Genomic DNA, 56981 nt, shown 5'->3' with positions numbered 1-56981 from the left:
GCTTTCCGAGGGCCCGGCCGCACTGCGGCCGGGCCCTCGGCGCATTCGCCATCATCTTCCCCGTACGAGTGATGTATTGGCATATGACTTTCCCCAGGTATATGCCGCAGGCTTGGCTTCAGCCATGGTCAACTCTCAACACGAGGCGCTCCATCGGGCGTATCAGGAGATCCCTGAGCTGTTCACCCGGGCCTTCGATCTACTGGAGCTACCCGACCCCGGGCCAGCCTCGGTGACTGTCCGCAATTGCGACGTCGCGGACATCACGCCCCTCGAACGGCGCGTGGACACACTGAGCATTTCCCAACCTCAGGTTGAGGCGTGACGAAGGTCGGGGGTGGTCTTCACGATGGCTGTGACCCGGTTGGTGCTACAGCGGAGTTTCCGCGGGAAGCGCCAGCCCTTCAGAGCGGCCATGGCTTGCTCGCCGAGGCAACGGATTCCGGCCTGGGTGCTGTTGTGCCGACGTTGCCGCGGCTTGAGACGCAGGCCGCGGAAGGGCGCCCGGGTGGTGCCGCCGGCGCCTTGATACGCCTTGCCCGCCCAGCACTTCACCTCCGCGGCGCGGGGGGTGTAGTCACCGGTAGCACCCATGTCGTGGCGAGCGCCGGGAACGGTGGGTGAGGCCGACAGCAGCCGACCTGCCGCATCGGCGATGACCTGCCACGCCGAGCCGACTCGTCGGACATGACGGCGCCGAGCCGGCTGAGAGCCACCGCGGAGCTGCGCACCGACCGGTGACCGGTCGGTGCGGGCTCGGTCTACCGGTTCGCGGCTTCGCGAGAGGCGATCCGGTTCGTGCGACCGACCGCGCGGCCCACCGTGTTGCGCACCGCGAGGCCCGGCCGGGTGCGGGGCACCATGAGCCTGGAGAGCAGACCGACGCGTCGCTGCCGCGGACCTACCTCGCGGCGGAGCCGCGACTCGTAGGCGGCGAAGGCGCGGGCGTGGTCACCGGGATGGGCGGCGAGCTCTTCTGCGAGGGCGTACGCGCCCGCCATCGCCATGCTGGACCCGTCACCCAGCAGGGCTGTCGCCGCCGCCGCGTCCCCGAGCAGTACGACCCGCCCGCGGGACCACGAGGGCACCCGGAGGGTGGTCAGGGGGTCGAAGAACGGAGCCGGGTGGTCGAGGAACGCCGCCACGAATTCCGGCGCCCGCCACCGCACGTCGGCGTAGGCGTCGGCCACGGTCTGCTTGTGAAGGGCGATGTTCTTGCGGTCGTGGGGCGCCGACTGTGCGGCCCGGAAGGTGAAGATCGCGAGCGGGGTGGTCCGCGAGGGGTGGAGGACCAGCATCCGGTTCGGCACGGTCAGCATCGTCATCTCGGTCGGGTCCTCGATGGCGTCGGGTTCCAGCGGGACGGTCGCGCCGTACAGGCCCAGGTCGCTCGCGAACTGCCGCTCGGGGCCGAATACCAGGCGCCGTACGGTGGAGTGCATCCCGTCGGCACCGACCACCAAGTCGAAGCGCCGTGGCGCGGACCGCCGGAAGGTGACATCCACCCCGCCTTCATCCTGGTCGAGAGCGGTGACCGTGTCGTCGAACAAGAACTCGGCCTCGGTCTGCGCCGACCGGTGGAGCACCTCGGACAGGTCGGCTCGGGTCACCTCGACCGTCGGCGCCTTGTCCGAGGTGAGCGGGGATTGCAGGATTCGCCTGCCGCCGGGGTCGAGCAGGGTCAGCGACCGATTGCGGGTGGCGAGCTCGCGGAGCTGCGGGAGGATGCCCATGCGCTCGGCGACCGGGATCGCGGGCCCCTTCACGACGATCGCGCTGCCACCGGAGCGCAGCTGCCGGGCGCGTTCGACGACCGTCGGCCGGTACCCATTCCGGGAGAGCCAGTAGGCGAGTGCGGGCCCTGCGATTCCGGCACCGACTATCAGCACCTCGGGCTTCTTCATGACGATGACCTCTAGGAGTGTCGATGACCAGGCCCCCGGTGAGTGCCGGGGCCGGGGCTCAGGGCGCGGCGGCACGGGGCAGCGCACCCCTGGCAAGGTACGAAAGATTTCGTACCTCAGTGGAGCACGCCCTTCAGGTACGATGCAAGTCGTACTTGAAGGAGGTGCGGCATGGCCGGGAGGAACCTGGTCGGCCCGGAGGCCGATGCGCTCGATCTGGGTGCGGTGTTCCGTGCCCTCGCCGACGAGCACCGTCGTTCGGTGTTGACGGAGTTGGCCGCCGACCGCAGCGACAGCGAGCGGGGCTGCAACTCGTTCGATCTTCCGATCTCGAAGCAGACCCAGACCCACCACTTCCGGGTCCTGCGCGAGGCAGGTCTCATTGACGAGATCGACTACGGCAACCGCAAGGGCATCCGACTACGACGCGCGGACATCGAGAAGAGATTCCCCGGGCTGCTCACGCTCCTAGAAGCAGAGCCCCTGGGCGGTACTGCTCCTCGCTGAGCACAGCTGAGCACACCGGAGGGGAGTCCGAGTCGGCCCTGAGCCGCGAGCTCGGCCGAATCCAGCTCGCGCCCGGCTCGCAGGTAGCCGAGCACGACGCGGGCACGAAGGGGATCGGTGTCGCTTCGACCACCGTCCCGCGCTCGTGATCGGCGCCGAGCACTTCCGCACACTCCCTCACGCCCACACCCACTGAGGTTTCCTCAACCTGCGCGCGGAGCAGGGCCGCTGGGGGGTGAGGGCGGGGTCCGGGCGTGGAGAAGCTCCTGGTAGACGGGTGCGTGTCGAGTCCAAGCCATCCTGCCAGGAGCTTTCCGCGTGCTTGTCTACCCAGCCGGGGTCGATCTGTCCACCTCCGCTCTGCGCTTCCTCGCTCGTGAGTTGACCGCACGTCGTCTTGCGCAAGGGACACGATGGCGCCGGCCGGCCGGCCGCCGGACGGCAGGCACTGCTCGTGCCGGCTCAACTACGATGCGGCCATACTTACGCCCAGCTCGCCGCCGGATTCGGTGTGGGCACCACCACCGCCTACCGGTACATCGCCGAGGCCGTCGACATCCTGGCCGCTCTGGCTCCAACCCTCGCCGACGCGGTGAGGACAGCCTCCGGCAAGGCATTCGTGATCCTGGACGGCACGCTGCTGCCGATCGACCGGATCGCCGCCGGCCGACCCTTCTACTCCGGGAAACATAAGAAGCACGGCATGAACGTGCAGGTGATCGCCGACCCGGCGGGACGGTTGCTGTGGGCGTCGCCCGCGCTGCCGGGATCCGTCCACGACATCAAGGCCGCGCGAACCCACGGCATCATCGGTGCCCTGGCGGGAGCCGGGGTGGAATGCTGGGCCGACAAGGGCTACCGGGCGCCGGCGGCACCGTGCGAGTTCCCTACTGGGGGCGCTGGGAGACTCTCTCCGCTGGCCAGCGGGCCGTCAACTGCTCACACGCGAAGATCCGTGCACTCGTCGAACAGGCCACGGCCACCCTCAAAACCTGGCGGCTCATGCGCAAACTGCGATGCTCTACCAGCCGTATCACCAGCCTCGTCCAGGCCGTCCTCACCCTGCACCTGACATGCACAAACTGAGGTTGGAAAAGGCTCACTGCTTGAACTGGAATGCGAGACCGGAGAAAACCATCTGCTGATCGTCGAGAGCCAGAAACGCAAGGACCCGGAGAAAGCCCGGAGTTGGGCCTACTACCCAACAGGCACAAGCGGCACCATCCGGTTCTGCTGGTCCTCTGCACCGACGAGAAGACAGCGAAGTGGGCAGTGGGCCCGTTCCGTATCGGAATTCCGGGCAGGCCCAACCTTCACGTCAGTCCTTTCGTCCTCTCGCCCGAGAACGTGCCCATGATCACGGACGTGGCGCGAGCAGCGGCGGACCTTCCCATGGCCGTGTACTCCGCGCTGACACACAGCGCCGGCCCGAGGATCGGTGAAATACTGGAGGCCCTCGCCGGCGCCATGAAACAGGCCACGAACGACGATGCGCTCACTGCCTACGCCGAGGAGCACGGACCCGAAGAGTGGCGCTTCGGCCCTGTTCGCTCTGAGCCTTCTCCTGCGCAGCATCCCGGAAAAAACTCCGCTCGACGAGCAGAACCGCGACCTGCGCCGCCGGATCGAGCAGATGGTCGAGCTGCGAGGTGTGCCGCTGACCCCCGCGTAACGCCGGCGCGTCGCCGAGTGCGACGACCCCGACCTGCTGTACCGCTGGCTCGGCCGCGCAGCCTTCGGTGGTGGGCCCGCCGATGTCTTCCGTGACGACGACGAGGACGTCGCCGGAGCGCCGGTGCCGGAATAGGGAAGATCCACGCGATGCTGGGCGTCATGGAGGTGCACCCACATGACCGACAGCACTGAGTACAGGACCGAGCACGACTCCATGGGCGAGGTACGGGTCCCCGTCGACGCCAAGTGGCGGGCCCAGACCCAGCGGGCGGTGGAGAACTTTCCGATTTCCGGGCAACGGCTGGAGCGGGCGCACATCGAGGCGCTGGCCCGGATCAAGGCCGCAGCGGCCAAGGTCAACGCCGAGCTGGGGGTGGTGGACGGGGACGTCGCGCGGGCGATCCAGGAGGCCGCGGCGGAGGTCGCCGACGGTCATTGGGACGACCACTTCCCCGTCGACGTCTTCCAGACCGGGTCCGGGACCTCGTCCAACATGAACACCAATGAGGTGCTGGCCACGCTCGCCACCGAGCGGCTGGGCCGGGACGTGCATCCCAACGACCACGTCAACGCCAGCCAGTCCTCCAACGACGTCTTCCCCTCCTCGATTCATATCGCGGCCACCGCCGCCGTGACCGCTGACCTGATCCCGGCCCTGGACCACCTGACGGCCGCGCTGGAGCGCAAGGCGGAGGAGTTCCAGGACGTCGTGAAGTCCGGGCGTACGCATCTGATGGATGCCACGCCCGTGACGCTGGGCCAGGAGTTCGGCGGGTACGCGGCGCAGGTCCGGTACGGCGCCGAGCGGCTGCGGTCCTCGCTGCCCCGGCTCGCCGAACTCCCACTGGGCGGCACGGCGGTGGGTACCGGCATCAACACCCCGCCCGGCTTCGCCGCCGCGGTCATCGAGGAGGTGGCGCGGGCCACCGGGCTGCCGCTGACCGAGGCGCGCAACCACTTCGAGGCGCAGGGCGCGCGGGACGGCATCGTGGAGACCAGCGGCCAGCTGCGCACGATCGCGGTCGGGCTGACGAAGATTGCGAATGATCTGCGGTGGATGGCTTCCGGGCCGCGTACGGGGCTGGCGGAGATCCAGCTGCCGGATCTGCAGCCGGGCTCGTCGATCATGCCGGGGAAGGTCAATCCGGTGGTCCCCGAGGCGGCGCTGATGGTGGCCGCGCAGGTGACGGGGAACGACGCGACGGTGGCGGCGGCGGGCGCCGCTGGCAACTTTGAGCTGAACGTCATGCTGCCGGTGATCGCCAAAAACGTCCTGGAGTCGGTGCGACTTCTGGCCAATGTCTCGCGGCTGCTGGCGGACCGTACGGTCGACGGCATCACCGCCAACGTCGAGCGGGCGCGGGAGTACGCCGAGTCCTCCCCTTCGGTCGTCACTCCGCTCAACAAGTACCTCGGCTACGAGGAAGCGGCGAAGGTGGCCAAGAAGTCACTGGCCGAGCGGAAGACCATCCGCGAGGTGGTGATCGAGTCCGGATACGTCGAACGCGGCGCGCTGACCGAGGCCCAGCTGGACGAGGCCCTGGACGTGCTGCGCATGACGCATCCGTGACGGTCGCTGCGGCCCACGTCACGGCAGTGCGGCGGTTCCGCCCCTAAGATCTGCGCATGACAGCGGATACGGTGGAGACAAGGGACGGCCATACGTCCGGGACCGCGCGCTGGGCTCCCGGCGAGCACATCCTGTGGCGCTATCGCGGCAATGCCACCGACCGCTTCCACATCTGCCGTCCCGTCACCGTCGTCCAGGACACCGACGAGCTGCTCGCCGTGTGGCTGGCGCCGGGCACCGACTGCGTCAAGCCGGTGCTCGCGGACGGCACGCCGGTCCACCGCGAGCCGCTGGCCAGCCGGTACACCAAGCCGCGGCGCGTGGTGCGGGACCGATGGTTCGGCACCGGCGTCCTGAAGCTGGCCCGGCCCGGCGACCCGTGGTCGGTGTGGCTCTTCTGGGAGCGCGGCTGGCTGTTCAAGAACTGGTACGTCAACTTGGAGGAGCCGCGCCGCCGCTGGGCCGGCGGCGTGGACTCCGAGGACCACTTCCTGGACATCGCGGTCTACCCGGACCGGCACTGGGAGTGGCGGGACGAGGACGAGTTCGCGCAGGCGCAGGCCGACGGGCTGATGCCGGCCGCGCAGGCCGAGGAGGTGCGGGTGGCGGCCCGCGCCGCGGTCGAGCGGATCGCCGAGTGGGGCGCCCCGTTCGCGGACGGCTGGGAGCACTGGCGGCCGGACCCGCAGTGGACCCTGCCGGCGCTGCCGGACGACTGGGCCCGGCTGTCCGACCACTCCCCCTCGTGAGCGACCCTTCGTGAGTGGCCCCTCGCCAAAAAGCGGCCGCTTGTGCGGAATCCGCACCCACGGGAGTGAAATGGCGGGCCTCAAGGCTGACGGAACCGTCCGAATTGCAGGGACTTCGGGGAACATGCGTTCCCATTTGCGCCATGCTCAGGGGCGAGCCCCCTTGCTGCGCCCCACGGGTTCAAACGTAGGATCGTCCTCCGCAAGAGGCCGAGAAGGCACAGACGCAACTCCAGAACTGGAAACCGAACTTGACCGCGGTCGCAGGAGGGGCGGGGTCGTGAGCGACAGCTACGACGGGTACGAGGGCCTGAACCGGTTAGCACTGGACCGGGCCGGGCAGGCCGAGGCGTTCAACGCGATCGCCTCGTCCTACGACAGCGCGTTCCCCCACAAGGAGGGGCAGCGTGCCGCCGGAGCCTGGCTCGCCGCCGCGCTGCCGGACGGCGCCCGCGTGCTGGACGTCGGCTGCGGCACGGGCCTGCCCACCGCCCAGCAACTCTCCGGCGCCGGCCACCACGTCGTCGGTGTCGATCTCTCCGCCACCATGATCGAGATGGCGCGGGAGAACGTTCCGGCCGCCGAGTTCCACCGCCTCGACCTCGCCGATCTGCGCGACGGCCGGCTCGGCGGCCCCGGCTCGTTCGACGGCATCGCCGCGTTCTTCTCCCTGCTGATGCTGCCGCGCGCGGAGATCCCGTACGCGCTGCGGATGCTGCACTCACTCCTGCGGCCGGAAGGGCTGCTCGCCCTGTCGATGGTCGAGTCCGACGTGGACGACTACCCGATTCCGTTCCTGGGCAACACGATCCGGGTATCGGGTTACCTGCGGGACGACTTGCGCCATGTCGTGCGCGACGCGGGTTTCGAAGTCACCGGGGAGGACTCGTATGCGTATGCCCCGGCCAGTACGGACGTGCCACCCGAGATCCAGCTCTTTCTGCACCTGCGACGCGCTTGAGACGCAGCGCGCCCGGCGCGCAGCCCCGGACGGATGGAATCCCACGCGTGACGGAGCACCCCACCTCCCACCCTTCGCGACCGGCACCCCTGCCGGCCGCGCCCCCGGCCATGGCGCCGCGGGGGCTGCCGGAGACGACGGCGCACGGCGCCGCCGATCCGCGCAGCGCCCTGCAGCGGCCCGTCGGCCCCGCCCCTGCCGACCTGCCGGGGCCCGCCCTGCCCGATTCCGTGGCAGGCGGACCGCCCGAGCGCACCGGCGGCTCCGGTGAACTGCCCGCGCCCCCGGGGCGCAGCGGGAAGAAGCGCCGACGCCAGCGGGACCGGCGGACCGCGGACGCCGCGGACCACAACGCCGCGCAGGGCGCCGGCGGCCACACCCAGGCGGGTGGGCCGGGCGGCGAGCCCGTCGGCGACCCGGCCCGGGACCGCGGTGCCACGCACGGCGGGGCACGGTCCCGTGCCGAGGAGCCGGAAAGCGGCTCCGGCGCGCACGAGAACGGCGGTCCGGGCGGCATCGGGCGGCCCCGGGACGGCGAAGGCCGGGCCCGGCAGCGGCCGCAGGACTCCGCGGTACCGCCCGAGGGGCCGCGGCGCGGCCGCACCCAGAACGGCGGCGGAACACGCCGGCAGGCCGAGGAGCCGGTGCGCCCGGAGGCGCCGCCGGCCCGTTCGGCGCATCCGGCCGAGGGGGGTGAGCCGATGCCGGCACGGCAGCCCGGCGGGGACCGGCTGCGCTTCGTCGGCGCCGCCACCCGGCGGATCGCACGCGGTATCGACCTGGACGAGATCGTGCTCGGGCTGTGCCGGGCGACGGTCCCGACGTTCGCCGACGCGATCCTGGTGTATCTGCGCGACCCGCTGCCGGTGGGCGACGAGCGGCCGGCCGGCCCCGTCGTGCTGCGGCTGCGGCGTACCGACCGGATCCCCGAGGAGGCGGACACCAACGGCGGCCGGCTGCCCACCCTGCCCGCGCAGCCCGACCTGGGCCCGGCGATGGGCGGGACGGCGGCCGAGCTGGCCGAGGTCGTGCCCGGCGGGCCGCTGGCCGAGGTGCTGCGCGGGGTGCGCCCGCTCTTCGGTGAGGCGCAGGCCGCACAGGCGGCCCTGCCCGAACTGCTCGGTACCGGCACCCGCATGCCGCCGGGCCAGCGCGTCATCCTGGCGCCGCTGCGCGGCCGCCGCCGGGTGATCGGCGCCGCGGTGTTCCTGCGCCGCCCCGACCGGCCCGCGTTCGAGCCGGACGACCTGCTGGTGGCCGCGCAGCTGGCCACCCACACGGCGCTCGGCGTGGACAAGGCGGTGCTGTACGGGCGCGAGGCGTACATCGCCGACGCGCTCCAGCGCACGATGCTGCCCGACTCCCTCCCGCAGCCCACCGGCGTCCGGCTCGCCAGCCGGTACCTCCCGGCCGCGGAGACCGCCCGGGTCGGCGGCGACTGGTACGACGCGATCCCGCTGCCGGGGTCCCGAGTGGCCCTGGTCGTCGGCGATGTGATGGGTCATTCGATGACCTCGGCCGCGATCATGGGTCAGCTGCGCACCACCGCGCAGACCCTGGCCGGGCTCGACCTGCCGCCGCAGGAGGTGCTGCACCACCTCGACGAGCAGGCCCAGCGGCTCGGCACGGACCGGATGGCGACCTGCCTGTACGCGGTCTACGATCCGGTCGCGCACCGGATCATCGTGGCCAACGCCGGGCATCCGCCGCCGGTCATGCTGCACCGCGGCGGCCGCGCCGAGGTGCTGCGCGTACCGCCCGGCGCGCCCATCGGCGTCGGCGGCGTGGACTTCGAGGCCGTCGAGCTGGACGCGCCCGCCGGGGCGACCCTCGTCCTGTACACCGACGGCCTGGTGGAGTCCCGGATACGGGACGTCTGGACCGGCATAGAGCAGCTGCGCGAGCGGCTCACGGAGACGGCCCGGCTGACCGGTCCGAACCCGCCACCGCTGGAGCCCCTCTGCGACGAGGTGCTGGACATGCTCGGCCCGGGCGACCGGGACGACGACATCGCGCTGCTCGCGGCCCGCTTCGACGGGATCGCGCCGAGCGACGTGGCGTACTGGTACCTGGACCCGAAGGCGCAGACCGCCGGGCAGGCCCGCCGGCTGGCCCGAAGAGCGCTGCAGCGCTGGGGGCTCGAAGAGCTCACGGACCAGGTGGAGTTGCTGGTCAGCGAGGTCGTGACCAACGCCGTGCGGTACGCGGAGCGGCCGATCACGCTGCGGCTGCTCCGTACGGACGTGCTGCGCTGCGAGGTCGGTGACGACGTGCCGCAGCTGCCGCGGCTGCGGCAGGCACGCCCGTCGGACGAGGGCGGCCGGGGCCTGTACCTGGTCAACCGGCTGGCCCGGCGCTGGGGCGCGACCCGCCTGAGCACCGGCAAGGTGGTGTGGTTCGAGCTGTCGATGCCGCCCGTGGCGCGGCGGCTGCCGGGGCGGGAGTAGGCGCCCGCCCGGTCCCGCGCACGCGTGCGGCCCCCGTCCTCCGGAGAGGGCGGGGGCCGCACGGCGTGACCGGGTCAGTCGCCCAGCATCGGGTGCCTGCCGTTGCCGTTGTCGTTTCCGTTGCCGGTGTCCTCGTCGTCCCCGCCGGGCAGCGGGAGTTCCTCGGACTCGCTCGGCGACGGGGAGACGGAGGGCGAGGGGGACCCACTGGTGTCCGACTCGCTCGGCGACGGGGAGACCGAGGGCGAGGGGGACTCGGAGGTCTCCGACGGGGACGGCGAGGGGGACTCGGACTCCTCGGTCTCGGTCGGCGTCGGGCTGGGCGGCGGGGCGACGCCCGCGCCCATGTCGGTGTCCAGGTCGAAGCGGGCCGTCAGATCGCCGCCCAGCGCGTTCTGGGTGTAGGCGGCCCAGATCTCCGCGGGGTAGCCGCCGCCGTTGACGCGGCCGCCGCCGCCCGCGCCCTTGAGCGTGACCTGGGGGTGCGGCGCGTCCGCGTCCTCGCCGAAGAGGCCGACGGCGGTGACCAGCCGGGGCGTGTAGCCCACGAACCAGGCCGACTTGTTGTCGTCGGACGTACCGGTCTTGCCGGCGATGTCGTAGTCGGTGTTGCGGACCGCGGTGCCGGTGCCGTCCTTGACCACGCCGGTCAGCACGGAGGTCACGGTGTCCGCGGTCGTCCGGTTGAGCACCTGTCCGCCGACCGGGTCCGGCAGGTCGACCGGGTCCTCCTCGCCGCGCTGCGCGTGCGTCACCAGCTGCGGGGTGATCTTCTTGCCGTGGTTGTCCAGGGTGGCGTAGACGCCGGCCATCTGCATCGGGCTGGCGCCCATCGAGCCGAGCGTCATGGCCGGGCGGGACGACATCTTCTCCGCGTCCATACCGAGCTGCCCGGCGGTCTGCCGGACCTTCTCCAGGCCGACGTCCACGCCCATCTGCGCGAAGACGGAGTTGACGGAGTTGTTCATGGCCGTCTGGACGCTGATCGGGCCGTAGTCCTTCTCGTCCTCGTTGGGCGGCGCGAAGCCGATGGCGCTGCCCTTGACGGGCCGGCGGCTGGTGCCGTCGTAGACCGTGTTCGGGTTGATCGGCGTGCCGTCCTGGGTGGTCGAGTTCTTCTCCAGGGCGGTCGCGAGGATCAGCGGCTTGAAGGTGGAGGCGGGCTGGTAGTCGGCGCGGGTGGCGTTGTTGAGGTAGTGCTCCAGATAGCCCTTGCCGCCGTACATCGCCACGACGTGCCCGGTCTTGGGGTCGACGGAGACCGCGCCGGCCTGCGCGTCGGCGTCCACGTCCCGGACCTTCGGGTCGAGCTTGCTGGTCAGCTTCTCCTTGACGGCCGACTCCAGCGCCTTCTGGCGCTTCTTCTCGACGCCCAGGGTGATGGTCCAGCCGCCGGCCGCGATCTGGTCGTCGGTGACGCCCTGCTTGTTCAGCTCCTGGTCGGCGAGCTTGACCAGGTAGCCCTTCTGGCCCTTCAGGCCCGAGCTGGGCTTGGGGTCGTCCGGCACCGGGAACGTCAGGCCCTGCCGCTTGCCGGCGTCCAGCCAGTGCATCTCGACCATGTTGTCGAGGGTGTAGTTCCAGCGCGCCTTGACCCGCTTCCGGCCGGCGTCGGTGGCGCTCGCCCAGTCGTACTGGCTGGGCGCCTGGAGCAGGGAGGCCAGGTACGCGCCCTGGGCGACCGTCAGGTCGCGGGTGTGGACGCCGTAGTACGCCTGCGCCGCGGCCTCGATGCCGTACGCGCCGCGGCCGTAGTAGCTGGTGTTGATGTAGCCGGCCAGGATGTCGTTCTTGCCGAGCTTCTGGTCGACCTTCAGGGAGATCACGATCTCCTTGAGCTTGCGGCTGACCGTCTGTTCCTGTGTCAGGTAGTAGTTCTTCACGAACTGCTGGGTGATGGTCGAGCCGCCCTGCTTGCCCTGGCCGCGCAGGGTGTTGAGGATGCCGCGCGTGGTGCCCTTCAGGTCGATGCCGGAGTCCTTGTAGAAGGTCTTGTTCTCGGCGGCGACGAAGGTGTGCTGGACGCCCTTGGGGATGTCGCTGATCGGCACGCTCTCGCGGTTGAAGCCGGTACGGGCCAGGACGGAGCCGTCGGCGTACTTGTAGACGTTGCTCTGCGCCGCGGCCTGGCCGTTGGCGGAGGCCGGCACGTCGATGAAGAGGTACAGGCCGACGAAGCCGACGATGCCCAGCAGGCAGACGGTGAAGAACGCCCCGAGCAGCTTCTTGAAGGTGAAGAAGCGGCCCACGCCGCCGCGTTTCTTCGCTTTCGCCCGGCGCCTGCCCCTCTTCTGCGCCCGTCTCGCCTCGGCTCGGCCCATCTCTGTCGTCACTCCAGTCGTTCCGCCCCCAATAACCCAGCCTCCGAAGCTAACCCCCCGGTGTCATCACATACGCATCGATCAAGCATTTTCCGGACGTGACAATCAGCACCCCATTCCTGTGCAACCGTTCGGCGCCTTCTTCGATCGCGTCCGGCCGGCCCTTGCACTGCCGCCATCCAAGGGCTTAAATAGCTATCACTTTGCTAGACCAGTGAAAGCACGCTGACGAGTACGCGCACGGAGTGCCGTACGGAACGGGGGACCGCATGTCCGACTCCACGCCCACACCGCCCGCCGCCACCGATCCCGACACCCCGAAGCTGCCGGAGCCGCAGGTCAGGGAGGTCACCGCGCACAGCATCCCGGGCGGCCTCGGCCTGCTGCTGACCATCGTCGGCGTGCTCGGCGGCATCGCGCTGCTGATCCTCGGCGCCGCGTCCTCGGCGGACGGCAACAAGCCGTTGGGCGCCACGCTGATCGTCGTCGGCGTCGTACTGCTGCTCGTCTCGCTCTTCTGCATGGGCGGCGTGAAGATGGTGGCGCCCGGCGAGGCGCGGGTCATCCAACTCTTCGGCCGGTACGTCGGCACGATCCGCACCGACGGCCTGCGCTGGATCAACCCGCTCACCAGCGCCACCAAGATCTCCACCCGGGTCCGCAACCACGAGACCGCGGTCCTGAAGGTCAACGACGCGTACGGCAACCCCATCGAGCTGGCGTCGATCGTCGTCTGGAAGGTCGAGGACACGGCGCAGGCGCTGTTCGAGGTGGACGACTTCCTGGAGTTCGTCGCGACCCAGACCGAGGCGGCCGTCCGGCACATCGCGATCGAGTACCCCTACGACGCGCACGACGAGGACGCGCTCTCGCTGCGCGGCAACGCCGAGGAGATCACCGAGAAGCTCGCCGCCGAGCTGACCGCGCGGGTCGAGGCGGCCGGCGTCCGGATCATCGAGGCGCGCTTCAGCCACCTCGCCTACGCCCCGGAGATCGCCTCGGCGATGCTCCAGCGGCAGCAGGCCGGCGCGGTCGTCGCGGCCCGTCAGCAGATCGTCGAGGGCGCGGTGGGCATGGTCGAGTCGGCGCTCGACCGGATCAGCGAGCAGGGCATCGTCGAGCTGGACGAGGAGCGCAAGGCCGCCATGGTCTCGAACCTGATGGTGGTGCTCTGCGGAGACCGTGCCGCGCAGCCCGTCCTGAACACGGGCTCGCTGTACCAGTGAGTGAGGAGCCCGGGGCACCGGGGCGGCGGCCGCGGCAGCGCAAGCAGGTGCTGCTGCGGCTCGACCCGGCCGTCCACGACGCGCTGGCGCGGTGGGCCGGTGACGAGTTGCGCAGCGTCAACGCGCAGATCGAGTTCCTGCTGCGCGGCGCGCTGGCGGAGGCGGGCCGGCTGCCCAAGGACGCCGGGGCGATGCGGCGCCGTGGGCGGCCGCCGAAGAACCCGGAACCGGCGCCCGAGGAGACCGGGCCCACGGACAGTCCGTCCGAGGAAACCGGCCCTTCGGACGCCCCGCCCGAGGAGTGACCCGAGCACAACGGCCCCGAAGGCCCGACGGCCTTCGGGGCTCGCCTTCACCCGCCTATACACTCGATGTATACACCTCATGTAGTGTGCTCCGCATGCTCTTGGAACACCCCCACCCGTCCGTACGTCCGGAGGCCCGCGCATGACACCGGCCGGTTCCCTGCTCGCCGCCCGCGACCTGCGCAAGGCGTACGGGCGCACCCCCGCGCTGGACGGCGCGGACTTCTCGGTCCACCCCGGCGAGGTCGTCGCCGTCATGGGCCCGTCCGGCTCCGGCAAGTCCACGCTGCTGCACTGCCTCGCCGGCATCGTCCGCCCCGACTCCGGCACCGTCCACTACGACGGGCAGGACCTCACCGCCCAGAGCGACGCCCGGCGCAGCGCCCTGCGCCGTACCGACTTCGGCTTCGTCTTCCAGTTCGGCCAGCTCGTCCCCGAACTCACCTGCCTGGAGAACGTCGCCCTCCCCCTGCGCCTCAACGGCGCCAAGCGCAAGGCCGCCGAGGCCACCGCCCGCGAATGGCTCACCCGCCTGGAGGTCGACGACGTCCACGGCAAGCGCCCCGGCGAAACCTCCGGCGGCCAGGGTCAGCGGGTGGCCGTCGCCCGCGCACTCGCCGGCCGCCCCCGCGTCCTCTTCGCCGACGAACCCACCGGCGCACTGGACTCCCTCAACGGCGAACGCGTCATGACCCTCCTCACCGACGCCGCCCGCGACACCCACGCCGCCGTCGTCCTCGTCACCCACGAAGCCCGCGTCGCCGCCTACTCCGACCGCGAGGTCGTCGTCCGCGACGGCACCGCGCGGGAACTGGCGGGCAGCGCATGACCGCCACCGACCGGCGGCCCCGCGTCCGCGCCGGGAACGCGCCGACCCCGCCCTCCGGCATCACCGCCCGGCTGCGCGACCTGTCGATGGGTGTGCGCTTCGCGCTCGCCGGCGGCCGCGAGGGCTGGACCCGTACGCTGCTGACCGCCGTCGGCGTCGGGCTGGGCGTCGCCCTCCTGCTCGCCGCCACGTCCGTGCCGAACCTGCTGCAGGACCGGGCGGAGCGCGGCGACGCCCGCAAGGTGCCGCAGAGCACGAAGACGGTGTCCCGCGGGGACGACACCCTGCTGACCGCCACGGCCGACACCGTCTACCGCGGCGACACGGTGCACGGCACGCTGCTGCGCCCCGACGGCTCCCGGCCGCCGGCCCCGCCAGGCGTGTCCGAAGTGCCGGGCCCCGGCGAGATGGTGGTCTCCCCCGCCCTGCGCGAGCTGCTGTCCTCCCCCGAAGGCCGGCTGCTGCGCGACCGGCTGGACTACCGGATCACCGGCACCATCGGGGACGCCGGGCTGGTGGGCCCGGCCGAACTCACGTACTACGCGGGCAGTGACACCCTCACCGGCGGCACGGCGCGCCGTGTCGCGTCCTTCGGTACGCACACCGAGGCCGAGCCGCTCAACCCCCTGCTCTCCGTCCTGATCGTCGTGGCCTGCGTGGTGCTGCTGATGCCGGTGGCCATCTTCATCGCCACCGCCGTCCGCTTCGGCGGCGAGCGCCGCGACCGGCGGCTGGCCGCGCTCCGGCTGATCGGCGCGGACGCCGCGACGACCCGCTGGACCGCGGCCGGCGAGGCGCTCTTCGGCGCGGTGTGCGGGCTGCTGGCGGGCGCCGGGATGTTCCTGGCCGGGCGGCAGTTCATCGGCTCGTTCACGGTCTGGGAGGTCAACGCCTTCCCCGCCGACATGACGCCGGTACCGGCCCTGGCCGCGCTGATCGTGGTCGCCGTGCCGCTCGCCGCCGTGGTGGTGACGCTCTTCGCGCTGCGCGGCGTGACCATCGAACCCCTGGGGGTCGTACGGCACACCGTGGCCCCGCGACGGCGCATGTGGTGGCGGCTGCCGATGCCTCTCGCGGGCATCGCCATCCTGCTGCTGGCCAGGGCGCTCAAGAAGGACGGGGTGGCGGCCCCGGCGTTCGTCATCGCGAGCGGCACCGTGCTGGTGCTGCTCGGCCTCGCGCTGCTGCTGCCGTGGGCCGTCGAAGCGGTCGTGGCCCGCTTGTCGGGCGGCCCCGTGCCCTGGCAGCTGGCCGTCCGCCGGCTCCAGTTGTCCGGCGGCGGCGCGGCGCGCGCGGTCAGCGGGATCACCGTCGCGGTGGCCGGCGCGATCGCCCTGCAGATGCTCCTCGGCGCGATCCAGGCGGACTTCATGAAGGTCACCGGGCAGGACGGGCGCCGGGCCCAGCTGGATGTGTCGCTGCCCACCGCGGACGTCGCCACCACCCGGCAGATGGTCAAGAAGTTCCGCGGGACCGAGGGCGTACGCGGCATCATCGTCGGCATCGAGGCCGACGCCGCGCGTCCCGGACCGCTGCGCAAGGGCGAGGACTTCATCCCGCGGACCCAGTTCACGGTCGGCGACTGCCCCTCGCTGCGCGAGATGGCACGCCTGGATTCCTGCCGGGACGGCGACGTCTTCATCGTCCACGACAGCACCGGCATGGTCCCCGACGACTACATCGGCGAGACCGCGCGCCCCGGCAAGCCGGTGATCTTCAACCTGGACGCCACGACGGACAAGCCCGACGGCCCGCCGCGGCTGTGGACCCTCCCGAAGTCCGCCCGTACGGTCGACTCCCGCAAGGACCCGGCGGGCCGGACCGCGTTCGGCATCTTCGCCACCCCGGGCGCCGTGGACACCGGGCTGCTCGACGCGCCCGTCGCCCGCGCCATGGTGAAGACCGACCCGCGGGTGCCGGACGCCGCCGAGTACGTCCGCAACACCGCGGCCCGGATCGACCCGCTGATGGAGGTCGCCGCGCTGCAGAACATCCAGCGGGACAAGAACTACGCGAGCGTGCGCACCGGCCTGCTGATCGGCTCGGCCGCGACCATGGCGCTGATCGCCGCGAGCATGCTGATCTCGATGGTGGAGCAGCTGCGTGAGCGGCGCCGGCTGCTGTCGGTGCTGGTCGCCTTCGGCACCCGGCGGACAACGCTGGGCTGGTCGGTGCTCTGGCAGACGGCGCTGCCGGTCGGGCTGGGGCTGGCGCTGGCCGTCGCGGGCGGCAGCGCTCTGGGCGTCACCCTGCTGGGGCTGGTCGGCAAGTCGGCCCCGGACTGGTCGGTGCTCTGGCCGCCGGTCGCCACGGGCGCGGCGCTGGTGCTGGCGGTCACCCTCATCAGCCTGCCGCCGCTGTGGCGGATGATGCGGCCGGACGGGCTGCGTACGGAATGAGGCGGTGCGGGCGGAGCCGGACGGCTCCGCCCGCTATGCACAGCACGTATACACGCAGCGCACACCACGACGTAGAGTGAGTCGCATGTCTATCGGTCACACCTTGCTGGGCCTTCTGGAGTCCGGACCCCGCCATGGCTACGACCTGAAGCGGACCTTCGACGAGCACTTCGGGCAGGACCGCCCGCTGCACTACGGGCAGGTCTACTCGACCATGTCCCGGCTGCTGAAGAACGGCCTGGTCGAGGTGGACGGCGTCGAGGCCGGCGCCGGGCCCGAGCGCAAGCGGTACGCGATCACCGACGCCGGTGTGACCGATGTCGCCCAGTGGCTGCTGCGGCCGGAGAAGCCCGAGCCGTACCTGCAGTCCACCCTCTACACCAAGGTGGTGCTCGCCCTGCTGACCGGCCGGGACGCCGCCGAACTGCTGGACACCCAGCGCACCGAGCATCTGCGGCTGATGCGCGGGCTGACCGAGCGCAAGCGCAAGGGCGACCTCGCCGACCAGCTGATCTGCGACCACGCCCTCTTCCACCTCGAAGCCGACCTGCGCTGGCTGGAGCTGACCGCGGCCCGCCTCGACAAGCTGGCGCAGGCGGTCCGCACATGACGCCGGAGGGCTCGGTCCTCTCCGGCGAAGGACTCCACAAGCACTACGGGCGCACCCCCGCGCTGGACGGCGCGGACTTCTCGGTCCACCCCGGCGAGGTCGTCGCCGTCATGGGCCCGTCCGGCTCCGGCAAGTCCACGCTGCTGCACTGCCTCGCCGGCATCGTCCGCCCCGACTCCGGCACCGTCCACTACGGCGGCCGCGAGCTGACCTCCCTGCCGGACGCGGAGCGCAGTGCCCTGCGCCGTACCGACTTCGGCTTCGTCTTCCAGTTCGGCCAGCTCGTCCCCGAACTCACCTGCCTGGAGAACGTCGCCCTCCCCCTGCGCCTCAACGGCGCCAAGCGCAAGGCCGCCGAAGCCACCGCCCGCGAATGGCTGACCCGCCTCGAAGTGGACGACCTCGCCCGCCACCGCCCCGGCGAGATCTCCGGCGGCCAGGGCCAGCGCGTGGCCGTCGCCCGCGCACTCGCCGGCCGCCCCCGCGTCGTCTTCGCCGACGAACCCACCGGCGCACTGGACTCCCTCAACGGCGAACGCGTCATGACCCTCCTCACCGACGCCGCCCGCGACACCCACGCCGCCGTCGTCCTCGTCACCCACGAGGCCCGCGTCGCCGCCTACTCCGACCGCGAGATCACCGTCCGCGACGGCCGGATCAAGGAATTCCTGGCGGGTCTGTGATGGCCCTGCTCGACACGCGGGGCACCGGCAGCCGTAGTGGCCGCGCGCCGCACCGCCCGTCCGGCGGACCCGCCGCCTGGCTGCGCGACCTCGCCCTGGGCGCCCGGTTCGCGGTCACCGGCGGCCGCGAGGGCTGGTTCCGTACGGCGCTCAGCGCGGTCGGCGTGGGCATCGGCGTCGCGGTGCTGCTGCTCGCCGCCTCGGCCCCGACGCTGCTCAACGCCTGGCACGGGCGGGAGAAGGCCCGTGAGAACCTCGGCCAGCTGCACGAGCCGCGCGCCTCCGACCACACCCTCCGCTACGCCCAGGCCGACACCTCCTTCCACGGCGACGCCGTACGCGGCCGCCTGGTCAGGCCCGACGGCACCCACCCGCCCGTACCGCCGGGCCTGCAACGGCTCCCGGGCCCCGGCGAGATGGTGGTCTCCCCCGCCCTGCGCGAGCTGCTCGCGAAGCCCTCCAGCGGGCAGCTCCGCGAGCGCCTGGACTACAAGGCCGTCGGCACCATCGGCGACGCCGGGCTGCTCGGCCCGCAGGAGCTGACGTTCGTCGCGGGGATGGACGACCGGTCGGCGGGCGAGTCGTACCGCATCGGCCACTTCGGGAAGATCTTCGACCCGCAGCCGCCGAGCACCCGGCTCGTCCTGCTCATCGTCCTGGCGTGCGTGGTCCTGCTGATGCCGGTCATGGTGTTCGTCGGGACCGCCGTACGCTTCGGCAGCGACCGGCGCGAGGCCCGGCTCGCCGCGCTCCGGCTGATCGGCGCCGACATCCCCACCACCCGGCGGATCGCCGCGGGCGAGGCGCTGGTCGGGGCCGTCCTCGGCCTGGCCGTGGGGCTGATGGTCTTCCTCGCGGGGCGGCAGGCGGCCGGCGCCGTCACCCTGTGGGACGTCAATGTCTTCCCCGCCGACGTGGTGCCGGCCCCGGCCCTCGCGGCCCTGATCGCCGTACTGGTACCGGCGGTGGCCGTCGGCGTCACGCTGTTCGCGCAGCGCTCGGTGACCGCCGAGCCGCTGGGCGTGGTCCGCGACCGCCCGGTACGGCGGCGCCGCATCGCCTGGCGCCTCGTCCTGCCCCTCACCGGCCTGGGCCTGCTGTCGTCGCTGATCTGGGCGCCGGACCCGGTCTGGTTCCGCGCCGTACGGCTGGGCGTCGGCTCGGCCCTGCTGCTCCTCGGCGTCACCACGCTGCTGCCCTGGCTGGTCGAGGCCGTGGTGGGGCGGCTGCACGGCGGGCCGGTGCCCTGGCAGCTGGCCGTGCGCCGGCTCCAGCTGTCCAGTGCCGCGGCCAACCGGGCCGTCGCCGGCATCACCGTCGCGGTGGCCGGCGCGATCGCCATCCACATGGTCTTCACCACCTTCCAGGCCGGCTTCGCGCACGCCTACGCGAAGACCGCGGCCCGCCAGGTGATCGAGCTGAGCGGCAGCGCCGCCGACTGGCGGGGGACCGAGAAGGCGCTGGACACGCTGCGCCGCACACCGGGCGTGACCTCGGCACACGGCAGTGTCAACGCGCTGGTGGGGCGGCCCGGCGACCGCGGCACCCGGGGCAACGACGGATTCGTCAGCTCCGACAGCGCCTTCGTGACCGTCGGCGACTGCGCCGAACTGCGGCGCCTGGCCCCGGTCGGCAGCTGCCGGGACGGCGACGTCTTCGTGACGGAGCTGCGCGGCAGCCCCGCCGCCCGGGCCGGCTTCATCCGTCCCGGCGCCCCGCTGAACCTGAACCCGCCCGGCGGCTACACCGCGCCCGGCCCGCCCCGGCCGTGGACCGTCCCGGCCTCGGCCCGCCGGGTGACGGCCGTCCAGCGCCCCGGCGAGGACCTGCCCGGCGACCTCCTCGCCACCCCCGGCGCCCTGTCCCCCGCCCTGCTCCAGGCCCCCGAGATGAGGCTGCGCGTCGGGTACGACAAGGCCGGGGAGGCCGCCACGGTGGAGCGCATCCGCACGGCGGCGTTCCGCGCGAACCCGGGGATGCGGGAAATGTCCGCGATCGACAACCCGCACGACCGGCAGTACGCCGGGGTGCGCACCGCGGTGTACGTCGGTGCCGTGGTGGTCCTGCTGCTCATCGGCGCGGGACTGATCGTCTCCACGGTCGAGCAACTGCGCGAGCGGCGGCGGCTGCTGTCCGTGCTGGACGCGTACGGCACCCCCCGCTCGACCATGGGCTGGTCGGTGCTGTGGCAGACCGCGATCCCCGTGGTGCTGGGACTGGGGCTGGCGGTCACCGCCGGCGTCGGCCTCGGCACGGTCCTGCTGACCACGAGCGAGTCCGGCGTACAGGTGGACTGGCCGGTGGTCGCCGGCCTCGCGGGCATCGGCGGCGGGCTGATCCTCCTGGTCACCCTGCTGAGCCTGCCGCCGCTGTGGCGCATGATGCGCCCGGACGGACTGCGTACGGAGTGACGGAGCGGGCGGGGGCGGCCGGCGGGCGCGTCCCCCGGGCGCCCGCCGTCAGGCCGCGATGCGTACCGGCAGCGGCCGCAGGGCCTCGCGCAGCGCCCCCGCGAACTCCTCGAACTCGCGCTGCCGGGCCGCGCCCGTCCGCATCGCCAGGGCGATCCGCCGGGAGGGTGCCGGGTCGTCGAAGTATCCGGTGGTCAGCGCCTCGTTGCGGCCGGTCTCCACGCGCAGCGCGGTACGCGGCAGCAGCGTGACGCCCATGCCGCCGGCCACCAGCTGTACGAGGGTGGAGAGTCCGGCCGCGCTGGTCGTCACCGCGGCGCCCTCCTCGCGGCCCGCCTCCCGGCAGATGTCCAGCGCCTGGTCGCGGAGGCAGTGCCCCTCGTCCAGGAGCAGCAGGTCCAGCTCGCGCAGCGCGTCGCGGGGTATGTCGCCGCGGCCGCCGAGCCAGTGGTCCTTGGGCGCGACCAGCACGAAGTCCTCGTCGAAGAGCGGGACTTCGGTGACGCCCGCGACGCCGAGGGGGACGGCGAGCAGCAGCAGGTCGAGCCGGCCGTGCGCGAGCCCGTCCAGCAGCGAGGCGGTCTGCTCCTCGTGCACCTGGAGGTCGAGGTCGGGATAGGTGCTGTGGACGAGGTTCAGCACGGCGGGGAGCAGGTACGGCGCACAGGTCGGGATGACGCCGAGGCGCAGGACGCCGGTGAAGGGCGCGCGGGCCGCCTCGGCCTCCTCCATCAGATCGCCGACCGCCTCCATCACTGTGCGTGCCCGGGCCGCGACCCTCTCCCCGGCGGGCGACAGCAGGACCTTGCGGGTCGTACGCTCCAGAAGCTGGACGCCGAGCGCGTCCTCCAGCGCCGAGACCGCACCGGAGAGCGCGGGCTGACTCATGCCGATCTCGGCGGCCGCCTCCCGGAAATGCAGGTGCTCAGCGACCGCGGCGAAGGCGCGGAGCTGCGAGAGCGAGGGCTGCCGGGGACGTCCGGCAGCCGGGGTAGTGGGCGAGACCACTGATAACCACCTCCGATCAACACCCCCGAGTCTAGCTATTTCCCTGATCAATGCCCGCTGTGGCACTGTGGACAGCGTCCAACCCCCAGGAAAGCCCCAAAAGGGATTTCCGACCCTGCAAGGAGTGCGCGTGCTCACTGTCGGTGACAAGTTCCCCGAGTTCGACCTGACTGCCTGTGTCTCGCTGGAGAAGGGCCAGGAGTTCGAGCAGATCAACCACAAGACCTACGAGGGCAAGTGGAAGATCGTCTTCGCGTGGCCCAAGGACTTCACCTTCGTGTGCCCCACCGAGATCGCGGCCTTCGGCAAGCTGAACGAGGAGTTCGCCGACCGTGACGCCCAGGTCCTGGGCTTCTCCGGTGACTCCGAGTTCGTGCACCACGCTTGGCGCAAGGACCACCCGGACCTGACCGACCTGCCCTTCCCGATGCTCGCGGACTCCAAGCACGAGCTCATGCGTGACCTGGGCATCGAGGGCGAGGACGGCTTCGCGCAGCGCGCCGTGTTCATCGTGGACCAGAACAACGAGATCCAGTTCACCATGGTCACCGCCGGCTCCGTGGGCCGTAACCCCAAGGAGGTCCTGCGGGTCCTGGACGCCCTGCAGACCGACGAGCTGTGCCCCTGCAACTGGAGCAAGGGCGACGAGACCCTGGACCCGGTCGCGCTGCTCTCGGGCGAGTGAAAGGGAGACTGAACACACATGGCTCTCGATGACCTGAAGTCCGCCGTTCCGGACTACGCCAAGGACCTCAAGCTGAACCTCGGTTCGGTGATCGGCAACAGCGACCTGCCGCAGCAGCAGCTGTGGGGCACCGTGCTGGCCTGCGCCATCGCGTCGCGCTCGCCGAAGGTGCTGCGCGAGCTGGAGCCGGAGGCCAAGGCCAACCTCTCCGCCGAGGCGTACACCGCCGCCAAGTCCGCCGCCGCCGTCATGGCGATGAACAACGTCTACTACCGGACCCGGCACCTGCTGTCGGACCCGGAGTACGGCAACCTGCGGGCCGGCCTGCGCATGAACGTCATCGGCAACCCCGGTGTCGACAAGGTCGACTTCGAGCTGTGGTCGCTGGCCGTCTCGGCCATCAACGGCTGCGGCATGTGCCTGGACTCGCACGAGCAGGTCCTGCGCAAGGCCGGTGTGGAGCGCGAGACGATCCAGGAGGCCTTCAAGATCGCGGCCGTCCTGCAGGCGGTCGGCGCCACGCTGGACGCGGAGGCGGCACTGGCCGCCGAGTAGTACCGGTTGCTGCGGGCCGGCCGACCGGCCCCCGCACCAGAAGGCCCCCGCGGACATCGCGTCCGCGGGGGCCTTCGCGCGTGTACGGCCTCGACGGCCCGGCATCCCGCCGTAGGAGGCCCGGCCGGTGGGCCGGGTGCACCACCGTCGTGGCTAGTCGCGCAGTTCCTCGCGCCCCTTGGGCGCCGGCGTCACGCTTGCGGCCGTTGCGCCGTGTGGCGCCGGGGCCGTGCGGAGGGCCTGTTCGTGGGCGTATGCCCGGAGGTAGGTGGCCACCGTATTCGTGACGGCCACCAGCGGCACCGCGACCACCGCACCGCCGATGCCCGCGACCAGGCCGCCCGCGGCGACCGAGAGGATCACCGCCAGCGGATGCACCCGCACCGCCCGGCCGAGAATGAAGGGCTGCAGGATGTGGCCCTCGATCTGCTGTACGGCGAGCACGACCACCAGCACCATCAGGGCGGTGAACACGCCCTGGGTCACCAGCGCGACCACGCACGCCAGCGCGCCCGAGACCACCGCACCGACCAGCGGGATGAAGGCGAACAGGAAGATGAAGACCGCGAGCGGCACGGCCAGCGGCACGTTCAGGAAGTAGAGCCCGATGCCGATGAAGATCGCGTCGATCAGGGCCACGATCACCGTGCCCCGCACATAGGCGGTCAGTGTCCGCCAGGCCCGGGGCCCGGCACCCGCGACGCCCCCGCGCGCCGCGCTCGGCACCAGCTTCAGCAGCCACTCCCAGATGCGCCGCCCGTCGTACAGCAGGAAGAGCGTGGTGAACATCGCGAGGAGGATGCCGGTGAGCATCTCGATGACAACCGTGACGCCTTCCAGACCGGCGCTGGTGATCTCCTCGGTGTTCGAACCGATCGCGTCCTGGAGGTTCTTCGCGATGTCGTTGATCTGACCCTCGGTCACATGGAACGGGCTCTTCAGCAGCCAGTCCTTCAGCTCGCTGATGCCGTCCTGCACGCGGCTGGAGACCGAGTCGATGTTGTCCATGACCTGCCAGACCACGAACCAGCCGACCAGGCCCATGATGACGAAGCCGGCGATGAACGTGATCGCCGTCGCGGGCCCCCTCGGCAGCCCCCGGTGCCGGAGCCAGGCCACCGTCGGCTGGAGCAGCGCGGTGATCAGCAGCGCCGCGACGAACGCCAGCACCACGAGCTGGATGCTGGTGATGGCACGCGCCAGTACGTACACGGCGAGGGCCAGTACCAGCAGCCGCCAGCCGGCCTCCGCGGCGACCCGTATCCCCCACGGCACCGCGTCCACCGGCTCGGGCCGGCGCTGAACGGCGGGCGCGTAGGCGGGCGGCGCGGGCACGGACGCGGCGGGCGACCGGCCGTCGTCGGCCGTGCTGCCGTTCCCGCCGGCCTTGGCGGCGCCGTCAGCGGACGCTGTGGCGCCGGAAGTGGCTGCTGTGACGTCCGGGGCGGGGGAAGCGGCCGAGGGCCCTTCCGCGGGCCCGGTGGCCGCCTCCACGGGCCCGTTGGCCGCTTCCGCGTGGCCGTCGTCGCCGCTCGGCACGGGCCGGCCGGGCACGACGGGCGGCTCCAGCGGCATGGGCGGCACCTGGTGACCGTTCCGCGCGCCGTGCCCCAGCCGCTGATCACCGTCAGCGGCCGCGGCCTCCGTGCGCCGGCGCCGTTCTTCGAGGCGCTCGGCCAGCCGCGACAGGCCGGCACCCGCACCGCCGACCCACTGAGGCAGTCTGGACATGTCGCTTCCTCTTCCCCCCTCGTTACGCGTCACTGTCGGAACGACGTTACCCGGGCCCGACGCGCGAAACCCCCGACCCTTGTCCGGTCGGGGGTTTCGCGTCGCTGTGCTGCGAGCCGGTCTAGTACCAGCTGTTGGCCTGCCAGAACGACCAGGCGCCGCAGGGGCTGCCGTAGCGGTCGTTCATGTAGCCCAGGCCCCACTTGATCTGGGTCGCCGGGTTGGTCTGCCAGTCGGAGCCGGCCGAGGCCATCTTGGAGCCGGGCAGCGCCTGGACGAGGCCGTAGGCGCCGGACGAGGCGTTGGTGGCACGGTAGTTCCAGCCGGACTCGTGGTCCACGATGTTGCTGAAGCACTGGAACTGGTCCGACGGCATCATCTGCCGGGCCATGGCCTGCGTCTCGGCGACCGAGTACGAGGCCTTGACGGCGATGTCACCGAGAGAGCCGCGCTCGGCGGAGCGGCTGGCGGCCTGCTCCTTCGCCTCCGCGCGCTCCTTCGCCGCCTGCTTTTCGGCAGCGACCTGCTTCTCGGCCGCGTCCTTCTTGTCCTGCGCGCTCTTGGCGGCCGCCTTGCGGGCGTCCTCCTGCGCGGACTTCAGGGCGGCGGCATCCGCCTGGGTGGACTGGTCATCCGCCTGCTGCACGAGGGACGCCGTCTCCACCTGGGCCTGCTGACCCGCGGGGATGTCGGCGATCGTCGCGTCGGCAGCGGCGGCCTCGGTGTTGGCGACCGAGCCCGGCTGGCTGCCGGACGCGACGCCGACAACGGCGCCGACTGTGGTGACCGCGGTGGCGGAGGCCACGGCGAATCCCCGGACCGAAATCCGGCTCACACGTTTTCCTTCCAGCGTCGACCGCGACGTGACCATCGCGGACGCAATCGTGCCCCTGACGCTGGCCTCCGTATTGCTCCGTCCCCGAAGTGCTGGTGGGGTCGGCTGGTCACAGGAGGCACTGGCCCGGTACGTCCCCCTCGGGGGTCCGCGTGGTGCTCGGGCGGCATACGGCGAACGCTTTTCAGTTCTGTGGTTCTACACCGCTGGGGGTGCTGATGTGCCGTATGCGGGGCCTGACAGGTCCCAGACTCTGCCCGAAGCGGACGCACGGAATCAATTCCGAGCCGGGTGTGAAAGCTCACACCTCGTTTACGCCACAGAGTTTCCGGATATCGCCGCGCGCGCCAACGCCGCCCGGCTAGGCTCTCTGGCTTCGCCGGACGGCGCAGGTCACACAACGGGTCGGACCCCTCCGACCGCCTCATTCGGGGCGCGGCCCCTATACAGGATCAGATGCGGCCGTCCTCCAGCATTTCGGTCACCAGGGCGGCGATCGGCGAGCGCTCCGAGCGGTTGAGCGTGATGTGCGCGAAGAGCGGATGCCCCTTCAGCTTCTCCACGACGGCGACCACACCGTCGTACCGCCCGACCCTGAGGTTGTCGCGCTGCGCGACGTCATGGGTGAGCACCACCCGCGAATTCGCCCCGATTCGGGACAGAACGGTCAACAGGACGTTCCGCTCCAGGGACTGCGCCTCGTCGACGATCACGAACGCGTCGTGCAGCGACCGGCCGCGGATATGGGTGAGCGGCAGCACCTCCAGCATCCCGCGGCCCACCACCTCCTCGATGACGTCGGCGGAGGTCACGGACGTGAGGGTGTCGAAGACGGCCTGGGCCCACGGGCCCATCTTCTCCGCCTCCGTGCCCGGCAGGTAGCCCAACTCCTGCCCGCCCACGGCGTACAGCGGCCGGAAGACCATCACCTTTCTGTGCTGCCGGCGCTCCAGCACGGCCTCCAGGCCCGCGCACAGCGCCAGCGCCGACTTGCCCGTACCGGCCCGGCCGCCCATCGAGACGATGCCGACCTCCTGGTCGAGCAGCAGGTCCAGCGCGATCCGCTGCTCGGCGCTGCGGCCGTGGATGCCGAACGCCTCCCGGTCGCCGCGCACCAGCCGCACCCGGCCGTCGGCGGTGACCCGCCCGAGCGCCTTGCCACGGTCCGACTGGAGCACCAGGCCGGTGTGGACGGGGAGCTCGGCGGCCTCCGGGACGTACGCGCTCTCCACGGAGAAGAGGTCGTCGACCTGTTCGGCGGTGATCGTCAGCTCCGCCATGCCCGTCCAGCCGGAGTCCGTGATCGCCAGTTCGGCGCGGTACTCCTCCGCCAGCAGGCCGACCGAGGACGCCTTGATGCGCAGCGGCAGGTCCTTGGAGACGACCGTGACGTCGTACCCCTCGGCCTGGAGGTTGCGGGCCACCGCGAGGATGCGCGAGTCGTTGTCCCCGAGCTGGTAACCGGCCGGGAGCACCCCCGGATCGGAGTGGTTCAGTTCGACCCTCAGTGTGCCGCCGACCTCCCCGATCGGGATGGGGGCGTCCAGGCGGCCGTACCGTACGCGGTAGTCGTCCAGGAGGCGGAGCGCCTGCCGGGCGAAGTAGCCGAGTTCGGGATGGTGCCGCTTGGCTTCCAGTTCCGTGACGACCACTACCGGGAGCACGACTTCGTGCTCCTCGAAGCGGGCCATGGCGCCTGGATCCGCCAGCAGGACGCTGGTGTCGAGGACGTAGGTGCGCCGGTCGGCCTCACGGCGCTGCTTGCTGTTCACCACGGGTGGACGAACCCCCTCGGATGAGGTCGGGGTGCGACGGCGTCGCGGGGGATGGGGCCGGGCTCGGGCCGCGAAGCGCGGGCCGGGCACCGGCCCTCCGCGTCGGACGTGCGGTCCGCACGATCGTCCGTGGTGCGCAACGGGCCTCCCGGGCGGACGGCCCCATGCCGTCCGCTGCGAGCGGCACCCACTGGACCTGGCTTTTCGGGTGCCGTCCTGGAAGGGATATTCCCGGGAACACCTGCGGGCATGCCCCGGCACAGGTCGCACGGCCAGTGAATTCGTGGTTACGGATGAACCGCTGAGCCCATGTGACGCATCGGGCCCGTCCCCTGACAGCCCGTCGCCGGGCCCGAAAGGCCCGCCCCGACTGCTCCGAGAGGGTGTCCTAGACGCCGTACCGCCGGTGCCGGTAGGCGTAGTCGCGCAGGGCGCGGAGGAAATCCACCTTGCGGAAGGCGGGCCAGAAGACCTCGCAGAAGTAGTACTCCGAGTGGGCGCTCTGCCACAGCATGAAGCCGGACAGCCGCTGCTCGCCGCTCGTACGGATCACCAGGTCCGGGTCCGGCTGGCCGCGGGTGTAGAGGTGCTCGGAGATCTTCTCGACGTCGACGCCGTCGGCGATCTCCTCGACGGAGGCGCCGCGTCCGGCCTCGTCCAGCAGCAGCGAGCGGACCGCGTCCGCGATCTCCTGCCGGCCGCCGTAGCCGACCGCGACGTTGACGACGATGCCGCCGATGTCGCCGGTGGCCTCCTCGGCCTCCTTCAGCACCCGCTGGGTGCCGGCGGGGAGCAGGTCACGGTTGCCGACGTGGTGCACGCGCCAGCGGCCGTCGGCCGCCAGCCGCCGCACGGTGTTCTCGATGATGCCGAGGAGCGGCTTCAGCTCCTTCTCCGGCCGGTCGAGGTTGTCCGTGGAGAGCATCCACAGGGTGACGACCTGGACGTCGGTCTCCTCGCACCAGCCGAGCATCTCCTCGATCTTCGCCGCGCCCGCCTGGTGCCCCTGCTCGGTGGTCAGGCCGTCGGCGCGGGCCCAGCGGCGGTTGCCGTCCAGGATGACGCCGATGTGCTTGGGCACCTGGGAGTGGTCCAGCCGGCGCTCCACCCGGCGTTCGTACAGCTTGTACACGAACTCCCGCACAACAGGGGGATACGGGATACCCATCCCGGAAGATCGCAGCATGTGTGGTCCAGCCCCTCCGTGCCAATTGGCGGTCGCCCCCGTCGCCTCAAGGCCGCAACTTTACTTCTCAGGGGTGGCAATGACCCAATCAGGTGTGTCACAACTCCGTGATAAGGAGTGAAGCATGACAAGCACCTCCGGCTACCTGGCCGACGATTCCCGGTACGACTCCATGGAGTACCGCCGCACCGGCCGCAGCGGGCTGAAACTCCCCGCGATCTCTCTCGGGCTCTGGCACAACTTCGGCGACGACCGCACCCTGTCGTCGCAGCGCGCGATCCTGCGCCGCGCCTTCGACCTGGGCATCACCCACTTCGACCTGGCGAACAACTACGGCCCGCCGCCCGGCTCGGCGGAGCTGAACTTCGGGAAGATCTTCGGGCAGGACTTCCGGCGCTACCGGGACGAAATGATCCTTTCCACGAAGGCCGGATATCTGATGCACCCCGGTCCGTACGGAGAATGGGGATCCCGGAAATACCTGCTCTCGTCGCTGGATGCGTCGCTCGGCCGGATGGGCGTCGATTACGTCGACATCTTCTACTCGCACCGATTCGACCCGGACACTCCCCTCGAGGAGACGATGGGCGCGCTGGCGTCCGCGGTGCAGCAGGGCAAGGCCCTGTATGTGGGTGTTTCCTCCTACAACTCCGCGCAGACCCGCGAGGCGGCCCGCATTCTGCGGGAAATGGGTGTGCGTCCGCTGATCCACCAGCCCTCTTACAGCATGATCAACCGCTGGACCGAGGACGACGGGCTGCTGGACACCCTGGAGGCGGCCGGCATGGGCTGCATCTCCTTCGCGCCGCTGGCCCAGGGCATGCTCACCGACAAGTACCTGAACGGCATCCCCGAGGGCTCGCGCGCCTCCCAGGGCAAGTCGCTGGACCCGAATCTGCTCTCCGAGGACGTCGTACGGCGGCTGCGCGGGCTGAACGACATCGCCGCGCGCCGCGGCCAGTCCCTCGCGCAGCTCGCGCTCCAGTGGGTGCTGCGGGACCCGCGGATGACCTCGGCGCTGATCGGGGCGAGCAGCGTGGCGCAGCTGGAGGCGAACGTCGCGGCGCTCGACGGGCCCGCGCTCACCGACGCCGAGCTGGCCGAGATCGAGGAATTCGCCACCTCGACGGACGGCGTGAACATCTGGGCGCGGCGGTAACCGGCGGCGCTCCGGACCCCGGGAAGAAAAAGCGGGCCGGTCCGTGGGGGGGGATACGGACCGGCCCGAGGGGGGGTTCCCACCATAACCCCGCGCGGGGTGTGCTTCGCGCATCAGAGGCGGTCAGCCCGCGCGTCGCAAAGTTGATCAAGGCGTTCGGAGGACACGGAAGCGGCCCGCGAATTCATTTAATGATCTTGAATTCGCGCCGCTTCACCCGCTCCATGGCGGGCCCGGCGGCTCCAACGATCTTGATCGGCAGGGCACCACGCCCCGCGACCCCCGCCGCCCCGCCCGCGTGACACACCTCTCGCCGCCCCGGCACGGGTAGCCCGCAGGAGCGACAGCCCTGGCGGTCACGCACTTGACGGCCGGCCGGCGCCGCCGCGCACCGTGCGGCGCAAAGGGAAGCGCTCCGGGCGCGGCGCGGCGCACCCGGAGCGCGAGGCATGACCGGACTTCCCGGCCGGTCGCACCGGACCCCCGGTCCTCGTAACGGACTCCCCCGGTCGTCATGCGGTCGTTCCGTCTCGGTCCTCCGCGACCCCCAATCGTCACGTCCTCACGTCCTGCCCTGCCGGGCAGCACCGCGTCGACGACCCGCACATCAGCTGGTGGCTCGTCACCACGGGCCCCGCGGCCCCCTTCGGGAGGCGGCGGACAGCCCGCGTGATGCGCTTCCAGCTGATCGCGTGCGAGCGGTGCGGAAACGACCATAGGGCACATACCCCCCGTATGTACTATCTTCCCGGCCAACTTCCCTTTTCACGCCGCGCAATTACCCCCGTTGCCACGGAAGGGCTCATACGGCACACGGCTGTCCGGAAGCGTCAGGACACGCCGTACGCCCCGAGCAGCAGGCCGAGCAGCGTGCCCAGGGCCATGAAGGGGCCGAACGGCATCGCGGCCTTCCGGCCCACCCGCCGCACGATCATCATTCCGATCCCGTAGACCGACCCCAGCACGAAGCCGGCGAAGGCGCCGAGGAAGAGCACGCCCCAGCCGTACCAGCCGAGCGCGGTCCCCAGCGTCAGGGCCAGCTTCACGTCCCCGAAGCCCAGCCCGTCGGGCCGGATCAGGAAGAGCACGAAATACCCGCCGGCGAGCCCGAGCCCGCCCAGCAGCGCGCCGGTCCAGCTGCCGCCGTGGCCGGGCAGCAGGGCGGCGGCCCCGAGGAGCGCGGCGGTGGCCCCGGCCGCCGGCAGCGTCAGCACGTCCGGCAGCCGGTGCACGGCCGCGTCGACCGTCCCGAGCAGCACCACGACCGGCACGAGCAGCAGCCAGACCGCCAGCTCCGGGCGGGGCCCGGCGGCCGCGGCCAGCAGCGCGCAGGACACCGCGGTGACGAGGGGCGCGGCGGTACGGGCGGGGCCGTAGGCGCGGCAGGCGGCGGGCGAGGGGCCGACGGGGGCAGGGGCGGCGGCGGGGACGAGCGCGGCGGGCGCCACGGCCGGACAGCGGGCGAGGCCCAGCCAGCCGCGCGCCACGCCGGTGATCAGGTGGCCGTTCGGGCACGCCGTGCGCCGGTCCTCCTCGGGCTCGACGGCGAGCCGGTACGCGGCGCGCGGCACGAGCAGCCCGGCGGCGGCCCCGTACACGGCGGCGAGGGCGATCAGGAGCGGATGCACCCCTCGAACGTACGGCCAGAAACCGTCCCGGTCATGGGCCCTGGGGCCCAACCCTGGGCAACCATGGGCCGCACCGGCCGCACGCGGCGCGCCATCGCGCACCGCGCCGGTAGCATCCCCGGCCGACCGGGCGGGGGCCGCGGCGTACGGGAGGGAACACGATGGGCGGATGGCACGACGGCCGGGGGCGGCTGTGGCTCGCGACCGGGAGCGGGAGCGGGACCGGGAGCGGGGATGAGGCCGGGGGCGGGGGCCCCCGGGCGCCGCTGCCCCTGGAGATCGCGGCGTCCTACCGTGCGCGCACGCGCGGCCTGCTGGGCCGGGACGGCGTCGAGGGGGCCCTGCTGCTGACGCCCGCGAGCAGCGTGCACACCTTCCGCATGCGCTTCGCGATCGACGTCGCCTACCTGGACCGCCGGCTGAACGTCCTCGCCGTCCACACGATGCGGCCGAACCGGCTGGGCCGCCCCCGGCTGCGCTCCCGGCACGTCCTGGAGGCCGAGGCGGGCGCGATGGCCGCCTGGGGTCTGCGCCCTGGCACCCGCCTGACGGTCGAGACGTGACCGGTGACGGGGCCCACCGGCGCCGGGGACTACCGGTGCCGGCAGACGGTCGCGCGGCCCGCTCTCACCACTTCGCGCGGTCCATCGGGTACGGCAGCTCCTCCAGCGCGCCGGCCTTGCGGAGCAGGCCGTTGACCGCGAGCACGTGGTCGGCGTCGGGCGCCGAGCCGTCCGGCCGGCTCAGGTCGAGGACCAGGCCGCCGTGCTCGGTGACCGACCGGCGCCCCGGTACGTCCTCCGGGACCAGCGCGCCGCGCCCGCTGGAGAGGTAGACCGCCCGGCCGCAGCGCGGCGTGGAGTTGTCCAGCTCGTACTCCTTCTCCAGCACGCCGAGGAGGTCGTCGTCGGCGATGTCGCCCCAGTCCGCGTCCCAGGACTCCACGATCGCGGTGAGCACCTCGGGGAGCCGGGCGACCAGCGGGGCCGAATCGTTCAGGTCGGCGGAGCGCACGGTGATGACCGCGGTCTGCGGTGCGAACTGCGGTGTCCCGCCCGCGCCGACGCTGAGGGTGATGATGGGCCGGCCGGGGGCCGCCGCGACCAGGACGGCGGAGTACCCGATCGTGGCGGCGTCGTCCTGCGGGTTGACACGCTCCAGGTACGAGGTGAACCAGGCCGCGTCGGCGTTCTCGGGCAGCTGCTCGGCCTGCCCGACCGCCTCGGCCCGCCAGCCGGCGAAGTCCTCCGGCGCGATCTTCGCCAGCCGCCTCAGGAGACGCAGCCAGCGCTCGGCGAGCTGGTCGGGGCTCTCCTGCCGCGGCCCCCAGACACCGCCGACCGTCAGATCCAGTGCCATGTGAGCTCCACTCCGGTGTTCCGTATGTTGCCGTTCGTTGCGTCCGGCACGTACGGCAGCCATCAGGCCGGCGCTCGCCCGGTCCGGATGCACGCTGTCATCCACCCCCCGGCCGCGTCGAGTCCGTCCTGCTCCTTCTTCACCACCTTCAGGGGATATGTGGTGCGTCTTCACATCGAGGCGCCCGTCACGGACGCCCGTGCCGCGTGCCGCTTGGCGCGGCGTGGTGGTGACCGCGGTCAGTCGGCGCGCGGGAAGGAGACCTCCACGCGGCGGTTCTTCTTGCGCCCGTTTTCCGAGTCGTTGCTCGCGACGGGCGCGTCCTCGCCGTAGCCGCGTATCTCGAAGGTGATGGCGCTGCCGTCCAGGTCCTCGTTCAGCTGCTGCTGCACGGCGTCGGCGCGCTCCTTGGACAGCTTCAGCCCGTGCTCGGACGAGCCGAGGTCGTCGGTGTAACCGGCCACGGTCACGTTGGTGGCCTGCTGCTTCTTGATCTCCTCGGCGATCTGCCGGATCCGGTCGTTCGCCACGTCCGACAGCTTCGCGCTGTCCTTCCCGAACAGCACCTCGGCCTGGAGCTGGAACTTCACATCGGAGTTGGAGTCCTCCCGCTGCTCCGTACCGCGCTCGTCCCCGACGACCGTCTTGATGTCCAGCACCTTGGGCGCGGCGAGCGACTTCCCTTCGGGGAGCTTGAGGTCGGGGTCGTTGACGTCGACCTTGCCGATGAAGACGGAGGGGGCCGGGGGTGGTACGTCGTCGGCGGCCGCTGTCGGCGCGGCGGCGGCCGAGAACCCCGTGGCCAGCACGGTGGAGAGCAGGAGCGCGGGAGTGCGCTTCCGGTATGCCGTCCTCATCGGTCACGCGTCCGTGAGCGCGAGCGAGGCGGACTGGAACGTGGGGATCTGCAGGTCGACCTCGGTGGTGCTCTTCGGCGGGGCCGGGAACTGCATGAAGACCCGGTTCTCGGAGCGGGGCTTGATGCTGGAGAGTCCGAGTGTCGTCAGCGGGCGGTCCTCGGTGTCCCGGAGGGTGTAGTACCGCTTCTTCTCCGCCTTGTCGATCAGCGATGCGCCGCCCAGTGAACCGCCGCCCGCGCCCTTCTGCAGGGCCAGTTCGGGCCCCGTCCAGAAGTCCGTACCGAAGTACTCGGAGTCGGAGCTGTTCTTGATGACGCCGTTGACCGTGACGAAGCCGCCGGAGTCGCGCGTCGCCGAGGTGACGTCGAGGCTTATCCCGTCCGCACCCTGAAGCGTGGCGATCACCCTGCTGTCGTCGGGCTGTTCCGGCTGCTCCGCCTGTTCCGGCTCTTTCGCCCGGTCCTCGCCCTTCCCGCCCTCGGTGCCCTGGCCGGCGGCAGTGTTAGCACTCCGGTTCCCGTCCTCACCGCACGAGGACAGTGTCAAGGCGAGTGCCGCCGCGAGGGAGGCGGCGGCCACCGTCCGTCGCGCCCGGGTGATCTGCCAGATACTCATGAACTCGTCCTCTACTCGTCTTCGCGCCGTCAGCCGCGAGCGGGCTCAGTCGGCAAGCCTTACGGCGAACAGGTCCGCGGCGCGCGGGAAGTCAGGACGCGCGGGGTCCGGTTCGTCGGGATCGATGGACCACTCCTGGCCGTCACACATCAGGTTCAGGCGCTGGGGGTCGCGGTCCTTGCCCTTGTCCTTGTCGTCCGTGCCGGGTGCCGGGTCCGGGTCACCGGTGCCGTCCTCGTCCGGCTCCTCCTCCGGCACCGCGCACTTCGGCTCGATGACCGCGGTGGCCTTCGCCTCCGACTGCTCGTTCTCGGTGCCCGGGATGACCGAGGCACCCATGCCGCCGGTGGTGCGCACCTGGACGGTGAAACCCTGTCGCTGGTCGCCGAGTTGTCGGCAGCCGCCGCCCGCCACCTGGGCGTCGTTGTGTGCGGCGAAGCTGCCGGCCGCCACGCAGGCACGGGCCGCGTCGTACACCTCACCGCGGAGGAACACGGCCCAGTCGGCGGGCTCGTGGAGGGAGGCGAGCAGGCCGTCGCGCAGCTGCTCGCGGGCGTCCTGTGCGGCCCCGAGGGCCGCCGCGTCGGCCGCGGACTGGGCGCCGTTCCTGGAAGCCGCCGCCTGGCCTACGGCGAAGTAGGCGAAGGCAAGAAAAAGCAGGCCCGCCACCACCGTGATGTAGATGGGGAGGGCCTGCCCGGAATCGCCGAAGGCACGGCGCGTCCGCGCCGCGGCATCGGTCAGCCGCCGGTCTTCACGCTGCTGATGGCTTCCTTGATCTTTGTTTTGATCGTGGTGCCGATGTCCGTGAACCCGGCGATCGCCGCCATGATCGCCACGACCACCACGATCATGCCGATGTACTCCACCGCGGTCTGCCCCTTCGAGCGTTCGCGGCCGTACATCCGCTCGATGCAGGCGTCCCGCCAGGACCCGATGTGCACCTGGGTGGCGGTCGTGGCCTTCAGCATCCGCTGGTTCATGGTGGTGTTCCCCTCCGGGTTCGGCCGGCCGGCAGCCGGCCCGCGCGCAAGCGTTCACGCCGACCGTCGTGACGGCCGCCGCGTCCGCGCGGCCGGTACCGCCGGCGTCCCGGGAAACGTACGCCGGGACCACCCCGCCCGGCATGGGCCCCCGGGCCCAATCGCGGGCCCAAACCCCCTCCAGGGCCCAAATCCGGGCCCAAACCCGGTCCCGGCCCTGGGCCCATCCCCCCTCAGCCATGGCTCTGCGTTCCCCCTCGGGCGGTGCCGAGCCAGACGGCGATGGCCTGGCTGCGGCTGGTGGCCGGCAGCTTGGTGAAGATCCGGTTGATGTGGTTCTTCACGGTCTTCTCGCTGATGAAGCACGTGGCGGCGATCTGCGCGTTGGTCATGCCTGCCGCGATCAGTTCCATCACCTCCGCCTCGCGATGGCTCAGCCCGAACCGGTCCGTACCGTTTCCCCGGGGTGTCAGCGGGGCACGGTCCCCACCGTCCCGCTGTGCGGGGACCACAGGGGCCGCGCCGTGCGGCCCAGTCGCAGACTGTGCCATACCGGCTTGCGGTTGCGAAGTGGTTTGCGAGGGTCGCGATGAATTCGAGACCGAGTACGCCCCGCAATACTGCGGACTTGCCCCACTCGCGGGGCCATTCTGACCGGAATTGCCATTTGCAGGAGCAGCGCGTTCTTCCGGTGCCGCCCGGCGTTGGCCGGAAGGTGAACCCCCGGCTCCTTGGCCGGTTCCGTACGCCGAGCGGCCCGGATCGTCCGTTCCGTACCGCGCCTCATCCGTTCCGTACCGCGCCTCGTCCGCGCCGTCCGCTCCGTACGCCGACCCCAGGCCCTCCGGGAGGGGTCCGTACGCGGCGTCCGGCGCGGGCGAGGCCGCTCGGACGTGGTCCAGGAGGGCGTTGCAGGCCGTGGTGGTGAAGCGGGCGCGGCCCGCGGTGATGTCCCGTACGGCGGCGGCCAGTTCGTCGGCGGTGAATTCGCCGTGCACGAGGTAGCCGCCCGCGCCGAGCCGCAGCGACTCCCGCACGATGTCGCTCTCCCGGCTGTAGGTCAGCATCATCACGGGCGCCAGCCGGGCGAGGTGGGGCAGGGCCGAGATGCCGTCGACGCCGGGCATGCGGACGTCGAGCAGGATGACGTCGGGGCGGTGCAGTCGCGCCTCCTCGTACGCCTGCCGGCCGTCGGCGGCCTCCGCCACGACCTGGATGTCGGGGCGCCCGGAGAGCAGGACGGTGAGCCCGGCGCGTACGACGGGGTTGTCGTCCGCGACGACCACCCGCAGCGGCGGGCCCGGCTCGGGCGCGTGGCCGCCGGGCACGGCGAAGGGGTCGGCCGGTGCGGCGGCGAAGGGGCCGGCAGGCAAGGAGGGGGCGCCGCCCTCCGCGCCGAAGGCCGAGGAGGCGTCGAAGGCTGAGACATCATCGAAGACTGAGGGGTCGTCGAAGGCTGAGGGGGCGTCGAAGACGAACGGGTCCTCGAAGGCGAAGGGGTCGCCGACGAGGGCGAAGGGGTCGGTGGCGGGCGCTCCGCCCGACTCACGGAATTCCGGCATGGCGCGGCCTCCTCTCACGGCCTGGCGGGGGGACGGGTCGTTTGATCGGGTGCGGGTGCGAACGGCGGTACGAGGGGCTTCGGCACCACCGCCGCCAGCGGCAGTTCCACCCGGACTTCGGTGCCCCGGGTGGCGCGGCCGCGGCCGATGCGGATGCGGGCGCCGATACCGGCCGCCCGTTCCACCATGCCGACCAGGCCGAAGTGGCCGGCCCTGCGCAGGCCGTCCAGGGTCGTACCGGGCGGCAGGCCGCAGCCGTCGTCGTACACGCTGATGCGGAGGCTGCTCTCGACCACGCCCGCCGCGACGTCCAGGCGGCTGGGGGCCGCGTGCCGGCGGGCGTTGTCCATGGCCTCGGTGGCGATGGTGAGGAGCTGGCGGGCGATGGCGTGCGGGACCTGGGGCGCGGGGCCGTCGCCGAGCGGGCGGTAGCGGGCGGGGATGTCGGCGCGCCGGGCGAAGTCGGCGACCTTGGCGGAGAGTTCCCCCGCGACGTCGACGCCGCCGCACAGGCCGGTCTCGCGCCGCAGGTCGGAGAGGAGTTCGCGGGATTCGGCCGCGGCCCGGCGGGCGGCGCGGGAGACCAGTTCCGCCCGGCGCTTGACGGTCGTGGGGTCCGTACGGTCGGCGGAGCCGGCCAGGCCGTCGGCGGCCATCGCCAGGCCGTGCAGGGTCTTGGCGACCGAGTCGTGCATCTCGCGGGCGAGCCGGGCGCGTTCGGACTCGACGGCCTCGTGGACGGCGAGCCGGGAGCGGGTCTCGGTGAGCGCCTGGCTCGCGGCGCCGAAGCGCAGCATCAGATTGCGGAGGGTGACGCCTGCCGCGCCGGCCACGACGCAGACGCCGGGCAGGAAGGTCGAGCCGGCCAGGGTCACTTCGAGGTCGGCGTCGCCCACGTACGCCAGTAGGACGATGCACACGGTGAGGGACGCGAAGACGCCCGCGCCGCGCCAGCCGTAGGCCAGGCCGGCGAGCAGCGGCGTGCACATCGTGACGTAGCTGAGCGGGCTGGCCGGCGAGGCCGTGAAGAGCAGCAGGGCGCCGAAGGCGGCGTCCACCGCGAGCAGGACGGGGTGGCGCAGCAGCAGCGGGCCGAACCGTTCCCAGTCGCGGAAGAGCAGGTACGAGGCCATGAAGGTGAACAGCACGGCGGAGCAGATCAGGACGGTGGGCCAGCCGCGCTTGGTCCCGAGGATCGCGAAGGGCGCCGCGAGGGCGATCATCGCGAGCCGGAAGCCGAAGACCTGCCGGCACAGTGCCTGGAGGGCGCTCAGCTGGAGCCGGAGGGTCGGCTCCTCGGGCGGCGGTGCCGTGCCCTCCGGGCCGTGCGGCGGCAGCGGGCCGCCGGCGGTGATGGGCGCGGCGGCCCCCCGCCGGAACATCACGCGCCGCCGGTCCCGCCGCACAGCCCCGCTCCTCACCCCAGGAGCCCCGATCCCAGGAACATGCCGGCGCCGATCAGCAGGATGGTGGCCGGGACCATGACCATGGTGATCGTGGTGGTGGCCTTCGGCACCGCCCGGGCCGCCTTGCGGCGGGCGTTCTGGGCGTCCGTGCGCCGCATGTCGTTGGCGATGGCGATGAGCGTGTCGACGATCGGGGCACCCAGCTCCTCGCCCTGCTGGAGGGCGGTGACGAACATGGCGACCTGCTCGGAGTCGTTGCGCCTGCGCAGCTCCTCGAAGGCCTGGCGGCGGCTGACGCCCATGTCCATCTGACGGAGCGTGATGCGGAGTTCGTCGGACCAGGGGCCCTGGTACTTCTCGGCGGTGCGGTCCAGGGCCTGGCGGAAGCCGAGCCCGGCGGAGACCACGACGGCGAGGACGTCGAGGAAGTCGGGGAGGGTGCGCTCGATGGACTCCTTGCGCTGCCGGATAGCGGCCCAGAGGGAGACCTCGACCCAGCAGGCGGCGAACGCGATCATGAGGAGGGCGAGGATCGCCTGGCCGTTGGCGGCCATGGCAAGGGCGCCGAGCGCCCCGGTGACGCCGTAGACGAAGCGGCGCGCCGCGTACCGGTCGACGGTGAGCCCGCCGGGGTTGCCCGCCATGTCGATGCGCTTGCGCAGCCGGTCGACGCGCTTGGGGCCCATCAGGCGCAGCACGGCCGGCGCGTACCGCATGCCGAGCCGGTCGATGAGCGAATGCGCCGCGCCGGTGCGGGAGGAGCCGACCTCCAGGGCGACCACGAGGTCGCCGGGCAGTTTCGCCTCGGAGCGGTACAGCCGCCAGCCGTACACGGCGCCGAGGACGGACAGGCCGAGGAGGAGGGCGAAGAGGAGTCCCATGGTGCGGCCTCTCAGACGTCGATCTTGCCGAGCCGGCGGACGAGGAAGAAGCCCAGCGCGTACAGGGCGAGCGCGACGAGGATCGCGCCCTGGCCCAGGACACTGCCGGTGATCTTGTCCAGCGCGCCGGGCCAGATGTTGTTCATGACCAGCAGCGCGCCCAGGCCCATCAGCGGCACGATGTAGCCGGTGGCGGTGACCTGCGACAGCTGAGTACGGACCTCGCGCCGGGTCTCCTTGCGCTCCTCCAGGGTCTCGGTGAGGTTGCGCAGCGAGCTGACAACCGTGCCGCCGGCCCGGTTGGAGAGCACCAGCGTGGTGACCAGGACGACCAGTTCGCGGGAGGGCAGCCGCTCGGCGAGCGCACCGAGCGCGTCCTCCACGGAGTGGCCGATGGCGAGCTGGTCGGCGACCTTGCCCAGCTCCTCGCCGGCCGGGGCCTCCAGCTCCTCGGCGGCCATGGCCAGCGCGGTACGGAGCGCCAGTCCGGCCTGGGTGGCGTTGGCGAGGACGCGGGACAGTTCGGGGAGCTGGTTGATGAACCGCTCGGTGCGCTTCTGGCGCTGCCAGCCGAGGTACGCGAACGCCCCCCACAGCCCCGCGGCGCCGGCGATCGGCCCGAAGAACGGGGCGAGCAGCACACTGGCGAGGAGCCACAGGCCGAGGACCGCGGCGACCATGGCGACGAAGAACGCGCCGGGCGTGATGTCCAGCCCGGTGGCGGCGAGCCGGGTCTCCAGCCGCTTGCCGAACCGCGTCCGGCGCAGCCTGCGGTCCAGGCCGTGGAAGGCACGACGGTGGCCCGGCGCGCGCGGCTGCCCCGCCCGGTCGAGCCGGTCGACCAGCGCGGCGTGCTGCGCGCGGCCCGAGGCGACGGCATGTACGCCGAGGACGGCGAGCAGGCAGCACACCAGCGTGGCGCCGATCGTCAGGAGCGCGAGGTTGTCCATGGCGGCGGGGGTTCCTCCGGGAGGGGGCGGGGGCGGACGGAGGGTCAGGCGGGGTACTCGCCCTTGCGGACGACGAGCTGTCCGGCGTCGTCGGCGACGCCGAAGGCGGCGGGAAGCGGCTCGTTCTTCATGTAGAGGCGTTCGGCGACCCGGCGGGGCAGCGGGTAGTACTCGAAGGCGCCGTGCACCGTGCCGTCCGGGCCCATCGGCTGCGGCACGAATCTGGCGACCGAGACGATGCGGTAGTCCTCGCGGCCGCGGGAGTCCACGATCGCGATCTCGCTGATCTTCCGGGTGCCGTCGGCGTGCCGGGTGAGCTGGACGAGGACGTCCAGCGCGCTGTTGATCTGGTCCTTGATCGCCACGAACGGGATCTCGACCTCGGACATCGACGCCAGGGTCTGGAGCCGCATCAGCGCGTCCTCCGCGCTGTTGGCGTGCACGGTGGCCAGCGAGCCGTCGTGACCGGTGGACATCGCCTGGAGCATGTCCAGCGTCTCACCGCCGCGCACCTCGCCGACGATGATCCGGTCGGGGCGCATCCGCAGCGAGTTGCGCACCAGGTCGCGGATGGTGATCCGGCCCTTGCCCTCGACGTTGGCCGGACGGGCCTCCAGCGTGATGACGTGCGTCTGCTGGAGCTGGAGCTCGGCGGAGTCCTCGATGGTGATGATGCGCTCACCTTCGGGGATCAGCCCGGAGAGCGCGTTGAGCAGCGTGGTCTTGCCGGAGCCGGTGGCGCCGGAGACGACGACGTTGAACTTCGCCCGTACCAGGCCCGAGAGCAGCATCAGCATGTGCTCGTCCAGCGAGCCGAGGCCGATCATCTCCCGGAGGGTGTAGGAGCGGGGGAAGCGGCGGATGGTGAGCGTGGCGCCGGACAGCGAGAGCGGCGGGATGACGACGTTGACCCGCTCGCCGGAGGGCAGCCGCGCGTCGACCATCGGATTGGTCTCGTCGACCCGGCGGTTGACGGTGGAGACGATGCGCTCGATGGTCTGCATCAGCTGCTCGTTGGAGGCGAAGCGCAGTGGCAGCAGCTCGACCTTGCCGGCCCGCTCCACGAAGATCTGGTCGGGCCCGTTCACCATGATCTCGGTGACCGAGGCGTCCTCCAGCAGGGGTTCGAGGATGCCCAGGCCCAGCGCCTCGTCGACGACGCGCCGGATGAGCATGGCCCGCTCGTGGGTGGAGAGGACCGGGCCCTCGCGGCTGATGATGTGGCCCAGTACGCGTTCCAGCCGGGCCCGCCGCTCGGCGGCGGCCAGCGAGGACATCTCCGCGAGGTCGATCTCCTCCAGCAGCTTGCCGCGGTAGACGGCGACGAGGTGGTTCTCCTCCTGCTGGCCGTTGGGGGCCTCGGGAGCGTTGATGCGCGCCCTCAGGCTCATGGTGCGGACTCCTTCGTACGCGGCATGGTCACGGTCTTCTCGGTGGCGAGGCCGTCGACGAACGGGATGACCGAGGGGATCGTCACCTTCGCGGTGACGGACACCCGGTCCGGCGCGGGGCGCTCGACGAAGTCGGCGCCGTCCGCGATCCAGGCGCTCATCGCGGCCTTCCCGGCCTGGACGTAGCCGATCTCCGGCTCGTCCAGCCCCGCGGTCCGGGCCGCCGCCCGCGCCCCCGTACCGGCCTGCTGGATCGCGTACGCCGCGATGCCGAACTGGACCAGGGCCAGACCCACCAGGATCAGGACCGGCAGCATGCCGAGGAACTCGACCACGGTCTGTCCGCGGTCGCCCCTCTTCTTCGCGCGCAGCACCATGGCTCAGTCCCCTTCCCGTACGGCGGCGGCCTCGCCGGTGACGTCGAACGGGAAGGCGACGGAGCCCGGGAAGAGGACCGGTACCCGCAGCGTGACCCGGGCCTTGACCAGGCCGGGAGCGTCGCTGCAGCGGACGGCGGCGGTGGCCCGCCAGCTCGCCCCCAGGTCCTGCGTCCCGCCGCGCTCGCACGCCCCGGGGCCGCCGGAGCCCGCCGCGCGCGCGGCCCCGTCGGCGGCGTTGCCGGCCAGCGTGTACGTGAAGCCGACCAGCGCGCACTGCCACAGCAGCACCAGGGTGATCACGATGAGCGGCAGCATGCCGAGGAACTCCACCGCGACCTGTCCCCGGTCCTCCCGCGCCCGCCGTACGCGCCGCGCGACCCGTACCCGCCAGGCCGTCATCCGTCAGCCCTCCCCTGCCGGTCTGCCGGCGGCGGGCGCGCCGCCCCGGCGCCGCCGGAGCCCGATCGAGCCGCGGTCGTTGCGGTACCGGCCGCGCCTGTTCCGGCCGTGCCCCGGCGGCCCGTCGTCCGGCCCTTGGCCCAGGCCCAGTTCGCCGGCCAGCGCCCACATCGCCTGCTTGACCGTGCCGCGGTCGTCCAGGTCCTGCATCCGGCCCGAGTCGACCGCGGGCTGGAGCTCCTTGAAGCCCGCGGGCACCGCCGTACGGGCCACCCGGGTGCCGACGATCCGCTGGACCAGCGGCGGCTGGATCTCCGTGCCGCGGTTGTGCCGGTTGACCACCGCGAGGGTGTCCTCGGCCTTGCGCACCTGGAGGCGGTCCCACATCCGTACGGTGCGCTTGGCGGCCCGTACGGTGACCACGTCCGGGGTGACGACCAGCACCGCGCCGTCCGCCATCTCGATGGCGGCGGCGTTCGCGCCGGTCAGTTGGGACCCGCAGTCGATGATCACTACGTGGTACCGGCTGCGCAGCGCGTTGATGATCTGCCGGGTGGTCCGCTCGTCCACCTCCTCGCCGCGCTCGCCCTCGCCCGGCGCGAGCAGCAGCCCGACGCCCGTCTCGTGGTGCATCACCACGTCCTGGAGGACCCGCGGCGAGATGTCCTTGATCCCGGCCAGGTCGGCGATCGACCGGCGGAACTGCACGTCCAGGTACGAGCCGACGTCACCGCTCTGGAGGTCCATGTCGACCAGCGCCACGTGCGTGCCCACCGACCGGGCGGCCAGCGCCAGCTGCACGGCGAGCGTGGTGGTGCCGACGCCGCCCTTGGCGCCGCTGACCGTGATGACCGTGCCGCCGGCCCCGGCCGGCAGCGTCGGGTCGGCGGTGAGGTGACGGCGCACGCCGGTGGCCCAGTTGGCGGCGGCCTGGAGCCGCGCCGACAGCTCGTCGTAGGAGAGGGGCAGCCCGACGACGCCGCGCGCGCCGGCGTCCATGGCGGCGGAGTACACCGAGGGCCCGGCGTCGGCGGTCATCAGGACCACGCCGACCGCGGGGAAGCGCAGGGCCACCTCGCGCACCAGCTCCAGCGCCGGCAGCGGGCCGACGCGCTCGTGCACGAGGACGACCTCCGGCAGGTCGGCGACCGACTCGTCGGCGAGCTGCCCGAGGGTGTCGAGCAGCAGCGTCGAGTCGGCGACGGGCCGGCCGGGGTCGGCGTCCGGCAGCTGGCTCAGCAGCGTCGTCACCGAGCGGGCCGCGTCGGCGTCCCCGACGGCCGGGAGGATTCGTGTGACCATCCGTTACCTCACTTGTCCCCGGCCAGGGTGTAGTCCCGCTGGTCGTCCGGGATGGTGGCGTCGCTGCCCGGCGCGACCAGCGCCAGGCGTACGTGGGTGGCGAAGGACTCCGCGTACGCCACGCGCTGCGCGTCGAGGGTCTTGAGCGCGAAGGTGATCGGCACCGCCTCGCCGCCCCCGTTCGCCGCCTCGCCGGGCCGCGGCTTGAGCGCGGTGAGCCGGCCGACGTCGATGACCTTGGCGTTGCTGACGATGACCTTGGAGCTGTCGGCGTCGCCTTCCTTGCCCGCGAAGGTGGCGTAGATGTTGACCGTGGCACCGGGCGTGATCTTGCCGGCCACACCGGTCGCCGCGTCGATCATGATCGCGATCTCCTGCTGGCCGGGCTGGAGGGCCGGCCGGTCGGCGACCATGTCGCGCTGCAGCAGCGAGCCCTTGCGCAGCGGGTTGACCGCGATCCGGCCCACCACCTCGTCGAGGTTCCGTACCGCGGTTCTGGGCAGCCAGCGCTCGGGCAGCCGGATCTTCCGGAACTGCCCCGCCTCCAGGGTCTTGTACGCGGCGACGTCGGTCCTGAGCTCGTAGGCGGAGACCTCGGGGCCCACCTTGGACTCCACGTCGCTGATCACCGACAGGACGCCGGCGAAGGCGCCGAATGCGCACAGGACCGACAGGAGCAGCAGGATGATGCCGCGGCGCTGGCGTGAGTTCATGGTTGCGGACTACCTCGTTCAGGGCGGTTACGGTGAGCGGGGCGGGGCATGACGCAGGGGAGGCGCGGGAGCGGTGGGTCCGTGACCGGGTGGCGGAGTGCCGCCGTCGCCGAGTAATCCGTCCATGTGCCCACTGTGGCCGCCGCACCGGGTGGCCGCTACCGCGACCGGCCGGACGGTCCGGCTCCGCGCGCTGCGGCGGTGCCGGAGGGGCTGCGGTGTTCGGCGGGAAGCACGGGAGCGGCGCAGAACGCGCAGCGGTCACCGATGAGTTCCAGGCCGCACCAGGGGCAGGGAAAGCGGTGCACGGAGGCGACCAGCTGAGCGAGTACGGCCGTGTCCGCGATGCCGGCCGCGAACTCGGTCAGCCTGCCGGTCCCCCACCAGCGCGCGGATTCCGCGGGCAGTTCGGCCTGGTGCACGGCCTGTACGGCCCACTGGCCGGCCAGGGTGTGCAGCCACTCCGAGGTGAACTGGCCCTCGGCCACCGTCATGTGGGTGGCGAACTCCGGGCCCGGGAGCCGGACGTCCTCGGCGCCGGGCATGACCAGCTGCGGGGTGGGGTGGGCCAGCACGGCGAACTGCGAGCCGGGCACCCATGACCGGGCGTGCGCCTTCAGGCTCACGGGCACGGCGTCGAGCCGGGTCACGCTGTTCAGCAGCGCGCCCGCGTGGATGTAGTACGTGAGCAGCCGGGCCGCGGCGCCCAGGACGCCGGGGCCGACGTCGCAGACGGACAGCTGGCGCAGCTGACGGACCAGCAGGCCGACGCCGAGCGGCGGTAAGTCGCTGCCGATCAGGGCGATCCGGTCGCTCTCCAGGACGGCGCGGAGGGTGTGCAGCCGGCGGACGTGCTCCTCGGACACCGCGCGGGAGTGGACCACGAGGACGTGGCCGTGCTGCTCCAGGAGGAAGTGCATCTGGGACAGGGCGTCGTCCAGCGACTGGCGTTCCGGGGGGCCGAGCACATGCGCCGGGGGCGTGATCCGGTCGGGGGGCGCGAGCACCAGATCAGGACTGGTGACTGCTATCGCGGTCGGCATGTGTGTGTCCCCGTTTCACCACGTCACTCGCTCCACAACTTCCCTCGCTGCGGTGTCCTGTCTTCCGCAGACTTTAGCCGCGTCCCAGGCGTCAGAAAACACTTCGCCGGCTCCGGAGGCCGCCACGGCAGCGTTCTCACGGTAGCCATTCTGGAGATCATTTACCGATCAACCTCGATCTATCCATGGCCGTTGAAAAAGAACGCGCAAATGCACGTGCATCCGCAGATGCGTACCGTCTATTTCGCGACATTGCCGACAACCGGCGCTATAGGGCGCTCAGTTGCCCCGTAGCCCCCTACAACACCCCGTCAGCACCCAGCCGTTCCGCACCGTTCACCACCATTACGCCCCTTTCGCGACGGCACCGCATCGCCGGAATTCCCCCCTTCTCACCGGAATGGACTGCGGAACACATCGACTGCCCGGAATTCATCGCACGGTCGCCGGAAACCTCCCCCGGAAGTGATCACTATCAATTCCCCATTCGGGTCCGGCTCTTGACAGAACCATTGGTCTGGACCACGTTGTACGGCAGCACGCAGGGGCCCCTGAGCGCGCACTCCGTAACACCCGACTTCCCCCCACGGAGGCTGTTGTGGTTCGCGCACGTCCAAGAATGTTCACGCTCACGAAGAGACTGCTCGGCTGTCTTGCCGCCGCCGCGCTGACGACCGCGGGACTGACCGCGGCGGGCGCCGTCGACGAGGCCCGGGCCGCCGCCCCACCTGCGCACGCGCTCACCGGTTACTGGCAGAACTTCGACAACGGCGCCACCGTCCAGAAGCTCAAGGATGTCCCCGACGCGTACGACATCATCGCCGTCGCGTTCGCGGATGCCACCGGTACGCCGGGCGAGGTCGGTTTCACCCTCGACCCGGCGCTCGGCTACGGCTCGGTGGACGACTTCAAGGCGGACATCAAGGCCAAGCAGGCGGCCGGCAAGTCCGTGATCATCTCGGTCGGCGGCGAGAAGGGCGCGGTCTCGGTCGCCGACGACGCCTCCGCGCAGAAGTTTGCGGATTCGGTCGGGAAGCTGATGTCGGAATACGGCTTCGACGGCGTCGACATCGACCTGGAGAACGGCCTCAATTCGACCTACATGACCAAGGCGCTGAAGTCGCTGCACGACGCGCACGGCGACCTGGTGGTCACCATGGCGCCGCAGACCGTCGACATGCAGTCGCCGCAGAACGAGTACTTCAAGACAGCGCTGGCCATCAAGGACTTCCTCACGGTCGTCAACATGCAGTACTACAACAGCGGCTCCATGAACGGCTGCGACGGCAAGGTCTACAGCCAGGGCTCGGTGGACTTCCTCACCTCGCTGGCCTGTATCCAACTGGAGAACGGCCTGGATCCGTCGCAGGTCGGCATCGGCGTTCCGGCGTCCTCGAAGGCGGCCGGCAGCGGATACGTCGAGCCGTCCGTGGTCAACGCGGCGCTGGACTGCCTCACCAAGGGCACCGGCTGCGGCGCGTTCAAGCCGTCCAAGACCTACCCCGGGCTGCGGGGCGCCATGACCTGGTCGACCAACTGGGACGCGGCGAACGACAACGCCTTCGCGAACGAGGTGGGCGGGCACGTGCACGGCCTCTGACAGTCGTCCGCCTCCCCCGGACCACCCCCCACATCGCGGGTCTCCCCACCGCCCGCGAACGGGCCCGCCGCCGGCTCTCCCCGGCGGCGGGCCCTTTTCCGTCTCACGGCGGGGCGGTCACTCCCCGGCCGGCTTGGGCAGCGTGCACCCCTCCCGGCTCAGGTCGAGCTTGTTGCCCGTACCGAAGCACTTCGGTATCCCGTACGTCTGCTGGGCGTAGCCGATGCCGGAGTGGACGGTCACGTTGCCGTCCGCGTCCACCTCGCACGGGTTGTTCAGCGTGCAGCGCGCGCCGTCCTCGTTGAGCGTGTTGTTGACCGCCGCGACCTTGCCGGTGGCGGTGTCGACCACCGGGGAGCCCGAGGTGCCGCCGATCGTCTTGCAGGCGGAGGTGTAGCGGACCGAGTCCTTCCAGGTCCACTCCCCCTCCTTCAGCGTCGGCGCGAAGCCGTCGATGCCGCAGGAGTAGATCTTCTTCCAGTAACCGGAGACGACCTTGATCGAAGCGCCCTGGGCCGGCCGCTCGGTGGCCAGCGCGAGCGCCTTGATGCCGTACTTCCGCTGGATGTCGGCGTACGTGGAGGTGAGTTCGTACAGCGAGACGTCGGTGTCCGTCATCGTCGCGTACGCGACCTTGCTCGCCCGTACCGTGCCCTTGTTGGCGCCGGTCGAGCTGAGCAGGGTGAAGCTGCGGCTGGACGCCTTGTCGACGACGACCTCGCCGGCCCCCGGCATACCCGACTCCAGGCAGTGGCCGTTGGAGAGGACCAGCGCCTTGTCGGTGTCCTGGGAGTTCGGCAGCCGCACCACCGAACCGGAACAGTTGCTGAGCGCCACGGTGCCGGCGAAGTCGACGGCCCGCGGCGCCGCTTTGTGCTGCGTGAGCTCGACCTGAACCTCGGCCGTGGCCGGCCTGCCGTCGCCGCCGGGCAGATGCGCGTCGGCCACGGCGGGCCCGGCGCCGGCGCCGACGAGGGCGGCCGCGCCCAGTACGGCGCCGGCGAGAGCGGTGCTGAGAGGTCTGTGCATGTGGGGTCCTCTCCGGTATGCGTACCGGAGGTTTCACCCCCCGGTGTTGTCATGCACATACTCCGGGCGCCGGGGGATGAAGGCAATGGGGCGTCAGACGACCAGACTGACTGCCGCGGCCACCACGAAGCCCGCGACGGAGAGCACGGACTCCAGGACCGTCCAGGTCTTCAGGGTGTCGCGCTCGGAGATCCCGAAGTACTTGGAGACCATCCAGAAGCCGCCGTCGTTCACGTGCGACGCGAAGATCGAGCCCGCCGAGATGGCCATGATGACCAGGGCCAGGTGCGGCTGGGAGAGGTGCTGGGCCTCGACCAGCGGCAGGACGATGCCCGCGGTGGTGACGATGGCGACCGTGGCGGAGCCCTGGGCGACACGGAGCACGACGGACAGCAGCCAGGCCAGCACGATGACGGGCAGGCCCACGTCGTGGAAGGTGTCGGAGAGGGCGTCCGCGACACCGCTGCCCTTGAGGACGGCGCCGAAGATGCCGCCGGCGCCGACGACCAGCAGGATGTTGCCGACCGGCTTCAGGGACGCGGTGGAGACCGTCTCCAGGGACTTGCGGGACCAGCCGCGGCGGATGCCGAGCAGGTAGTACGCGAGGATCAGCGCGATGGTCAGGGCCACGAAGGGGTGGCCGAAGAACTCGATGACCGAGCGGCCTGCGGACGGCTGCAGCCCGATGGAGGAGAACGTCGCGAGCAGGATGAGGATCAGCGGGGTGCCGATGATGGCGAGGACGGTGCCCAGCGGCACGGGCTTCTCGTGGGCGTCGACGCCCGCGGCGGCCTTCTCGGCCGCGACCGCGGCCTTGGCCTCCTCGGCGGCCTCGACCATGTCCTGCGGCACGGGCACGAAGACCCGCTTGCCGATCCACGCGGAGTACGCCCAGGCGGCCAGCACGGCGGGGATGCCGCAGATCAGGCCCATCAGGATGATCCAGCCCAGGTCGACCTTGAACAGGCCGGCGGCGGCGACCGGGCCCGGGTGCGGCGGCAGGAAGGCGTGCGTCATGGACAGGCCGGCCAGCAGCGGCATGGCGTAGAGGACGACCGACTTGCCGGAGCGCTTGGCGGCGGCGTAGACGATCGGCGCGAGCACGAAGATGCCCACGTCGAAGAAGACCGGGATGCCGAAGATGAGGCCGGTCAGGCCCATGGCGAGCGGGGCGCGCTTCTCACCGAAGAGGCGCAGCAGCCGGGCGCTGAGCACCTCGGCGCCGCCGGAGACCTCAAGTATCGCGCCGAGCATCGTGCCGAGGCCGATGATGATCGCGACGTGTCCGAGGATGCCGCCCATGCCGCTCTCGATCATCGAGACGACGTCGGACTTCTGGACGGTGCCGAAGAGTTCGGTGACGGAGAGGCCGGCGGCCAGGCCGACCACGATGGAGACGGAGAGCAGCGCGACGAAGGGCTGCAGCCTGACCTTGATGATCAGGACGAGGAGCAGAACGATGCCGAGCGCGGCGACGGTGAGCAGACCGGCTGTGCCCGGTATGACGGCGAGCAGACCGCCGGTGTGCGGTGGTGGCGCTGGGGTGGGGGCCGCGGCGAGGAACATGGCAGGACTCCGTTGTCAGGCAGGGGGTTTCCAGGCAGGGGGGACCGCGGCACGGCGCCCCGTCGGTACGGGGCACCGCGCCGTGCGGCAGGACGTGCGGGTGCGGGGGGTGGACTCGCGCTAACGGCAAGGGGACCGGGGCCTCTTTCCGTGGGGAAGCGGGAGGAGTGTGCGGCTCAGCTGAGGACGGCGAGCGCGTCGATCTCGATGAGCAGGCCCTTGGGCAGGCCGACGTACACCGTCGTACGCGCGGCCGGCGCCTCCTTCAGGCCCTGCTCCTCGAAGTAGGCGTTGTAGATCTCGTTCATCTCGGCGAAGTGGTCGACGTCCGTGAGGTAGACGCGCATCATCATGACGTCGTCCCAGGACGCGCCGCCCTCCTCCAGGATCGCCTTGACGTTGGCGAAGGTCTGGAGGGTCTGCTCGCGCAGGGTCGGGCCCGCGGGGGTGGGCGCCTTGCCCTCTTCCGCCGGGAGGAAGCCGACCTGGCCGGCGACCTGAAGGATGTTGCCCTTCTTGACGCCGTGCGAGAACTTGGCGGGCGGGGTGGTGTGGGTGGCCGGGGTGAGGGCGATCTTCTCGGTCATGGTGGTTCTCAGGCTTCCTTGTGGTCCTGCGGGGTTCTTACCGGGCCGTTGCCGGAGTACTCCCGGCTGATGGCGTCCGCGGTACGGCGTACCAGCGGGAGCAGTGTGAGGAGTTCCTCGGCGGAGACGACGACGTTCGGTGCCGAGACCGACATCGCCGCGACCAGCCGGCCGTCCGCACCGCGGATGGGTGCCCCGATGCAGTTGATGGACTCCTCGTGGCCACCGAGGTCGGTGGCCCAGCCCTGTTCGCGCACCTTGGCCAGCTCGGCCAGGAAGGCCGTGGCGTCGGGGGTCGAACGGGCTGTGTACTGGGGGTAGTCGAGCCGCTCGGCGACGGCGCGCCGCTCCGGCTCGGGGAGGTCGGCGAGCAGCAGCTTGGCGACCGCGGCGACGGTGATCGCGACGGGCTTGCCGATCCGCGAGTACATCCGTACCGGATAGCGGCTCTCGACCTTGTCGATGTAGAGGACCTCGTTCTCCTCGTACACCGCGAGGTGGATGGTGTGGCCGACCTTCTCGTTGAGCGCGACGAGGTGGGGGTGGGCGATGTCGCGCACGTCGAGGTTCTCGACGGCCTCCTGGGCGAGGGCGAAGAGCCGGGCGCCCAGGCGGTAGCGCTGGTCGGCCTGGCGGTAGACCATGCCGTGCTCGTGGAGGGTGCGCAGCAGCCGCAGCGCGGTGGACTTGTGCACGCCCAGCCGGTCGGCGACCTGCTCCAGGTTGGCCGGCCCCTGCGCGAGCAACGGCAGGATGCTCAGCGCGCGATCGACAGTTTGGCTCATGAAGGGACCTCCACCCGTACGTCCACGGCCCCGTCCTCGGTCCATCCGGGGCCGAGTCGCAGTGTCCCCCAGGCCTCCGGGGTGAGTGCGACGAGGTGGTCGGCGAGCTCCCGCGCGGGCGGGGTGGCCAGGTCGCCGGGGACGGTGAGGGAGGCCGCGGCGATGAGGTGGCCGTGCCGGATCCGGTCGAAGACCGGCAGGCCGCGCAGGGTCGCGGAGAGGAACCCCGCGGCGAAGGCGTCCCCGGCGCCGACCGGGGCCGCCACCTCGACGCTCAGCGCGGGCGCGAAGGTCACGGTGTCGGTGCCGTCGGGCTGCCGTTCGTACACCGTGGCGCCCTCGCTGCCCTGCTTGACGACGAGCACGCCGGGCTCGGGAAGGGCCTCGCGCACGGCGGCGGGGCCGTGCACGTCCCAGGCTGCCGCGGCCTCGTCCTCGCCGACGAAGACCAGGTCGCAGCCGCGGGCGAGGCCGAGGAGGATGCCGGGGGCCTGCTCGGCGCGGTCCTTCCACAGGCCGACGCGGTAGTTGAGGTCGAAGGAAACCAGCGGGCGGCCGGGGCGGCGCTCGGTGATCTTCTCCAGGAGGCCGAGGCAGGTGTCGGAGAGGGCGGCGGTGATGCCGGTGACGTGGACGACGCGGGCGTCCCACAGGGCCCGCTCGTCCGCGAGGTCCGGGCCGAGGGCCGAGGCGGCGGAGCCGGCGCGGTAGTAGACGACCTCGGCGAGCTGCCCGTCCGGCTCCCCCTCCGCGCCGGTGGCGCGCTCGCCCGCCGTACGGAAGTAGATGCCGGTGGGGCGCCGCGGGTCGCGCCGGACGTGGCCGACGTCGACCCCGTGCGCGGCGACGGTCTCCAGGAGGTGGTCGCCGAAGCCGTCCGTGCCGACCCGGGAGATCCAGCGCGCGGGGTGCCCGATGGCGGCCAGCGCGCAGGCCACGTTGGACTCGGCGCCGCCGATGGCGCGGTCGAAGGAGGGCACGTCGGCGAGCCTGCCGGGGCGTGCGGGCAGGAAGGTGACCATGGACTCGCCCAGGCAGACGACGTCGGTGGTGACGTTCGGTGGCGTGGTCACTGTGGTCACGGTGTTTCCCTGCTCCTCGCGGTGTGTGCTGGGGGTCCCGGTGGTGCGGAGCGCGTGTTCAGCTCCCTGTTTCCCACCATTGACCCGACGATGAATCGGATGCTAGACAGCATTCAGCGATATGCGCAATGGGCGTTGCAGATGTTGCAACAAGAAATTTGAGGAGAATCCCATGGCCGCCGATCCCCGGTCCGACAACGCAGTCGGACGGCTCGCCGACGAACGGGTGGACCACCGCTTCAAGGCCCTCCCCCCGGACGCGGAGGGACTCACGGTCGGCGACCTGGCGGCCCAGCGCCGCAACCTCTTCACCGGCGGCTTCACCACCCCGGTACTCGCCCTGTCCGCCGAGTCGGTCGAGCACAACCTCGCGCTCATGGAGACCTACTCCGCCCGGCACGGCCTGGCCTTCGCGCCGCACGGCAAGACCTCCATGTCCCCGCAGCTCTTCGCGCGCCAGCTGGAGCACGGCGCCTGGGGCATCACCGCGGCCGTCCCGCACCAGGCCCGGGTCTACCGCGCCTTCGGCATCCAGCGGATCTTCCTCGCCAACGAGCTGGTGGACGCCGCCGCGCTGCGCTGGCTGGCCGGCGAGCTGGACGCCGACCCCGGCTTCCGCTTCATCTGCTACGTCGACTCGCTGCGCGGCGTCGAGCTGATGAACGCGGCGCTGGTCGAGGCCGGCGCCACCCGCCCGGTGGACGTCGTCATCGAGCTGGGCGCGGGCGACGCGGCCCGTACCGGCGTACGGGACGAGGCCACCTGCCTGGACCTGGCCAACGCCGTAGCCGCCGCCGACACCCTCCGCCTGGTCGGCATCGCGGGGTACGAGGGCGAGGTGCCGGACGCGGACTCCGAGCGGGTCGCGGCCTGGCTGCGCCGGCTCGTCGCCCTGCTCACCGACTTCGACAAGGCCGGCCGCTTCGCCGACCTGGACGAGATCGTGCTGAGCGCGGGCGGCAGCGCGTGGTTCGACACGGTCGCCGAGGTCTTCGCCGAGGTGCCCGAGCTGTCCCGCCCGGTGCTGAAGCTGCTGCGGTCCGGTGCGTACGTCTCGCACGACGACGGCCACTACCGCCACCTCACCCCCTTCAACCGGCACCCCGACGAGGGCGCGCTCCAGCCCGCCTTCCGGCTCTGGGCGCAGGTCGTCTCGCGCCCCAACGGCGAGCAGGCGTTCGCCAACGCGGGCAAGCGGGACGCGGCGTACGACATCGACCTGCCCGAGGCGCAGGTCGTCCGGTCCGCCCGGGACGGATCGGTACGGCCTGCCACCGGCGTCGCCGTGACCGGCCTCTCCGACCAGCACGCCTGGGTACGCACCGAGCCCGGCGCCGAGCTGGAGGTCGGCGACTGGATCGGGATGGGCCTGTCCCACCCGTGCACGTCCTTCGACAAGTGGCAGCTCATCCCGCTGGTCGAGGCCGACGGCACGGTCTCGGACTTCGTCCGCACGTTCTTCTGACAGGTCCGAGAAACAGCCCGTCCACCTCCCAGCCCGTCCGGCGATCGAGGACGCCGCGTCCGGAGGACGTGTGCCCCGGACCCGGGCCGAAAGAAAGGCAACCCACATGGACACCGTCGTCCGCGACGTCCGCGTCATCGACGGCACCGGCGCCCCTTCGTACCGCGCCGACGTCGCCTTGGACGGAGGCCGGATTGCCGCGATCCACCGCGAACCTGACGGCGGCGCACGCCCCACGGCGCGCCGCACTGTCGACGGATCCGGCCTGGCGCTGGCGCCGGGCTTCATCGACATGCACGCCCACAGCGACCTCGCGCTCCTGCGTGACCCCTCGCACGAGGCGAAGGCCGCGCAGGGCGTCACGCTGGAGGTCATCGGCCAGGACGGGCTGTCGTACGCGCCCGTCGACGACCGGACCCTCGCCGAGGTCCGCGCCCAGATCGCCGGCTGGAACGGCGACGGCTCGGACATCGACTTCAGCTGGCGTTCGGTCGGCGAGTACCTGGACCGGCTGGACCACGGCTTCGACGGCAACGGCATCGCGGTCAACGCCGCGTACCTGATCCCGCAGGGCACCGTACGGATGCTGGCGCTGGGCTGGGACGACCGGCCCGCCACCGACGCCGAACTGGCCCACATGCGGCGGCTGGTCGCCGAGGGCCTGGAGGAGGGCGCCGTCGGCCTCTCCTCCGGCCTCACCTACACCCCCGGCATGTACGCCTCGGACGCCGAGCTGACCGAGCTGTGCCGGGTGGTGGCGCGCTACGAGGGCTACTACTGCCCGCACCACCGCTCGTACGGCGCGGGCGCGCTCCAGGCGTACGAGGAGATGGTCGGCCTCACGCGCGAGGCGGGCTGCGCGCTGCACCTCGCGCACGCCACCATGAACTTCGGCGTGAACAAGGGCCGCGCCCCCGAGCTGCTGACGCTGCTGGACAAGGCGCTGGACTCCGGCGCCGACATCAGCCTCGACACCTACCCGTACACCCCCGGCTGCACCACGCTCGTCGCGATGCTGCCGAGCTGGGCGAGCGAGGGCGGGCCCGAGGGGATCCTGGCCCGGCTGCGGGACGACGCCGAGGCGGCCCGCATCCGCGAGGTGGTGGAGGTCGAGGGCGCTGACGGCTGCCACGGCGTCCCCATCGAGTGGGACGCCATCGAGATCTCCGGCGTCGCGCACCCCGAGCTCGACGCGTACGTCGGGAAGACCGTCGCGCAGAGCGCCGCCGAGCGCGGCGAGGAGCCGTGGGTGACCGCCCGCCGGCTGCTCATCGAGGACCGCCTCGGCTCGACGATCCTCCAGCACGTCGGGCACGAGGAGAACGTCCGGCAGATCATGCGGCACCGTGTGCACACGGGCGGCAGCGACGGCATCCTGCAGGGCGCCAAGCCGCACCCGCGGGCGTACGGCACGTTCCCCCAGTACCTGGGCCGGTACGTCCGTGAGCTGGGCATCCTCTCGCTGGAGGAGTGCGTCGCGCACCTCACGGGGCGGGCCGCCGCCCGGCTGCGGCTGCCGGACCGCGGGCTGGTCCGCGAGGGGTACCGCGCGGACCTGGTGCTGTTCGACCCGGAGTCGGTGGCGGCGGGCTCGACCTTCGAGGAGCCGCGCACCCTGCCGGTCGGCATCCCGCACGTGCTCATCGACGGCCGCTTCGTGATCGAGGACGGCAGGCGTACGGACGTCCTGGCGGGACGGTCGGTGCGGCGGACGCCCGCGACGCGCGACTGAGCCCCGTACCGGCGGACATGTCGAAGCTCACATTCCGTCGGCGGACCGCTCCGCGCCCGCTGCGGATTCCGTTGTGCGGCTTCGATGGCGAAGCACGCGATGGTGAGCACATGGGAAATATCGGTGCGGTGTCGCGCGTGGCTTGGAATGTGCAGCGAGGGGCAGTGGGCGCCACCCGGCGCCCGCTCCCCCGCCGCCCCCGGCGTGGCCCATAACACCAGGCGGGGCGCGTCGCACGCCCGTAGGGTGGCGGACATGCAGGTGATCCAGTCAACCAAGCTCGCCAACGTCTGCTACGAGATCCGTGGCCCGGTTCTTGAGGAGGCGATGCGGCTGGAGGCAGCAGGTCATCGCATCCTCAAGCTCAACACCGGCAACCCCGCCGCGTTCGGCTTCGACTGCCCGCCGGAGATCCTGGAGGACATCCTCCGCACGGTCGGCACGTCGCACGGCTACGGCGACGCCAAGGGCCTGCTCTCCGCGCGCCGCGCGGTCATGCAGCACTACCAGACCCGCGGCATCGACCTCTCCGTCGACGACATCTACCTCGGCAACGGCGTCTCCGAGCTGATCCAGATGTCGATGCAGGCGCTGCTGGACGACGGCGACGAGGTCCTGGTCCCGGCCCCCGACTACCCGCTGTGGACGGCGTCGGTGTCGCTGTCGGGCGGTACGGCCGTGCACTACCGCTGCGACGAGCAGGCGGACTGGATGCCGGACCTGGCCGACATCGAGCGGAAGGTCACCGACCGCACCAAGGCCATCGTCGTCATCAACCCGAACAACCCCACGGGCGCGGTCTACGACGACGAGCTGCTGCGCGGCATCGCGGAGATCGCCCGCCGCCACAACCTGATCGTCTGCGCCGACGAGATCTACGACAAGATCCTCTACGACGGCGTCACGCACACCCCGTTCGCGGCCCTCGCCCCCGACCTGCTGACCCTGACGTTCAACGGCCTGTCCAAGGCGTACCGGGTGGCCGGCTACCGCAGCGGCTGGCTGGCGGTCTGCGGCCCCAAGGCGCACGCCACCTCGTACATCGAGGGGCTGACGATCCTGGCGAACATGCGGCTGTGCGCCAACATGCCTGCCCAGCACGCGGTGGCCACTGCCCTCGGCGGCCGGCAGTCGATCAACGACCTGGTGCTGCCCGGCGGCCGGCTGCTGGAACAGCGGGACGCCGCGTTCGACCTGCTCTCGCAGATCCCGGGGGTCAGCTGCGTGAAGCCCCGGGGCGCCCTCTACGCCTTCCCGCGGCTGGACCCGAAGGTGTACAAGATCAAGGACGACCGGCAGATGGTGCTCGACCTGCTGCGCGCCGAGAAGATCATGATCGTGCACGGTACGGGCTTCAACTGGCCCGAGCCGGACCACTTCCGCCTGGTCACGCTGCCGAACAAGGACGACCTGACCGACGCGGTCACCCGCATCGGCACCTTCCTGGACGGCTACGGACAGTACTGAGCACAGCCGGTTGCTGTACGCGGGACAACTTTAGACTCGGTCTAATGTAGGATGGTCTCCTGACGTTGCCAGGAGGCCATCCCATGTACGAGCCGATCCGCACCAAGTCGGTCCACTCCATGGCCGAGCAGGATTTCCCGCACCGCTCCCGCGCGGAGGAACTGGACATCCGGCTCGCCGGGCATCTGACCGCTCTGCTGACCACCCTCGACGAGCTGCGTGCGCTCACGCCGTCCGACGCGCTCGACGACGCCGCCGACCGGCTCGCCGAGCAGGTCGCCCGGCTGCGCGGCGGCGACTTCCCGCTGCGCGCCCGGCCGTCCGGCGGCGACCGGGGCCGGCTGCCCTCGCTCCGCCGGCGTGCCCACACGCTCGCCGGGAACGCCCTGGTCGTGGCCAACTCCCGGTCCGACAAGGCGGCCGCCGCACTCGCCGCCGAGGTACTGCGGCTGCACGACGACGCGGGAAAGCTGGCCACCGCCTGACCCCCGCCCCTTCACCTCCGGGGGCGGCCGTGGTGCTCATCCCGTCCGCCCCCGGAGCTCCACCTCATGAGAAGGGCCCCGGCACCGATTCGGTGCCGGGGCCCATAGAAAGAGCCATTCCCCGCCGCCGCTAAAGCCAGCTATTCCCCCAAGACGAGACGCATCAACAGAGCCCGGTACA

Annotated in this window: 50 protein-coding genes and 1 pseudogene; 23 read left to right on the top strand and 28 right to left on the bottom strand. The window is 71.6% G+C overall.

Annotated features, from left to right (window positions below; translation table 11 throughout):
• Positions 1 to 761: 761 nt before the first annotated feature.
• The gene (locus ABZ840_RS34190; protein ID WP_361566759.1) at positions 762 to 1904 is read right to left on the bottom strand and encodes an FAD-dependent monooxygenase; all 1143 of its coding nucleotides are present in this window, start codon (positions 1902 to 1904) and stop codon (positions 762 to 764) included.
• A 171-nt stretch (positions 1905 to 2075) separates the two neighbouring features.
• On the opposite strand from ABZ840_RS34190, the gene ABZ840_RS34185 reads away from it, so the two are divergent.
• The 7 genes and pseudogenes from ABZ840_RS34185 (at position 2076) to ABZ840_RS34155 (ending at position 9812) form a co-directional block, all read left to right on the top strand.
• Positions 2076 to 2411, top strand: a complete 336-nt coding sequence (locus ABZ840_RS34185) for a winged helix-turn-helix domain-containing protein (protein WP_361566756.1) — start codon at positions 2076 to 2078, stop codon at positions 2409 to 2411.
• A 318-nt stretch (positions 2412 to 2729) separates the two neighbouring features.
• A pseudogene (locus ABZ840_RS34180) lies at positions 2730 to 3497 on the top strand (transposase family protein).
• A gap of 403 nt (positions 3498 to 3900) precedes the next feature.
• Entirely contained in the window at positions 3901 to 4083 is a 183-nt protein-coding gene (locus tag ABZ840_RS34175; protein WP_361566754.1) for a hypothetical protein, read from the top strand.
• Between the two features lie 177 nt (positions 4084 to 4260).
• Positions 4261 to 5655, top strand: coding sequence for a class II fumarate hydratase (locus ABZ840_RS34170; RefSeq protein WP_361566751.1), 1395 nt, complete (start codon positions 4261 to 4263; stop codon positions 5653 to 5655).
• 56 nt (positions 5656 to 5711) lie between these two features.
• The gene (locus ABZ840_RS34165) at positions 5712 to 6404 is read left to right on the top strand and encodes a DUF402 domain-containing protein (RefSeq protein WP_361566748.1); all 693 of its coding nucleotides are present in this window, start codon (positions 5712 to 5714) and stop codon (positions 6402 to 6404) included.
• 280 nt (positions 6405 to 6684) lie between these two features.
• Positions 6685 to 7365, top strand: coding sequence for a class I SAM-dependent methyltransferase (locus tag ABZ840_RS34160; protein ID WP_361566745.1), 681 nt, complete (start codon positions 6685 to 6687; stop codon positions 7363 to 7365).
• 47 nt (positions 7366 to 7412) lie between these two features.
• Positions 7413 to 9812 (top strand): SpoIIE family protein phosphatase, encoded by a 2400-nt coding sequence (locus ABZ840_RS34155; protein WP_361566742.1) that lies wholly within the window; start codon positions 7413 to 7415, stop codon positions 9810 to 9812.
• A gap of 74 nt (positions 9813 to 9886) precedes the next feature.
• Here the strand turns inward: ABZ840_RS34155 and ABZ840_RS34150 are convergent, their stop codons facing one another.
• Entirely contained in the window at positions 9887 to 12133 is a 2247-nt protein-coding gene (locus ABZ840_RS34150) for a transglycosylase domain-containing protein (RefSeq protein WP_361566836.1), read from the bottom strand.
• 269 nt (positions 12134 to 12402) lie between these two features.
• Here ABZ840_RS34150 and ABZ840_RS34145 point away from each other — a divergent pair, with 269 nt between their 5' ends.
• The 7 genes from ABZ840_RS34145 (at position 12403) to ABZ840_RS34115 (ending at position 20596) form a co-directional block, all read left to right on the top strand.
• Positions 12403 to 13359, top strand: coding sequence for an SPFH domain-containing protein (locus ABZ840_RS34145; protein ID WP_361566739.1), 957 nt, complete (start codon positions 12403 to 12405; stop codon positions 13357 to 13359).
• A complete protein-coding gene (locus ABZ840_RS34140) occupies positions 13356 to 13664 on the top strand; it encodes a hypothetical protein (RefSeq protein ID WP_361566736.1) in 309 nt (102 codons plus the stop codon). Before ABZ840_RS34145 ends, ABZ840_RS34140 begins: the two co-directional genes overlap by 4 nt.
• Before the next feature lie 142 nt (positions 13665 to 13806).
• Positions 13807 to 14493, top strand: coding sequence for an ABC transporter ATP-binding protein (locus tag ABZ840_RS34135; RefSeq protein WP_361566734.1), 687 nt, complete (start codon positions 13807 to 13809; stop codon positions 14491 to 14493).
• Between the two features lie 86 nt (positions 14494 to 14579).
• Positions 14580 to 16892 (top strand): FtsX-like permease family protein, encoded by a 2313-nt coding sequence (locus ABZ840_RS34130; RefSeq protein WP_361566833.1) that lies wholly within the window; start codon positions 14580 to 14582, stop codon positions 16890 to 16892.
• 85 nt (positions 16893 to 16977) lie between these two features.
• Positions 16978 to 17502: a PadR family transcriptional regulator gene (locus ABZ840_RS34125; protein WP_361566731.1), complete on the top strand. Its 525-nt coding sequence runs from the start codon at positions 16978 to 16980 to the stop codon at positions 17500 to 17502.
• A complete protein-coding gene (locus tag ABZ840_RS34120) occupies positions 17499 to 18185 on the top strand; it encodes an ABC transporter ATP-binding protein (RefSeq protein WP_361566728.1) in 687 nt (228 codons plus the stop codon). The genes ABZ840_RS34125 and ABZ840_RS34120 overlap by 4 nt, the downstream gene beginning before the upstream one ends.
• Positions 18185 to 20596: an FtsX-like permease family protein gene (locus tag ABZ840_RS34115; RefSeq protein WP_361566725.1), complete on the top strand. Its 2412-nt coding sequence runs from the start codon at positions 18185 to 18187 to the stop codon at positions 20594 to 20596. Before ABZ840_RS34120 ends, ABZ840_RS34115 begins: the two co-directional genes overlap by 1 nt.
• A gap of 48 nt (positions 20597 to 20644) precedes the next feature.
• Here the strand turns inward: ABZ840_RS34115 and ABZ840_RS34110 are convergent, their stop codons facing one another.
• Positions 20645 to 21604, bottom strand: a complete 960-nt coding sequence (locus tag ABZ840_RS34110; protein ID WP_361566722.1) for a LysR substrate-binding domain-containing protein — start codon at positions 21602 to 21604, stop codon at positions 20645 to 20647.
• Between the two features lie 130 nt (positions 21605 to 21734).
• Between ABZ840_RS34110 and ABZ840_RS34105 the strand changes: the two genes are divergently transcribed.
• Together ABZ840_RS34105 and ABZ840_RS34100 are read left to right on the top strand one after the other, a co-directional pair.
• On the top strand, positions 21735 to 22289 hold the full coding sequence (locus ABZ840_RS34105) for a peroxiredoxin (protein ID WP_351600366.1): 555 nt from the start codon (positions 21735 to 21737) through the stop codon (positions 22287 to 22289).
• An 18-nt stretch (positions 22290 to 22307) separates the two neighbouring features.
• Positions 22308 to 22844 (top strand): alkyl hydroperoxide reductase, encoded by a 537-nt coding sequence (locus ABZ840_RS34100; protein ID WP_361566718.1) that lies wholly within the window; start codon positions 22308 to 22310, stop codon positions 22842 to 22844.
• A gap of 153 nt (positions 22845 to 22997) precedes the next feature.
• On the opposite strand, the gene ABZ840_RS34095 is transcribed toward ABZ840_RS34100, so the two are convergent.
• The 4 genes from ABZ840_RS34095 to ABZ840_RS34080 form a co-directional block, all read right to left on the bottom strand.
• Positions 22998 to 24575: an AI-2E family transporter gene (locus ABZ840_RS34095; protein ID WP_361566715.1), complete on the bottom strand. Its 1578-nt coding sequence runs from the start codon at positions 24573 to 24575 to the stop codon at positions 22998 to 23000.
• Positions 24576 to 24696: 121 nt separating this feature from the next.
• Positions 24697 to 25410 carry a transglycosylase SLT domain-containing protein gene (locus ABZ840_RS34090; protein WP_361566713.1) on the bottom strand — a complete coding sequence of 238 codons (714 nt, stop codon included), beginning with the start codon at positions 25408 to 25410 and terminating at the stop codon, positions 24697 to 24699.
• Positions 25411 to 25862: 452 nt separating this feature from the next.
• A complete protein-coding gene (locus ABZ840_RS34085; RefSeq protein WP_361566711.1) occupies positions 25863 to 27185 on the bottom strand; it encodes a PhoH family protein in 1323 nt (440 codons plus the stop codon).
• A gap of 388 nt (positions 27186 to 27573) precedes the next feature.
• A complete protein-coding gene (locus ABZ840_RS34080) occupies positions 27574 to 28353 on the bottom strand; it encodes an isoprenyl transferase (RefSeq protein ID WP_361566830.1) in 780 nt (259 codons plus the stop codon).
• Between the two features lie 142 nt (positions 28354 to 28495).
• Here ABZ840_RS34080 and mgrA point away from each other — a divergent pair, with 142 nt between their 5' ends.
• Positions 28496 to 29530, top strand: a complete 1035-nt coding sequence (gene mgrA / locus ABZ840_RS34075; protein ID WP_361566709.1) for an L-glyceraldehyde 3-phosphate reductase — start codon at positions 28496 to 28498, stop codon at positions 29528 to 29530.
• A gap of 830 nt (positions 29531 to 30360) precedes the next feature.
• Here mgrA and ABZ840_RS34070 read toward each other — a convergent pair.
• Positions 30361 to 31158 carry an A24 family peptidase gene (locus tag ABZ840_RS34070; protein WP_361566706.1) on the bottom strand — a complete coding sequence of 266 codons (798 nt, stop codon included), beginning with the start codon at positions 31156 to 31158 and terminating at the stop codon, positions 30361 to 30363.
• Positions 31159 to 31319: 161 nt separating this feature from the next.
• Here ABZ840_RS34070 and ABZ840_RS34065 point away from each other — a divergent pair, with 161 nt between their 5' ends.
• The gene (locus tag ABZ840_RS34065; RefSeq protein ID WP_361566704.1) at positions 31320 to 31721 is read left to right on the top strand and encodes a DUF192 domain-containing protein; all 402 of its coding nucleotides are present in this window, start codon (positions 31320 to 31322) and stop codon (positions 31719 to 31721) included.
• A gap of 64 nt (positions 31722 to 31785) precedes the next feature.
• On the opposite strand, the gene ABZ840_RS34060 is transcribed toward ABZ840_RS34065, so the two are convergent.
• The 15 genes from ABZ840_RS34060 to ABZ840_RS33990 form a co-directional block, all read right to left on the bottom strand.
• Positions 31786 to 32517: an Imm52 family immunity protein gene (locus ABZ840_RS34060; protein WP_361566701.1), complete on the bottom strand. Its 732-nt coding sequence runs from the start codon at positions 32515 to 32517 to the stop codon at positions 31786 to 31788.
• A 239-nt stretch (positions 32518 to 32756) separates the two neighbouring features.
• Positions 32757 to 33374, bottom strand: coding sequence for an OmpA family protein (locus ABZ840_RS34055; protein ID WP_361566698.1), 618 nt, complete (start codon positions 33372 to 33374; stop codon positions 32757 to 32759).
• Between the two features lie 3 nt (positions 33375 to 33377).
• Positions 33378 to 33992 (bottom strand): hypothetical protein, encoded by a 615-nt coding sequence (locus ABZ840_RS34050; RefSeq protein WP_361566695.1) that lies wholly within the window; start codon positions 33990 to 33992, stop codon positions 33378 to 33380.
• Positions 33993 to 34037: 45 nt separating this feature from the next.
• Positions 34038 to 34736, bottom strand: a complete 699-nt coding sequence (locus tag ABZ840_RS34045; protein ID WP_361566827.1) for a pilus assembly protein TadG-related protein — start codon at positions 34734 to 34736, stop codon at positions 34038 to 34040.
• Entirely contained in the window at positions 34733 to 34975 is a 243-nt protein-coding gene (locus ABZ840_RS34040; protein ID WP_346098882.1) for a hypothetical protein, read from the bottom strand. The genes ABZ840_RS34045 and ABZ840_RS34040 overlap by 4 nt, the downstream gene beginning before the upstream one ends.
• 233 nt (positions 34976 to 35208) lie before the next feature.
• The gene (locus ABZ840_RS34035) at positions 35209 to 36537 is read right to left on the bottom strand and encodes a response regulator (RefSeq protein ID WP_361566692.1); all 1329 of its coding nucleotides are present in this window, start codon (positions 36535 to 36537) and stop codon (positions 35209 to 35211) included.
• 14 nt (positions 36538 to 36551) lie between these two features.
• Positions 36552 to 37943: a histidine kinase gene (locus ABZ840_RS34030; protein ID WP_361566689.1), complete on the bottom strand. Its 1392-nt coding sequence runs from the start codon at positions 37941 to 37943 to the stop codon at positions 36552 to 36554.
• A gap of 11 nt (positions 37944 to 37954) precedes the next feature.
• Complete coding sequence (locus tag ABZ840_RS34025; RefSeq protein ID WP_361566686.1) at positions 37955 to 38824, bottom strand: DUF5936 domain-containing protein; 870 nt, start codon at positions 38822 to 38824, stop codon at positions 37955 to 37957.
• Positions 38825 to 38835: 11 nt separating this feature from the next.
• On the bottom strand, positions 38836 to 39774 hold the full coding sequence (locus ABZ840_RS34020) for a type II secretion system F family protein (RefSeq protein ID WP_361566683.1): 939 nt from the start codon (positions 39772 to 39774) through the stop codon (positions 38836 to 38838).
• A 44-nt stretch (positions 39775 to 39818) separates the two neighbouring features.
• A complete protein-coding gene (locus ABZ840_RS34015; protein ID WP_361566680.1) occupies positions 39819 to 41165 on the bottom strand; it encodes a CpaF family protein in 1347 nt (448 codons plus the stop codon).
• Positions 41162 to 41542, bottom strand: coding sequence for a TadE family protein (locus ABZ840_RS34010; RefSeq protein WP_361566678.1), 381 nt, complete (start codon positions 41540 to 41542; stop codon positions 41162 to 41164). Before ABZ840_RS34010 ends, ABZ840_RS34015 begins: the two co-directional genes overlap by 4 nt.
• Positions 41543 to 41545: 3 nt before the next feature.
• The gene (locus ABZ840_RS34005; RefSeq protein ID WP_361566675.1) at positions 41546 to 41944 is read right to left on the bottom strand and encodes a TadE/TadG family type IV pilus assembly protein; all 399 of its coding nucleotides are present in this window, start codon (positions 41942 to 41944) and stop codon (positions 41546 to 41548) included.
• 3 nt (positions 41945 to 41947) lie between these two features.
• Positions 41948 to 43246: an AAA family ATPase gene (locus ABZ840_RS34000; protein WP_361566672.1), complete on the bottom strand. Its 1299-nt coding sequence runs from the start codon at positions 43244 to 43246 to the stop codon at positions 41948 to 41950.
• Between the two features lie 8 nt (positions 43247 to 43254).
• Positions 43255 to 43959, bottom strand: a complete 705-nt coding sequence (gene cpaB, locus ABZ840_RS33995; RefSeq protein WP_361566669.1) for a Flp pilus assembly protein CpaB — start codon at positions 43957 to 43959, stop codon at positions 43255 to 43257.
• Between the two features lie 158 nt (positions 43960 to 44117).
• Complete coding sequence (locus tag ABZ840_RS33990) at positions 44118 to 45002, bottom strand: hypothetical protein (protein ID WP_361566667.1); 885 nt, start codon at positions 45000 to 45002, stop codon at positions 44118 to 44120.
• Positions 45003 to 45621: 619 nt separating this feature from the next.
• Between ABZ840_RS33990 and ABZ840_RS33985 the strand changes: the two genes are divergently transcribed.
• Positions 45622 to 46602 (top strand): chitinase, encoded by a 981-nt coding sequence (locus ABZ840_RS33985; protein WP_361566664.1) that lies wholly within the window; start codon positions 45622 to 45624, stop codon positions 46600 to 46602.
• 117 nt (positions 46603 to 46719) lie between these two features.
• Here the strand turns inward: ABZ840_RS33985 and ABZ840_RS33980 are convergent, their stop codons facing one another.
• The 5 genes from ABZ840_RS33980 to ABZ840_RS33960 all read right to left on the bottom strand — a co-directional run bounded on the left by ABZ840_RS33980 (position 46720) and on the right by ABZ840_RS33960 (position 51591).
• Positions 46720 to 47631 carry a serine protease gene (locus tag ABZ840_RS33980; RefSeq protein ID WP_361566661.1) on the bottom strand — a complete coding sequence of 304 codons (912 nt, stop codon included), beginning with the start codon at positions 47629 to 47631 and terminating at the stop codon, positions 46720 to 46722.
• Between the two features lie 93 nt (positions 47632 to 47724).
• Entirely contained in the window at positions 47725 to 49197 is a 1473-nt protein-coding gene (locus ABZ840_RS33975) for a gluconate:H+ symporter (protein WP_361566658.1), read from the bottom strand.
• 176 nt (positions 49198 to 49373) lie between these two features.
• Positions 49374 to 49784 (bottom strand): RidA family protein, encoded by a 411-nt coding sequence (locus ABZ840_RS33970; protein ID WP_361566655.1) that lies wholly within the window; start codon positions 49782 to 49784, stop codon positions 49374 to 49376.
• A gap of 8 nt (positions 49785 to 49792) precedes the next feature.
• A complete protein-coding gene (locus ABZ840_RS33965) occupies positions 49793 to 50569 on the bottom strand; it encodes an IclR family transcriptional regulator (RefSeq protein ID WP_361566653.1) in 777 nt (258 codons plus the stop codon).
• Positions 50566 to 51591 carry a sugar kinase gene (locus ABZ840_RS33960; RefSeq protein WP_361566823.1) on the bottom strand — a complete coding sequence of 342 codons (1026 nt, stop codon included), beginning with the start codon at positions 51589 to 51591 and terminating at the stop codon, positions 50566 to 50568. The genes ABZ840_RS33965 and ABZ840_RS33960 overlap by 4 nt, the downstream gene beginning before the upstream one ends.
• 232 nt (positions 51592 to 51823) lie before the next feature.
• Here ABZ840_RS33960 and ABZ840_RS33955 point away from each other — a divergent pair, with 232 nt between their 5' ends.
• The 4 genes from ABZ840_RS33955 (at position 51824) to ABZ840_RS33940 (ending at position 56800) form a co-directional block, all read left to right on the top strand.
• Complete coding sequence (locus ABZ840_RS33955) at positions 51824 to 53116, top strand: amino acid deaminase (protein WP_361566651.1); 1293 nt, start codon at positions 51824 to 51826, stop codon at positions 53114 to 53116.
• Between the two features lie 106 nt (positions 53117 to 53222).
• The gene (locus tag ABZ840_RS33950) at positions 53223 to 54848 is read left to right on the top strand and encodes a D-aminoacylase (protein WP_361566648.1); all 1626 of its coding nucleotides are present in this window, start codon (positions 53223 to 53225) and stop codon (positions 54846 to 54848) included.
• 255 nt (positions 54849 to 55103) lie between these two features.
• Positions 55104 to 56315 (top strand): pyridoxal phosphate-dependent aminotransferase, encoded by a 1212-nt coding sequence (locus tag ABZ840_RS33945; RefSeq protein WP_361566646.1) that lies wholly within the window; start codon positions 55104 to 55106, stop codon positions 56313 to 56315.
• Between the two features lie 83 nt (positions 56316 to 56398).
• Complete coding sequence (locus tag ABZ840_RS33940) at positions 56399 to 56800, top strand: hypothetical protein (protein WP_361566643.1); 402 nt, start codon at positions 56399 to 56401, stop codon at positions 56798 to 56800.
• The last annotated feature ends 181 nt before the right edge of the window (positions 56801 to 56981 follow it).

The organism is Streptomyces sp. NPDC047117, from assembly GCF_040643545.1.
In the GTDB taxonomy this organism is placed as follows: Bacteria; Actinomycetota; Actinomycetes; order Streptomycetales; family Streptomycetaceae; genus Streptomyces.
This window is presented reverse-complemented; position numbering and strand designations above follow the sequence as displayed.

Excerpts from the sequence above, each read along its gene's own strand:
- ABZ840_RS34000 (WP_361566672.1), bottom strand. The coding sequence starts at position 43,246 with ATGGTCACACGAATCCTCCCGGCCGTCGGGGACGCCGACGCGGCCCGC.
- ABZ840_RS34170 (WP_361566751.1), top strand. The coding sequence starts at position 4,261 with ATGACCGACAGCACTGAGTACAGGACCGAGCACGACTCCATGGGCGAG.
- ABZ840_RS34025 (WP_361566686.1), bottom strand. The coding sequence starts at position 38,824 with ATGGGACTCCTCTTCGCCCTCCTCCTCGGCCTGTCCGTCCTCGGCGCC.
- ABZ840_RS34050 (WP_361566695.1), bottom strand. The coding sequence starts at position 33,992 with ATGAGTATCTGGCAGATCACCCGGGCGCGACGGACGGTGGCCGCCGCC.
- ABZ840_RS34115 (WP_361566725.1), top strand. The coding sequence starts at position 18,185 with ATGGCCCTGCTCGACACGCGGGGCACCGGCAGCCGTAGTGGCCGCGCG.
- ABZ840_RS33990 (WP_361566667.1), bottom strand. The coding sequence starts at position 45,002 with ATGCCGACCGCGATAGCAGTCACCAGTCCTGATCTGGTGCTCGCGCCC.
- ABZ840_RS33985 (WP_361566664.1), top strand. The coding sequence starts at position 45,622 with ATGTTCACGCTCACGAAGAGACTGCTCGGCTGTCTTGCCGCCGCCGCG.
- ABZ840_RS33950 (WP_361566648.1), top strand. The coding sequence starts at position 53,223 with ATGGACACCGTCGTCCGCGACGTCCGCGTCATCGACGGCACCGGCGCC.
- ABZ840_RS34060 (WP_361566701.1), bottom strand. The coding sequence starts at position 32,517 with ATGGCACTGGATCTGACGGTCGGCGGTGTCTGGGGGCCGCGGCAGGAG.
- ABZ840_RS34040 (WP_346098882.1), bottom strand. The coding sequence starts at position 34,975 with ATGAACCAGCGGATGCTGAAGGCCACGACCGCCACCCAGGTGCACATC.
- ABZ840_RS33940 (WP_361566643.1), top strand. The coding sequence starts at position 56,399 with ATGTACGAGCCGATCCGCACCAAGTCGGTCCACTCCATGGCCGAGCAG.
- ABZ840_RS34020 (WP_361566683.1), bottom strand. The coding sequence starts at position 39,774 with ATGGACAACCTCGCGCTCCTGACGATCGGCGCCACGCTGGTGTGCTGC.
- ABZ840_RS33960 (WP_361566823.1), bottom strand. The coding sequence starts at position 51,591 with ATGGTCACCTTCCTGCCCGCACGCCCCGGCAGGCTCGCCGACGTGCCC.
- ABZ840_RS34130 (WP_361566833.1), top strand. The coding sequence starts at position 14,580 with ATGGGTGTGCGCTTCGCGCTCGCCGGCGGCCGCGAGGGCTGGACCCGT.
- ABZ840_RS34145 (WP_361566739.1), top strand. The coding sequence starts at position 12,403 with ATGTCCGACTCCACGCCCACACCGCCCGCCGCCACCGATCCCGACACC.
- ABZ840_RS33955 (WP_361566651.1), top strand. The coding sequence starts at position 51,824 with ATGGCCGCCGATCCCCGGTCCGACAACGCAGTCGGACGGCTCGCCGAC.
- ABZ840_RS34120 (WP_361566728.1), top strand. The coding sequence starts at position 17,499 with ATGACGCCGGAGGGCTCGGTCCTCTCCGGCGAAGGACTCCACAAGCAC.
- ABZ840_RS33970 (WP_361566655.1), bottom strand. The coding sequence starts at position 49,784 with ATGACCGAGAAGATCGCCCTCACCCCGGCCACCCACACCACCCCGCCC.
- ABZ840_RS34080 (WP_361566830.1), bottom strand. The coding sequence starts at position 28,353 with ATGGGTATCCCGTATCCCCCTGTTGTGCGGGAGTTCGTGTACAAGCTG.
- mgrA (WP_361566709.1), top strand. The coding sequence starts at position 28,496 with ATGACAAGCACCTCCGGCTACCTGGCCGACGATTCCCGGTACGACTCC.
- ABZ840_RS33975 (WP_361566658.1), bottom strand. The coding sequence starts at position 49,197 with ATGTTCCTCGCCGCGGCCCCCACCCCAGCGCCACCACCGCACACCGGC.
- ABZ840_RS34005 (WP_361566675.1), bottom strand. The coding sequence starts at position 41,944 with ATGACGGCCTGGCGGGTACGGGTCGCGCGGCGCGTACGGCGGGCGCGG.
- ABZ840_RS34185 (WP_361566756.1), top strand. The coding sequence starts at position 2,076 with ATGGCCGGGAGGAACCTGGTCGGCCCGGAGGCCGATGCGCTCGATCTG.
- ABZ840_RS33980 (WP_361566661.1), bottom strand. The coding sequence starts at position 47,631 with ATGCACAGACCTCTCAGCACCGCTCTCGCCGGCGCCGTACTGGGCGCG.
- ABZ840_RS33945 (WP_361566646.1), top strand. The coding sequence starts at position 55,104 with ATGCAGGTGATCCAGTCAACCAAGCTCGCCAACGTCTGCTACGAGATC.
- ABZ840_RS34150 (WP_361566836.1), bottom strand. The coding sequence starts at position 12,133 with ATGGGCCGAGCCGAGGCGAGACGGGCGCAGAAGAGGGGCAGGCGCCGG.
- ABZ840_RS34100 (WP_361566718.1), top strand. The coding sequence starts at position 22,308 with ATGGCTCTCGATGACCTGAAGTCCGCCGTTCCGGACTACGCCAAGGAC.
- ABZ840_RS34095 (WP_361566715.1), bottom strand. The coding sequence starts at position 24,575 with ATGTCCAGACTGCCTCAGTGGGTCGGCGGTGCGGGTGCCGGCCTGTCG.
- cpaB (WP_361566669.1), bottom strand. The coding sequence starts at position 43,959 with ATGAACTCACGCCAGCGCCGCGGCATCATCCTGCTGCTCCTGTCGGTC.
- ABZ840_RS34125 (WP_361566731.1), top strand. The coding sequence starts at position 16,978 with ATGTCTATCGGTCACACCTTGCTGGGCCTTCTGGAGTCCGGACCCCGC.
- ABZ840_RS34065 (WP_361566704.1), top strand. The coding sequence starts at position 31,320 with ATGGGCGGATGGCACGACGGCCGGGGGCGGCTGTGGCTCGCGACCGGG.
- ABZ840_RS34015 (WP_361566680.1), bottom strand. The coding sequence starts at position 41,165 with ATGAGCCTGAGGGCGCGCATCAACGCTCCCGAGGCCCCCAACGGCCAG.
- ABZ840_RS34190 (WP_361566759.1), bottom strand. The coding sequence starts at position 1,904 with ATGAAGAAGCCCGAGGTGCTGATAGTCGGTGCCGGAATCGCAGGGCCC.
- ABZ840_RS34165 (WP_361566748.1), top strand. The coding sequence starts at position 5,712 with ATGACAGCGGATACGGTGGAGACAAGGGACGGCCATACGTCCGGGACC.
- ABZ840_RS34175 (WP_361566754.1), top strand. The coding sequence starts at position 3,901 with ATGCGCTCACTGCCTACGCCGAGGAGCACGGACCCGAAGAGTGGCGCT.
- ABZ840_RS34135 (WP_361566734.1), top strand. The coding sequence starts at position 13,807 with ATGACACCGGCCGGTTCCCTGCTCGCCGCCCGCGACCTGCGCAAGGCG.
- ABZ840_RS34010 (WP_361566678.1), bottom strand. The coding sequence starts at position 41,542 with ATGGTGCTGCGCGCGAAGAAGAGGGGCGACCGCGGACAGACCGTGGTC.
- ABZ840_RS34055 (WP_361566698.1), bottom strand. The coding sequence starts at position 33,374 with ATGAGGACGGCATACCGGAAGCGCACTCCCGCGCTCCTGCTCTCCACC.
- ABZ840_RS33965 (WP_361566653.1), bottom strand. The coding sequence starts at position 50,569 with ATGAGCCAAACTGTCGATCGCGCGCTGAGCATCCTGCCGTTGCTCGCG.
- ABZ840_RS34035 (WP_361566692.1), bottom strand. The coding sequence starts at position 36,537 with ATGCCGGAATTCCGTGAGTCGGGCGGAGCGCCCGCCACCGACCCCTTC.